The 48,379-nt window shown below is 30.1% G+C and carries 49 protein-coding genes, 1 tRNA gene and 1 rRNA gene (1 of these 51 cut by a window edge); 22 read left to right on the top strand and 29 right to left on the bottom strand.

Annotated elements, in window-relative coordinates:
- Positions 1 to 71 precede the first annotated feature (71 nt).
- From Q0617_RS03470 to thiC, 8 genes are all read right to left on the bottom strand, one after another.
- Positions 72 to 148, bottom strand: a tRNA-Ile gene (locus Q0617_RS03470).
- Between the two features lie 111 nt (positions 149 to 259).
- Positions 260 to 1,782 (bottom strand): 16S ribosomal RNA (locus Q0617_RS03465).
- 308 nt (positions 1,783 to 2,090) lie between these two features.
- On the bottom strand, positions 2,091 to 2,438 hold the full coding sequence (locus Q0617_RS03460) for a nucleotide pyrophosphohydrolase (RefSeq protein WP_298750519.1): 348 nt from the start codon (positions 2,436 to 2,438) through the stop codon (positions 2,091 to 2,093).
- Between the two features lie 3 nt (positions 2,439 to 2,441).
- Positions 2,442 to 3,938, bottom strand: coding sequence for a PLP-dependent transferase (locus tag Q0617_RS03455; RefSeq protein ID WP_298750517.1), 1,497 nt, complete (start codon positions 3,936 to 3,938; stop codon positions 2,442 to 2,444).
- Positions 3,939 to 5,090 (bottom strand): PLP-dependent aspartate aminotransferase family protein, encoded by a 1,152-nt coding sequence (locus tag Q0617_RS03450; RefSeq protein ID WP_298750515.1) that lies wholly within the window; start codon positions 5,088 to 5,090, stop codon positions 3,939 to 3,941.
- A 149-nt stretch (positions 5,091 to 5,239) separates the two neighbouring features.
- Entirely contained in the window at positions 5,240 to 6,355 is a 1,116-nt protein-coding gene (locus tag Q0617_RS03445) for an Mrp/NBP35 family ATP-binding protein (protein ID WP_298750513.1), read from the bottom strand.
- 87 nt (positions 6,356 to 6,442) lie between these two features.
- The gene (locus Q0617_RS03440) at positions 6,443 to 6,655 is read right to left on the bottom strand and encodes a hypothetical protein (protein WP_298750511.1); all 213 of its coding nucleotides are present in this window, start codon (positions 6,653 to 6,655) and stop codon (positions 6,443 to 6,445) included.
- A 10-nt stretch (positions 6,656 to 6,665) separates the two neighbouring features.
- Positions 6,666 to 8,015, bottom strand: coding sequence for a phosphomethylpyrimidine synthase ThiC (gene thiC / locus Q0617_RS03435; protein WP_298750508.1), 1,350 nt, complete (start codon positions 8,013 to 8,015; stop codon positions 6,666 to 6,668).
- 136 nt (positions 8,016 to 8,151) lie between these two features.
- Here thiC and Q0617_RS03430 point away from each other — a divergent pair, with 136 nt between their 5' ends.
- The 5 genes from Q0617_RS03430 to Q0617_RS03410 all read left to right on the top strand — a co-directional run bounded on the left by Q0617_RS03430 (position 8,152) and on the right by Q0617_RS03410 (position 13,995).
- Positions 8,152 to 10,593, top strand: a complete 2,442-nt coding sequence (locus Q0617_RS03430) for a diguanylate cyclase (protein WP_298750506.1) — start codon at positions 8,152 to 8,154, stop codon at positions 10,591 to 10,593.
- Between the two features lie 8 nt (positions 10,594 to 10,601).
- Positions 10,602 to 11,420, top strand: a complete 819-nt coding sequence (locus Q0617_RS03425) for an HDOD domain-containing protein (protein WP_298750503.1) — start codon at positions 10,602 to 10,604, stop codon at positions 11,418 to 11,420.
- Positions 11,421 to 11,507: 87 nt separating this feature from the next.
- On the top strand, positions 11,508 to 12,629 hold the full coding sequence (locus Q0617_RS03420; RefSeq protein WP_298750501.1) for a bifunctional 2-C-methyl-D-erythritol 4-phosphate cytidylyltransferase/2-C-methyl-D-erythritol 2,4-cyclodiphosphate synthase: 1,122 nt from the start codon (positions 11,508 to 11,510) through the stop codon (positions 12,627 to 12,629).
- Positions 12,629 to 13,513, top strand: coding sequence for a response regulator (locus Q0617_RS03415; RefSeq protein ID WP_298750499.1), 885 nt, complete (start codon positions 12,629 to 12,631; stop codon positions 13,511 to 13,513). The genes Q0617_RS03420 and Q0617_RS03415 overlap by 1 nt, the downstream gene beginning before the upstream one ends.
- On the top strand, positions 13,513 to 13,995 hold the full coding sequence (locus Q0617_RS03410; RefSeq protein ID WP_298750497.1) for a phosphatidylglycerophosphatase A: 483 nt from the start codon (positions 13,513 to 13,515) through the stop codon (positions 13,993 to 13,995). Before Q0617_RS03415 ends, Q0617_RS03410 begins: the two co-directional genes overlap by 1 nt.
- Here Q0617_RS03410 and Q0617_RS03405 read toward each other — a convergent pair.
- The 6 genes from Q0617_RS03405 to Q0617_RS03380 all read right to left on the bottom strand — a co-directional run bounded on the left by Q0617_RS03405 (position 13,992) and on the right by Q0617_RS03380 (position 19,482).
- Positions 13,992 to 14,528: a cyclic nucleotide-binding domain-containing protein gene (locus tag Q0617_RS03405; protein ID WP_298750495.1), complete on the bottom strand. Its 537-nt coding sequence runs from the start codon at positions 14,526 to 14,528 to the stop codon at positions 13,992 to 13,994. The genes Q0617_RS03410 and Q0617_RS03405 overlap by 4 nt on opposite strands.
- A 65-nt stretch (positions 14,529 to 14,593) precedes the next feature.
- Entirely contained in the window at positions 14,594 to 15,712 is a 1,119-nt protein-coding gene (gene carA / locus Q0617_RS03400) for a glutamine-hydrolyzing carbamoyl-phosphate synthase small subunit (RefSeq protein WP_298750492.1), read from the bottom strand.
- A gap of 1 nt (position 15,713) precedes the next feature.
- A complete protein-coding gene (locus Q0617_RS03395; RefSeq protein WP_298750490.1) occupies positions 15,714 to 16,265 on the bottom strand; it encodes a DUF507 family protein in 552 nt (183 codons plus the stop codon).
- A gap of 5 nt (positions 16,266 to 16,270) precedes the next feature.
- Entirely contained in the window at positions 16,271 to 17,521 is a 1,251-nt protein-coding gene (locus Q0617_RS03390) for an adenylosuccinate synthase (RefSeq protein WP_298750488.1), read from the bottom strand.
- 6 nt (positions 17,522 to 17,527) lie between these two features.
- Positions 17,528 to 18,373, bottom strand: a complete 846-nt coding sequence (locus tag Q0617_RS03385) for an ATP phosphoribosyltransferase regulatory subunit (RefSeq protein ID WP_298750486.1) — start codon at positions 18,371 to 18,373, stop codon at positions 17,528 to 17,530.
- Complete coding sequence (locus Q0617_RS03380; RefSeq protein WP_298750484.1) at positions 18,373 to 19,482, bottom strand: alanine--glyoxylate aminotransferase family protein; 1,110 nt, start codon at positions 19,480 to 19,482, stop codon at positions 18,373 to 18,375. Before Q0617_RS03380 ends, Q0617_RS03385 begins: the two co-directional genes overlap by 1 nt.
- 199 nt (positions 19,483 to 19,681) lie before the next feature.
- Between Q0617_RS03380 and Q0617_RS03375 the strand changes: the two genes are divergently transcribed.
- The 7 genes from Q0617_RS03375 to Q0617_RS03345 all read left to right on the top strand — a co-directional run bounded on the left by Q0617_RS03375 (position 19,682) and on the right by Q0617_RS03345 (position 23,688).
- A complete protein-coding gene (locus Q0617_RS03375; protein WP_298750481.1) occupies positions 19,682 to 19,864 on the top strand; it encodes a hypothetical protein in 183 nt (60 codons plus the stop codon).
- Positions 19,865 to 19,958: 94 nt separating this feature from the next.
- Entirely contained in the window at positions 19,959 to 20,399 is a 441-nt protein-coding gene (locus tag Q0617_RS03370) for a MarR family transcriptional regulator (RefSeq protein WP_298750479.1), read from the top strand.
- Between the two features lie 42 nt (positions 20,400 to 20,441).
- Complete coding sequence (locus Q0617_RS03365; protein WP_298750476.1) at positions 20,442 to 21,008, top strand: YceI family protein; 567 nt, start codon at positions 20,442 to 20,444, stop codon at positions 21,006 to 21,008.
- 9 nt (positions 21,009 to 21,017) lie between these two features.
- Complete coding sequence (locus tag Q0617_RS03360) at positions 21,018 to 21,791, top strand: class III extradiol ring-cleavage dioxygenase (RefSeq protein ID WP_298750475.1); 774 nt, start codon at positions 21,018 to 21,020, stop codon at positions 21,789 to 21,791.
- A 3-nt stretch (positions 21,792 to 21,794) separates the two neighbouring features.
- Entirely contained in the window at positions 21,795 to 22,298 is a 504-nt protein-coding gene (locus Q0617_RS03355; protein ID WP_298750474.1) for an NAD(P)H-dependent oxidoreductase, read from the top strand.
- 3 nt (positions 22,299 to 22,301) lie between these two features.
- Positions 22,302 to 23,006, top strand: a complete 705-nt coding sequence (locus Q0617_RS03350; protein ID WP_298750473.1) for a pirin family protein — start codon at positions 22,302 to 22,304, stop codon at positions 23,004 to 23,006.
- Between the two features lie 37 nt (positions 23,007 to 23,043).
- Positions 23,044 to 23,688 carry a CDGSH iron-sulfur domain-containing protein gene (locus Q0617_RS03345; protein WP_298750472.1) on the top strand — a complete coding sequence of 215 codons (645 nt, stop codon included), beginning with the start codon at positions 23,044 to 23,046 and terminating at the stop codon, positions 23,686 to 23,688.
- Between the two features lie 58 nt (positions 23,689 to 23,746).
- Here the strand turns inward: Q0617_RS03345 and purM are convergent, their stop codons facing one another.
- Positions 23,747 to 24,742: a phosphoribosylformylglycinamidine cyclo-ligase gene (gene purM / locus Q0617_RS03340; protein WP_298750471.1), complete on the bottom strand. Its 996-nt coding sequence runs from the start codon at positions 24,740 to 24,742 to the stop codon at positions 23,747 to 23,749.
- A 104-nt stretch (positions 24,743 to 24,846) separates the two neighbouring features.
- Here purM and Q0617_RS03335 point away from each other — a divergent pair, with 104 nt between their 5' ends.
- The 5 genes from Q0617_RS03335 to purT all read left to right on the top strand — a co-directional run bounded on the left by Q0617_RS03335 (position 24,847) and on the right by purT (position 28,694).
- Complete coding sequence (locus Q0617_RS03335; protein WP_298750469.1) at positions 24,847 to 25,401, top strand: spermidine synthase; 555 nt, start codon at positions 24,847 to 24,849, stop codon at positions 25,399 to 25,401.
- Positions 25,402 to 25,462: 61 nt separating this feature from the next.
- Positions 25,463 to 26,053: a dephospho-CoA kinase gene (gene coaE, locus Q0617_RS03330; RefSeq protein WP_298750466.1), complete on the top strand. Its 591-nt coding sequence runs from the start codon at positions 25,463 to 25,465 to the stop codon at positions 26,051 to 26,053.
- Entirely contained in the window at positions 26,050 to 26,787 is a 738-nt protein-coding gene (gene dapF, locus Q0617_RS03325; protein WP_298750464.1) for a diaminopimelate epimerase, read from the top strand. The genes coaE and dapF overlap by 4 nt, the downstream gene beginning before the upstream one ends.
- Position 26,788: 1 nt before the next feature.
- The gene (locus Q0617_RS03320) at positions 26,789 to 27,535 is read left to right on the top strand and encodes a glucosaminidase domain-containing protein (RefSeq protein ID WP_298750462.1); all 747 of its coding nucleotides are present in this window, start codon (positions 26,789 to 26,791) and stop codon (positions 27,533 to 27,535) included.
- Complete coding sequence (purT, locus tag Q0617_RS03315) at positions 27,525 to 28,694, top strand: formate-dependent phosphoribosylglycinamide formyltransferase (RefSeq protein ID WP_298750461.1); 1,170 nt, start codon at positions 27,525 to 27,527, stop codon at positions 28,692 to 28,694. Before Q0617_RS03320 ends, purT begins: the two co-directional genes overlap by 11 nt.
- A 39-nt stretch (positions 28,695 to 28,733) precedes the next feature.
- On the opposite strand, the gene Q0617_RS03310 is transcribed toward purT, so the two are convergent.
- The 13 genes from Q0617_RS03310 to Q0617_RS03250 form a co-directional block, all read right to left on the bottom strand.
- Positions 28,734 to 29,192, bottom strand: coding sequence for a DUF420 domain-containing protein (locus Q0617_RS03310; protein WP_298750459.1), 459 nt, complete (start codon positions 29,190 to 29,192; stop codon positions 28,734 to 28,736).
- 7 nt (positions 29,193 to 29,199) lie between these two features.
- A complete protein-coding gene (locus Q0617_RS03305) occupies positions 29,200 to 30,150 on the bottom strand; it encodes a DUF523 and DUF1722 domain-containing protein (RefSeq protein ID WP_298750457.1) in 951 nt (316 codons plus the stop codon).
- 79 nt (positions 30,151 to 30,229) lie between these two features.
- Positions 30,230 to 31,438, bottom strand: a complete 1,209-nt coding sequence (locus Q0617_RS03300) for a glucose-6-phosphate isomerase (protein WP_298750454.1) — start codon at positions 31,436 to 31,438, stop codon at positions 30,230 to 30,232.
- Positions 31,439 to 31,441: 3 nt separating this feature from the next.
- Positions 31,442 to 33,076: a phosphoglucomutase (alpha-D-glucose-1,6-bisphosphate-dependent) gene (pgm, locus tag Q0617_RS03295; RefSeq protein ID WP_298750451.1), complete on the bottom strand. Its 1,635-nt coding sequence runs from the start codon at positions 33,074 to 33,076 to the stop codon at positions 31,442 to 31,444.
- 12 nt (positions 33,077 to 33,088) lie between these two features.
- Complete coding sequence (eda, locus tag Q0617_RS03290; RefSeq protein WP_298750449.1) at positions 33,089 to 33,712, bottom strand: bifunctional 4-hydroxy-2-oxoglutarate aldolase/2-dehydro-3-deoxy-phosphogluconate aldolase; 624 nt, start codon at positions 33,710 to 33,712, stop codon at positions 33,089 to 33,091.
- On the bottom strand, positions 33,709 to 35,529 hold the full coding sequence (gene edd / locus Q0617_RS03285; RefSeq protein ID WP_298750447.1) for a phosphogluconate dehydratase: 1,821 nt from the start codon (positions 35,527 to 35,529) through the stop codon (positions 33,709 to 33,711). The genes eda and edd overlap by 4 nt, the downstream gene beginning before the upstream one ends.
- Entirely contained in the window at positions 35,526 to 36,218 is a 693-nt protein-coding gene (gene pgl / locus Q0617_RS03280) for a 6-phosphogluconolactonase (protein ID WP_298750445.1), read from the bottom strand. Before pgl ends, edd begins: the two co-directional genes overlap by 4 nt.
- Positions 36,211 to 37,671, bottom strand: a complete 1,461-nt coding sequence (gene zwf, locus Q0617_RS03275; RefSeq protein WP_298750443.1) for a glucose-6-phosphate dehydrogenase — start codon at positions 37,669 to 37,671, stop codon at positions 36,211 to 36,213. Before zwf ends, pgl begins: the two co-directional genes overlap by 8 nt.
- Position 37,672: 1 nt before the next feature.
- Positions 37,673 to 38,524: a UTP--glucose-1-phosphate uridylyltransferase GalU gene (gene galU / locus Q0617_RS03270; RefSeq protein WP_298750441.1), complete on the bottom strand. Its 852-nt coding sequence runs from the start codon at positions 38,522 to 38,524 to the stop codon at positions 37,673 to 37,675.
- Between the two features lie 19 nt (positions 38,525 to 38,543).
- The gene (locus tag Q0617_RS03265; RefSeq protein ID WP_298750439.1) at positions 38,544 to 40,274 is read right to left on the bottom strand and encodes a sugar phosphorylase; all 1,731 of its coding nucleotides are present in this window, start codon (positions 40,272 to 40,274) and stop codon (positions 38,544 to 38,546) included.
- The gene (locus Q0617_RS03260) at positions 40,271 to 41,482 is read right to left on the bottom strand and encodes a glycosyl transferase (protein ID WP_298750437.1); all 1,212 of its coding nucleotides are present in this window, start codon (positions 41,480 to 41,482) and stop codon (positions 40,271 to 40,273) included. The genes Q0617_RS03265 and Q0617_RS03260 overlap by 4 nt, the downstream gene beginning before the upstream one ends.
- Positions 41,475 to 42,788, bottom strand: a complete 1,314-nt coding sequence (locus Q0617_RS03255) for a DUF4147 domain-containing protein (RefSeq protein ID WP_298750434.1) — start codon at positions 42,786 to 42,788, stop codon at positions 41,475 to 41,477. Before Q0617_RS03255 ends, Q0617_RS03260 begins: the two co-directional genes overlap by 8 nt.
- On the bottom strand, positions 42,781 to 43,566 hold the full coding sequence (locus Q0617_RS03250) for an HAD-IIB family hydrolase (RefSeq protein WP_298750432.1): 786 nt from the start codon (positions 43,564 to 43,566) through the stop codon (positions 42,781 to 42,783). The genes Q0617_RS03255 and Q0617_RS03250 overlap by 8 nt, the downstream gene beginning before the upstream one ends.
- Before the next feature lie 176 nt (positions 43,567 to 43,742).
- Here Q0617_RS03250 and Q0617_RS03245 point away from each other — a divergent pair, with 176 nt between their 5' ends.
- From Q0617_RS03245 to Q0617_RS03230, 4 genes are all read left to right on the top strand, one after another.
- Entirely contained in the window at positions 43,743 to 44,717 is a 975-nt protein-coding gene (locus tag Q0617_RS03245; protein ID WP_298750431.1) for a substrate-binding domain-containing protein, read from the top strand.
- Between the two features lies 1 nt (position 44,718).
- A complete protein-coding gene (locus Q0617_RS03240; protein WP_298750430.1) occupies positions 44,719 to 46,977 on the top strand; it encodes a PAS domain S-box protein in 2,259 nt (752 codons plus the stop codon).
- Between the two features lie 19 nt (positions 46,978 to 46,996).
- Positions 46,997 to 47,191 carry a hypothetical protein gene (locus tag Q0617_RS03235; protein ID WP_298750429.1) on the top strand — a complete coding sequence of 65 codons (195 nt, stop codon included), beginning with the start codon at positions 46,997 to 46,999 and terminating at the stop codon, positions 47,189 to 47,191.
- Between the two features lie 280 nt (positions 47,192 to 47,471).
- Positions 47,472 to 47,840 carry a hypothetical protein gene (locus Q0617_RS03230; RefSeq protein WP_298750428.1) on the top strand — a complete coding sequence of 123 codons (369 nt, stop codon included), beginning with the start codon at positions 47,472 to 47,474 and terminating at the stop codon, positions 47,838 to 47,840.
- Here the strand turns inward: Q0617_RS03230 and Q0617_RS03225 are convergent.
- Entirely contained in the window at positions 47,837 to 47,962 is a 126-nt protein-coding gene (locus Q0617_RS03225; protein ID WP_298750426.1) for a hypothetical protein, read from the bottom strand. The two genes, Q0617_RS03230 and Q0617_RS03225, sit on opposite strands and share 4 nt — an antisense overlap.
- A gap of 368 nt (positions 47,963 to 48,330) precedes the next feature.
- Between Q0617_RS03225 and Q0617_RS03220 the strand changes: the two genes are divergently transcribed.
- Positions 48,331 to 48,379, top strand: partial view of a GGDEF domain-containing phosphodiesterase gene (locus Q0617_RS03220; protein ID WP_298750423.1) — the 5' end (the start) only. It continues 1,910 nt past the right edge of the window; the window shows 49 of its 1,959 coding nt (coding positions 1-49); the start codon lies at positions 48,331 to 48,333; the stop codon falls past the right edge of the window.

Genomic DNA, 48,379 nt, shown 5'->3' with positions numbered 1-48,379 from the left:
ACCGCTGACCTCCTGCGTGCAAGGCAGGCGCTCTCCCAGCTGAGCTAATTCCCCAACAAAGATTATCTTCATGGTGGGCCTACCAGGACTTGAACCTGGGACCTCACGATTATCAGTCGAGCGCTCTAGCCAGCTGAGCTATAGGCCCATTCTTCACCTATTATTTTCAATAACCTTTACAAACCGAATATGATATTGGATGTATACCCATTTTATTTTATTTCTTGAGATTAGAAACGAATCTAATCTCATTACTCTGAAAGGAGGTGATCCAACCGCAGGTTCTCCTACGGTTACCTTGTTACGACTTCACCCCAGTCGCTAATTCCACCGTAAGTGGTAGCCCCCCGAAGGTTAGCTTCCCAATTTCGGGTGAAATCAACTCCCATGGTGTGACGGGCGGTGAGTACAAGACCCGGGAACGTATTCACCGTAGCATAGCTGATCTACGATTACTAGCGATTCCAACTTCATGTAGTCGAGTTGCAGACTACAATCCGAACTGGGAGGCATTTTTGAGATTCGCTCCACATCACTGTATTGCTGCTCTTTGTATACCCCATTGTAGCACGTGTGTAGCCCTGGTCGTAAGGGCCATGATGACTTGACGTCGTCCTCACCTTCCTCCTACTTGCGTAGGCAGTCTCGTTAGAGTTCTCAGCCGAACTGTTAGCAACTAACGACGAGGGTTGCGCTCGTTGCGGGACTTAACCCAACATCTCACGACACGAGCTGACGACAGCCGTGCAGCACCTGTATGAAAGCTCCTGCAAGCAGGCACCAATCCATCTCTGGAAAGTTCTTTCTATGTCAAGACCAGGTAAGGTTCTTCGCGTATCGTCGAATTAAACCACATGCTCCACCGCTTGTGCGGGTCCCCGTCTATTCCTTTGAGTTTTAATCTTGCGACCGTACTCCCCAGGCGGAACACTTAATCTGTTAAGTGCATCACCGCCCTGACAAGCAGAGCGACGACTAGTGTTCATCGTTTAGGGCGTGGACTACCAGGGTATCTAATCCTGTTTGCTCCCCACGCTTTCGCGTCTCAGCGTCAATAGTGTTCCAGTAGATCGCCTTCGCAATCGGTATTCCTTCTAATATCTACGGATTTTACCCCTACACCAGAAATTCCATCTACCTCTCCCACATTCTAGATAGACAGTTTTGGAAGCAGTTCTATGGTTGAGCCATAGGATTTCACTTCCAACTTATCTATCCGCCTACACGCTCTTTACGCCCAGTAATTCCGAGTAACGCTTGCACCCTCCGTATTACCGCGGCTGCTGGCACGGAGTTAGCCGGTGCTTATTCATATAGTACCGTCATTATCTTCCTATATAAAAGGAGTTTACGCACCGAAATGTGTCATCCTCCACGCGGCGTTGCTGCATCAGACTTTCGTCCATTGTGCAATATTCCCCACTGCTGCCTCCCGTAGGAGTCTGGACCGTGTCTCAGTTCCAGTGTGACTGATCATCCTCTCAAACCAGTTAGGTGTCATTGCCTTGGTGAGCCATTACCTCACCAACTAGCTGATACCGTACAGGCCAATCCTAGAGCCATAAATGTTTCCCTTGCAGTCTTAAGACTTAAAGGCATATGGGGTGTTAGCAGACGTTTCCATCTGTTATCCCCCTCTCTAGGGCATGTTACCTATATATTACTCACCCGTGCGCCACTTAGCTGACAATTAAAGCAAGCTTTAATCCGTTCTCGTTCGACTTGCATGTGTTAAGCACGCCGCCAGCGTTCACTCTGAGCCAGGATCAAACTCTCCATAAATGTTTAGTTTAATCATGACTAGTGTCTAACTCTTTTATCTAATATTCCTAAAAATATTAATTGCAATTGTTTACTGACATTACTCATTGTTTTTTTAATAGACGAGAATTGTATAAATTCTCTTGTTTTATATCATATTCGGTTTATAAAAATTACTTACTTTTTTAAACCGTAGTTTGTTAAAGAACTTCAACTCTTCGTGACTTCCATCACTCAAATTGGACGGGAATTATAATAGGTTTTTTATCCTTTGTCAAGTGCTTTTCTTTAATCTTGGCTTAAATTTTTAAAGTTCTCGGGTTTTGGTGCTAGTTTTTCTTCCCATAGGCTATTTTTTGGCCATTTTTGTCATGTAGTGGGTACTTATCAATATTTTTTTTCATCTTTGAGATAATTGCTTTTTCTAGGTCAATATTCTGTGAATAACAAATTCTTAGCAAATAAACTGCAATATCTGCAATCTCTTCTTCCAAATGTTCTCTCTTTGCTTTATCTAAATTTAAACTTTGTTCTTCATTTAGCCACTGAAATATTTCAACTAATTCTGCTGTTTCTACACTAAGTGCCATTGCTAAGTTTTTTGGATTATGAAATTTATCCCAATCTCTTTGTTTTGAAAATGTTAAAATTAAATCTTTTATTTTTTCCATATCCATTATTTAATCCTCCAATCTTTTAAATTCATTTATAATGTCATTAATATTTTCACTTCCTACAGATATTCTAAGTATATCTTTTGGGAGTCCTATCTTCTCTAAAAGCTCTAAACCTTGATCACTTTTTGTATATTCATAGTGGGCAAGATAGGTATAAGGCATAAGAAGAGTAAACTCAGTACCTAAACTTGGGCCCTTTGCAAAATTTAAATTATTATAAACTATTTCAAAAGATTTTTTAAATGTTACAGAGATAAGCCCTGTATATGAGTTCTCATCTTTCATTATTTGTTTATAGTTTGACTCATTTTCACTATTTAAACAATAATATATCTTATCTATATAAGAGCATGTTTTAAAATACTCTACTAATGCTTTTGTATTTGAACTAATTTTTTTAACTCTTGATTCATAATTTTTAATCTCAAAAGCCAATCTTTGGATATCTTTTATATAAGCTTTATCACAATGTTTAAAAAACTCCACATCCATGTAGGATAATTTTGAGTTTTTGTTTAAAATAATTGCGCCCATTAAAACATCTGCATTTCCACATGCAAATTTAGTAAGTGATTCAATACAAATATCTGCATAATCTTCAAAATTTATATTATATGATGTAGAGAGTGTTGTATCAACAACTAAGGGAATATTGTATTTTTTACAAAGTGATTTTAATCTTTTTGCATCAACACATTGTAAAAGTGGGTTTGTAGGTATTTCTGTAATAATTGCAGTTATTTTATAACCATTTTCTTTTAAATACTCTTCTAATAAATCTAAGTTTTTAATATCTGGAAAAATTTTCGTTTGATCATAGTGATGTTTTACTATATTCATAGTGTCAAGGTATAACCATCCTAGTTGAATTAAGATATCTCTACCATTTCTTCTTTGAATTGAACGTAAACCTTTTACCACTCCATATATAGCATTCATACCTGATGGTGATAAGGTAATATTTTTAGTAGGTTGATTATAAGCTTTTGCTAAAGTTGAAATTACTATATCTTTTGCAACTTCTTCTTTTTCTATCTCTTCCTTATGTTTTGTATCTATTAATCCTACATTATATAAGTAATCCTCAGCAAATCTAGAAGATAAATTACATCCAACATGTTGAATAAACATCAAGACTTTTTGAAGCTGTGTAGTTCCATTTTGAACTAATATTACTCCAAAAGGCTCATTTATTTCTATTTTATTATGTATATAATATTTATCACTTACAATATCAACTGCATCTTGAGAACTTAGAAGTACCACTTCATAAGCATCACTTACTTTGTACTTTTGTTTAATATGAATTGCAAGAATTTTTAAATAAGGATGCATAGTAAATCTGGGATATCCAGATTTAATCTTCTCTACTGCCTCTCCATAACCCTCTTCATAATCTATCACATCTTGAAGTATTGGCATACTCACACTAACTGCGTGAATATTATTTGGTGGAAGGGTTTGTCCACACTCTTGGCCTATAAAAACGCTTTTGTCCATCTATTTTACAGCTTGTTCAATATCTTTTATTAAATCATCTACATTTTCTAAACCAATAGAAAATCTAACTGTTCCATCACTTATACCAATTGCCGCAAGTTCTTCTTTTGAAAATGAAGCATGGGAAATTTTTGCAGGTATTTCAACTCTAGAATCAGGACTTCCAAATGAGCATTTTTCCCCAAAAATTTTAGTGCTTTCTATAAATTTTTCTGCAAACTCTTTATTTATAAATTCTGCACAAAAAACACCTGGAATATAATCCATTTGATAAGTTGCAAGTTTATATTGAGGATGAGACTCTAATCCTGGATGCATAACAGCTTTTATAAAACTCTGTTTTTCTAAGAACTTTGCTATTTTAATTGAAGCTTTTTGATGTGCTTCCATTCTTATTTTAAGTGTTGGTATTCCCAAAGAGATTAAAAATACATCCATAGGATTTTGACTTCGCCCGTGGGCATTTGCATAATAGTGAAGCTCTTCTGCCAACTCTTTTGTTTTTGCAACAATAGCACCTGCAACTACACTTCCATGTCCTGAAATATATTTAGTAGTAGAAAAAAGTGAAAAGTCTGCACCTGAATCAAGAGGTCTTTGACAAATAAAAGTTGCTAATGAATTGTCAACTGCAAAAAGTGCTTTATACTTTTTTGCCAATACTGATACCATACCTAAATCTATGATTTTAAGTCCTGGGTTTGTTGGGGATTCACATAAAACTAAATCTATTTTATTATTCTTTAGGATTTTTTCTAACTCTGGTTCACTTAAAAAGTTAGCAAAATGTACTTTAATATTATATTTTCCTTGGAAAACTTTTAGTAATCTAAAAGTTCCACCATAACAGTCAGCTTCAACAAGAATTTGAGAATTTGCTTTTAAAACTGTTTCAAATAGAAGTGATACTGCCCCAATTCCAGTATGCGTACATACACACCCTGCTCCATTTTCTACATCAGTAAAAAGATTTTCTAAGGCTTCTCTTGTAGGATTATCACTTCTTGTATAATCATATACCTTTTCGCCATCTTGTTTTTTTAAATCAAAAGTTCCTGTATTGTATATAGGAAAGTGCGAAGCACCATATGGATCTTGAATTGTTGCAAAATCTTGTAGATGTGAAAGTTTTGTTTCAATATTTTTTTTCATAGTAAGCCTAATAGTTTTTTGCACATTATATCTAAGGATTTATAATCATTTGATATAAGTAGAATAATTTTTGCTTATAAAGTCTATATTGTGGGATGTTTAGAAGAATAAATATTTAGAGTTTAAAAACTCTAAATATTGTTAAATTATTATTTTGCTGTTGAACAAGCAGATACACCAGGAGGTGTTGTTGGTTGAATAGAAGCATTTTCTGCCTTTTCACTTACCTCATCAATATAAGTAATCAATGTTTCTGCTGCTTTCATATATCTTTTTGCTGAAATTGACTCAGGTTGGAAATAAACAATTGGTTTACCATTGTCTCCACCTTCTCTAATAGCTGGTTCAATTGGTAGATTTCCTAAAACAGTTGTTCCATACTCTTTTGCCAATGCTTCACAAGTACCCATTCCAAAAATATCTGATTCTGTATTACACTCTGGACAAATAAATCCACTCATATTTTCTACAATTCCACCAACTGGTATGTTAAGTTTTTTAAACATATCTAAACTTCTTCTTGAATCATCAAGAGCAACGTGTTGAGGAGTTGTAACATTAACTCCACATGTTACAGGAACACTTTGGGCTAATGTTAATTGTGCATCACCAGTCCCTGGAGGCATATCAATAAATAAAATATCCAACTCTTCCCATAAAATATCTCTTAGAAGTTGTTGAATTGCTTTCATAATCATAGCACCTCTCCAAATAAGAGCTTGCCCCTCTTCCATTAGTGAGCCCATAGACATAACATCTACTCCATATGCATGGAATGGTTTTGCTTTATTTCCTACAATCTCAACTTCTTTACCTTGTAATCCGAACATTCGTGGAATATTTGGTCCATAAATATCAGCATCTAAAATACCTACTCTTTTGCCTTGCATTGCAGCTGCAACAGCAAGATTAACAGTAGTTGTTGATTTTCCAACTCCACCTTTTCCTGAACTTACCATTACAAAGTTTTTTATTTGAGGTGCAATATTCTTTCCACTTACACTATTACTTGTTTGCTTTGGTGCTTCTGGTTTTTTTACTTGAAGATCTAAATTTGTAATACCAATTTGTTCTAATACATTTTTAATATTTGTTCTTAGTTCATGTTCTACTTCTTGAGCACTTGAAGTTATCTCTACAAGTATACTTACTGTATCACCATTTACCTCAACATTTTTTAAAAAGCCAAATTCTACAATTGATTTTGTAAATCCTGGATAGATTACTTTTTCTAACTCTTTTTTTATACTAGTTATATCTGCCATAAATATTTCCTTGAAATTATTATTAAATTTTTTCGTATTATATTTTAAATAGGATAATTTTTCTCTTAATTAAAAAATATACTCTATTTACCATGATTTATAATTAACTTTACTTGATATTTCAATCTCATTATCTTTTTGATTAATTGTAAGTTCATGGGTATGACAACTCTTTTCGTTCATAACATCAATAATTTCTTCTGCTTTTTTTAAAGCTTTTTCTTTATCATCATATTCAAAAACTTTGTCATACTTTAGTTTCCGAATACAATGACAATGAGTAAGAACTTTTACTTTCATAAAACTTCTTTTATCCTGCTGCTACCATTTCACTACCATGCTCTTCAACAATCTTTTGAGTGATTTTATATGAACAAAACTTTGGTCCACACATTGAACAAAATTCTGCTTCTTTAAATACATCTTGAGGAAGTGTTTCATCATGATACTCTTTAGCTCTTTCTGGGTCTAAACATAATTCAAACTGTTTATTCCAATCAAAGCTGTATCTTGCATCACTCATCTCATCATCAATATCCCTTGCACCTTTTCTACCTCTTGCAATATCTGCACTATGTGCTGCAATCTTATATGCAATAATACCTTCTCTAACATCATCAGCATTTGGTAAACCTAAGTGCTCTTTTGGTGTAACATAACAAAGCATACTAGCTCCATGCCATCCACCAACAGCAGCCCCTATTGCAGATGAAATATGGTCATATCCAGCTGCAATATCAGTAGTAAGAGGTCCTAAGATATAAAAAGGAGCTTCATGACAATACTCTCTCTCTAGTTTCATATTTCGCTCAATTTGATTTAAAGGTACATGTCCTGGCCCTTCAATCATAACTTGAACATCTTTTTCCCAAGCTCTAAGTGTAAGTTCACCTAATATTTTTAGTTCACCTAATTGTGCTTCATCTGATGCATCATATAAACAACCAGGTCTTAAAGAATCTCCTAAAGATAAAGATACATCATATTTACTACAGATTTCTAAAATATCATCATAAGCTTCATAAAATGGATTTTCTTTATGATAATGCATCATCCAAGAAGCCATAAGTGAACCACCTCTTGAAACAATACCCATTTTTCTTTTTGCAACATGAGGCATCATTGATAATAGAAAGCCTGCATGGATTGTAAAGTAGCTTACACCTTGTTTTGCTTGTTTTTCAAGTGTTTCTAACATCGCTTCAATTGTTAAGTTATTGATATCATTTCCACAGTCGTGAATAATTTGATAAATAGGCACTGTTCCAATTGGTACAGTTGAGTGTTCAATTACAGCAGACCTAATTGCATCTAAATCTCCACCTGTACTTAAGTCCATAATTGTATCTGCACCATATTTTAAGCTAACATCAACTTTCTCAACTTCACCTGCAATATCTGAAGCTAAAGCTGAAGAACCAATATTTGCATTGATTTTACAACTTGAAGCCATACCAATTGCCATTGGATTTAAATGTTTATGATTTACATTTGCAGGAATAATTAATCTTCCTCTTGCAACTTCATCTCTTACTAATTGGGGGTCAATTTTTTCAACTTTTGCCACATATTCCATGTCTGGAGTTATTATGCCTTTTTTTGCATAATACATCTGTGTTCTTACTTCATCATCTTTATGATTATCTAGCCAATCTCTCATAAAATATTCCTATCTAAAAATTTTCCTGATTATATCAAGTTAAGTTTATAAAAACTTAATCTATTAAATTAATTTGAATTTATTAATCTTCTAAGTATCATTTCTATATAATTTTTAATTATTGCATAGGATTTTTATGAACGAAGACTTTAACAACTCAAACTTTTCATTGTCAACAAAAGAAGAATTTGATAATTTTGAAGACTCAGCTATTCACAAAATCATCGAAAAATACAATATTATCAAAACCACAGACAAACTTTTAAATTCATCAGAAACGAACTATATAACAGTTATAGACTATATTGACAACTTATATTATTTGGAAAAAGATATTCCAGATGATTTAGCAAATATAATTAAGAATAATTTCTATTTTAATAAATATTTAGTTTTATATATCAATAAAAAACTAGATAATATTTTAAAAAATGGTTCAGCAATATTTTTCAAAGATATAAACTCCATAATAAATCTTCTTTCAAGGGCAAATAATTATAAAGTTTTTAAAGATTATAATACTTATGATTATGAAGGAATACAAGAGTTATTTAGAGAGTATGAGAGTTCATTACAAGCTATACAAAATGAAGAACTATTTGATTCTACTTTTGATTGTTATACTTGTTTATTAAAAGTTTATACAAAACTTTGTTTAATAAACTCAATTGATATTAAAAGAAAACAGACTATAAATCCAATCACTGAGATTTTAACAGAAACAATAAATCTATTAAAATTCACGGCTAAACTAAAGGAAAAACATCTAAATATTTTAAATAATGTTTTAGGTCAAATCCTTTATTATTTTTCACACCTTCCTTTTGTAGACTCAAAGGGAAAAGATTTAAACTATTTGATTGGGCAATATTATCTATTATTTGAAAAAATCAGTGATGGGTACCATATTTCAAAAGATACCAATTTTGCTGGTAATAGTAGTTTAAAAGAGGAAGAGTACTTTAGATTTAGAAGCAACTCTTCATATCTGTTTTTAATTATGCTAAAAAAACTTCATAATGACTTTAAAAAAGAGGAGTATTTTATTTGTGACTCTTTAAAAAGATGTATAGTTTTATTTGAAAAAAACTTCTCTATCTCATTTTCAAGAAATGGTGAAATCACTCTATCATCACTTACTCAAGACCTTATTGATTCACTTGCTTTAACATACATTAATGAAAATAGTTTAGGCCAAATAAAAGATTATAGAAGTGCCATCAATGACTTTATTATTGAGGCAGACAATTATAATATACAAAATATCGAGCCAATACATAATATCTTGTTGTTGGCTGAAAATGTCGACCAACACTATTATATAAATATTGGTCAAACCTTAATAAACTCAAAATCACTTAAAAATGATTATTACGAATTTTATAAATTAAAAACCATTGATGTTATTTTAAATTTTTTAACAAATAATGAGAGCTCAAAAGAAGTAGAAAAGTTTGTTAGAAATATTTATAAATATATAGAACGGAATAAAATAGCTTCGCATCTTATGCCAATGTTTTCAAAACTATACTTAAGTATTTCATACTATTTTTCAAAATTTAAAGATTTTCAATCAATAAGAGAGTCAAGGGATATATACTCAAAATTTGTAAATATTAATGGATTTGATTTATTAAAAAATGAATATAAATATATTAATTCCAACCTCTTAAAAGAATTTGGAAATTTTCAGCTTAGAGAACTTCCTTTTGATATTAAAAAAGTAAGCAATGAAGAATTAACTTCAATGGGGAAAATTAGTATTAGAAATTATATGAAGTATGGTGAACTAAAAACAAAATATGATATCAATGATGCACTTGTGCAAATAACTAGTGAAGTTCTAAATCTCAATAATTTAAATTATGAGAGACTTAATAGCCAAATTTGCTCACTTTTAACAGAAAAAGTTTATTATGGAATTTGTGAAATATCAATTTTAGGACTTACGAGAAAAAGTTCCGCAATAGTAGATGAAGGATATAAAAAGCATATTATCCCTCTAGATGAAGAGTATAGTATTCAATTTATTTTTCCTGCTGTTTATGAAGATAATTTTAAATATATCAATAATCAAAACCAAGACTTTATTATCAATAACTTAAAAAATATTTTGTCAAGTTATAAAAAAGAGAGCAAAACTTTTACAAACAATACAACTGGACTAGAAAATATACATAAGTTAAAACTTGACCTAACTAATAAATCTGGTGATTTAACAATATTTATTCAAATCTTTGTAAAATCTTTTAGCAAAATGACCCAAGAATTTGGATTTACTGTTGGAGAAAAATACCTACAAACGATTATAAATAAAATTTCCACATTAATTAATGATGATGATTCAATATACTATCTAAATGAAGGGAAAATTGGTATAATACTACAAAACAAGGATTATATTAATACATTAATTGATAAACTTATGAAGTTTAAAATAAATAAAAATGGCGAAGAGATTAACCTTGACTTCGTTATTAGCGTAACAATTACTCAATATGATGTATATAGCAAATCTGTAAAAACGTTAGATAAGGCAATAATAAGTAAAAATAATCTATTATTTTATGAAGAATAGGGATATAAATGAAAAATGATATTATAGAAAAAATAGAGTCGTTACCACCTTTACCAAATAGTGTTATTGAGTTAGAAAACTTTAGAAGACGACCCGATAAAGAGCCAATAGAGCTTTTAAAAATAATCGAACAAGATCCTCTTATCATTACCACACTATTAAGAGTTGCAAACTCTGCCATGTTTGGATTTAGAAGTGAAGTGGAAACTCCAAGTCGAGCAGTAAATTTACTTGGAATAAATTTTACAATTTCTATTGCTTTAGGTTCAGTTGTTCAAGATTTAATAAAATCTAATCTAAGTGCATATAGTATCTCTACGGATGATTTCTTAATGGCATCTAATTTAGCCTCAAATATTATAAATAACTGGGTTGGAGAAATTGACTTTGGATTAAAAGAAGAGTTACTTTTACCAGCTTTCTTACAAGAAACTGGAAAGTTTATCATTTCTGAATTAATTCAAGAACAAAGTAAAGTAGAAGAGTTCCAACAAGCATTAAAAGAAGATAAGTTATTATCAGAGATTGAAGAAGAGTTTACTGGTTTCTCATGCTCAAGAATTACAGCTAATATCTTCAAACACTGGAATTTAAGTCATAATCTTATTTTTACAATTGGATTTGTTGGAAAAATTGACCAATGTCCAGAAGAGTATCAAAGAAGAGTTAAAATTTTAGAAGTTGTTAAAATTTTAACTGATATTAGAGAACCACTTGGTGATGCATGTGTAGAAAGAGCTTTAGCACTTGCAGGAAAGTATGGATTAGAAGTTGAACCACTTGTTAATGCAATTGATAGAATAAAAGTAAAAATAGAAGAAGAGTAGCATTTACATAGCAATTAATTTCCTTACTTAAATTTATCATAAGTAACGTTAGATATAATTTGTAACTTTTTTACACAGGGGGTTTTGTTGTCTAAAGTTACACTTTTAGTATTATGTGCTGGATCTTCTTCAAGATTTGGACTTAGTAGCAAAAAACAGTGGCTAAGAGTGGGAAATATTCCACTATGGTTATTTGTTACTAAAAAAATTGCTTCATACTATAATTTTGACAAAGTCATTATTACTTCATCAAAAGATGAATTAACTTATATGAAAAATTTTTCTGATGATTATGATTTTGTATTAGGTGGTGACACCAGACAAGACTCCATAAAAAATGCCCTTGAAACTATTGATTCTGATTATGTTATGGTTACCGATGTTGCAAGATGTTGTGTACCAAAAGATGTAATTTTAGATTTAATATCAAATAAAGACAAAGCTTCTTGTATAGTTCCTACCTTAAATGTTTCAGATACTGTAACATTTAAAAATGAAACTATCAATAGAGATGATGTAAAACTTATACAAACACCCCAACTTTCAAATACAAAAATTCTTAAAAAAGCCCTAAGTACAACTACTCTTTTCACCGATGATAGCTCTGCAATAAAAAACATAGGTGAATCAGTTTTATATATAAAGGGAAGTACACAAAGCAATAAATTAACTTTTGAAGATGACTTAAAAGCAAATAACTGTTTAGAAGCTCCTTGTAAAAACTTTTTTACTGGATTTGGAATAGATATTCATGCCTTTGAAGAGAATAAAAAGATGGTACTAGGTGGGGTAGAAATTGAAAGTGACTTTGGGTTTAAAGCCCACAGTGACGGAGATGTTTTAATACACTCTGTAATTGATGCACTTCTAGGAGCTTGTGGAGCAGGAGATATTGGAGAGTTTTTCCCTGATACTGATGAGGCTTATAAAAACATCGATTCAAAAATACTACTTCAAAAGATAGTTAATTTTGTTTATAGTGTTGGCTATGAAATTGTTAATGTAGATTTTACAATACTTGCACAGAAACCCAAAATAAGTCCTTACAAATATGAGATTAAAAAGTCTATGGCACATTTATTGAATGTAAATATGCAGTTTGTAAATGTAAAAGCAACTACAGCAGAAAAACTTGGATTTGTAGGAAGAAGTGAAGGTATTACTGTTCACTCTGTTGCAACCTTGAAATATTTTAATTGGAAAGAATAATGAATATATTAATAATAGAAAATGAGATTTACCTAGCACAAAAAGTAGTATCAAGAATACTTGACGATGGTCACTCCTGTGACTTTGTAGAGATGCCAAATGATAACTTAACAAAAGATTATGATATGATTTTGTTATCTACATCTCTACCAAGTGAAATGGTAAAAAAAACTATTCAAAAATATAAAAATTCAATTATTATTTTACTTGTTTCATATATAAGTGATGAGACTGTAACTGAACCTATTAATGAAGGTGCTAAAGATTATATAATGAAACCATTTATTATGGATGAATTGATTAGAAAAATCTATCATTACAAAGAGTGTAGAGAGATGAAACAAGAACTTGCTACACTAAAAACTTATGTTGAATTCTTACTTGAAGAGATTGATACAACAGATGTTAATATTGCCCACTCACTTCCAACATTAATAGAAACAAATTCTCAAAGATGTACTGATAAACTTGCATTCGAAGTATCAGAAACATTAAAGTTACCCATTAAATTTATTGCCCTTACTAGTTCAACTTGGCAAAAAGAGTTATCTACAATAACAAATAAAGAGATTGTTTATCTAACAGATTATCATACTTTAAAAAAGAGTGCTAAAGAGAATGTATGTATTGCAATAGAACACAAAAATTGCATTATTAGTTCTTTAGAAAAAGAGAATGACTTCCCTTTTTCAAAACTTGAATTTTTACGTCCTGATATGTTTATGTTAAATAATAATATTATGACTATTAACGATTATGTAAAAATGATGGTTTTATCATTTCAAACAAAATACCCTGACACAGAATTATCAAAAAAACTAGGAATTTCAAGAAAGTCCCTTTGGGAAAAAAGAAAAAAACTAGGAATTGAGAAGAAAAAATAATGAGAAAAGCATTTTTAACTCTTTTTTATAGTGGTTTATCTCCTAAGGCTCCAGGAACCGTTGGAAGTATTGTTGCCTTGTTTATGGGACTTGCTCTTTTACAATATGTACATGAATCAACACTTTTTTTATTAAGTCTTCTTATTACAGCAGTTGCTGTAAAACAAATAGACATCTATGAAAAAGAAGTAGGTGCACATGATGGTAAAGAGATTGTTATTGATGAACTTGCAGGTATGTGGCTAGCACTTTCAATTTGCGGAATAAATATTCACGATACAAATAATACTATCATTTTAGGTGCATTAGCATTTTTATTTTTCAGACTTTTTGATATTTGGAAACCATCTATTATTGGTAAGATTGATAGAGATGTTAAAGGTGGTTGGGGTGTAATGGGTGATGATTTACTTGCAGGTCTAGCAGCGGGGATTGCAGCAGCGGGAACATATCAACTTTTACTGAAGTTTGTAATTAATTAATAAAGCTTTTTATTCATTTGTACAATTTTGTCAGATAACTCAATAATTACATTTTTATAAAATTTTGAGATACTTGTTTGTTCTCTAAAATCTCTTATTTTAAAAGCTAATACTAAAGTATTAGGCTCTCCTGCTTCAACAGTAGCACTTCTTGGTTCTCCTGTTAATCTCATCATCTCGCCAAATAGGGCTGGTTTATCTATTCTTGCAATTCTAATACTTGATTTTGCATCAACTTGCTTTTTCTTATTTATATTTAGTTGACCTTTTAATAAATAGTATATGTAATTTCTTGTAGTTTCACCCTCTTGAAATAAAATCTCTTTATTTTTGTAGGTTATAATTTTTACTTCACTTATTATTTGTTTTATTTCATCTTTGGTCATGATAGAAAAGAATGGTATTTTAGGACTTAATTTTAGTAGCATCTCCATTGCATCAATTTCTTCTACAGGAGCTTTTGGCTTTTCTTGGGAAGGATCTTCTTTTTTAGTTTTTTCTACTTCTTCTGTTTTATTTTCTGGAGATTCCATTTTTTTCCTTACTGATATGCAAGTATACTATTATTCTTCACTAAAAAGCAAAGAATAATAACTATTTACTTAACAATATCTGCAAATTGTTTAAAGATGTATTTCGATTCATGTGGTCCTGGACTAGCTTCTGGATGATGTTGAACAGAAAATATATCTTTATTTTTATACTTAACACCCTCAATTGTATTATCAAATAAATTCATATGTGTAACATCTGCAATTTCAATTATATTATCAGGAACATTATAATTATGATTTTGTGCAGTTATTTCAACAATCCCTTTATTTGATACAGGATGGTTACCACCATGTTGTCCAAATTTTAATTTGTATGTATCAAAACCATGGGCAATTGATAACATTTGATGACCTAAACAAATAGCAAACATTGGGATATTTGCTGAGATTAGTTTTTGTACTTGCTCTTTCTCTTTTGTTAAAGTTAAGGGATCACCTGGTCCATTTGATAAAAATATACCACCTATCTCTTTTGCTTCAAATCTAGCTATTAATTCATCAGCATTAAATGAAGAGGGAACAACTTCAACTTCTAAACCTGCTTCTACTAACTCATTTAGAATATTTCTTTTTACACCAAAATCAATAACAACAACTTTTTTATCACTCATTACTGCTTTGTTATATCTTAGCTTTTGATGATTCCAAGCACCATTTTTATGAATATATGTCTCTTTTGTAGAAACCTCTTCTATATAATTAATATCTTCAATTCTTGGACTTTTTTCTAATTGTTTTGCTAATTCATCTTTATCAGAGATTTCAGTAGAAGCAATCATCATCATCGCCCCTTCATCCCTTAACATTTTAGTTATATATCTTGTATCAATATCTTTTATACCTAAAACATTATGCTCTTTTAATAAGGCACATAAATCACCTTCTGCTCTATAATTAGAATATTCATGGTGATAATTTCTTACTAAAACACCTTTACAATAAGCTGTCTTACTCTCCATATCATCTTTGTTTACACCAACATTTCCAATTTCTGGCATAGTAAAAGTAACAAACTGTCCTGCATAACTTGGATCTGTTATTATTTCTTGATATCCAGTTAAAGATGTATTAAATACAATCTCTCCAACTGCTGTACCTTTTGCACCAAAAGAATTTGCCTCTAGAAATGTTCCGTTTTCTAAATATATCCACACTTTTTGCATTTTAAATCAATCCTCTTTTTATTAACTCTTCTTCGTATAATCTATGATAAACAATATCATACTCATCAGTACCTGGTATTAATTTTCTTTTATAATTCTTAACTTTTTCATATACTGCATCATCTGCTTTTTCAAAACCTTTTAGAAATTCACTAATTGAATCAAATATAACATTTTTTACTTTATTATCTGATACAGTATAATGAATATAATCCTCTTCCCAAAGGAAGTCTAAAATTTGGTGAGAGATGTCTGAAAATCTATCATCATTATTTAAAATTACGCCAAACTCATTGGCAAGTCTTTTTTTAGTCATCCAAAAAAGTTGTCTATAATCAGCATTTAAGAATGCAATCTCTTCTTCTTGTTCTGCTAATATTTCATCAACTTTTTCATCTAAGTCATGCTCTTTTTCGATATCTATATCTAAAATTCTCTCAACTTCATTTGTGATTTCATCTCTAGTTTTTCTTACTTCTACAAATTCACAATTTACAAGGTCTCTTGAAATTCTTCTTGATATGTAGGGTGTATGATGTAATTTCATTCTCATAAATATTATCCTCTAATTATAGTATCGTCTCTCTCTGGTGATGTAGAGATTATACCTACTTTTACACCAGTTAATTCTTCAATTTTTTCAATATATTTTTTTGCATTTTGGGGAAGTTTATCATAGTCTCTACAACCAACAACACTATCCCAGCCATCTATCTCTTCATAAATAGGTTTTACATCATCTAATTCTGAAGGCATATAAGTAATAACTTCTCCATTAAACTCATATGCTTTACAAATTTTAATTTTCTCAAATCCATCTAAAACATCAAGTTTCATTAATGATAATTGGTCACAACCATTTAATCTACTTGCATGTTTAACAGCAACAGCATCAAACCAACCACATCTTCTTTTTCTTCCAGTTGTTGTACCAACTTCTTTTCCAACTGTAGCCATTGTATCACCATCATTTCCATGATCTTCAGATGGGAAAGGTCCATTTCCTACTCTTGTACAATAAGCTTTTACAATTCCAGTAACTATTCCAATATCTTTTGGATTAATTCCTAGTCCTGTACAAGCTCCTGCACTAACTGTACTTGAAGAAGTTACATAAGGGTATGTTCCATGGTCAATATCAAGTAGCGTCCCTTGTGCACCTTCTAAAAGTATTCTTTTATCGTTATCTAATGCATCCCAAACCATATTTGTTGTATTTGCAATAAATGGTGCTAATTTATTCTTATATTCACTAATTATAATTAATAATTCATCTTTTGTTGGTGTATCTATTTGTAATACATCAAAAATTGCTCTATTTTGAATAAAATATTCAATTATATTTTCAGTTAGTTTACTTGGGTTTAAAAGCTCACCTACTCTAAATCCTGTTCTACTTATTTTTTCAGCATAAGCAGGTCCGATTCCTTTTCCTGTAGTTCCTATAGCTTTGTCACCTTTTAATCTCTCTTTTGCTTGGTCAATCAAAGCATGGTAAGGTAGATTAAGATGTGCTTTATCAGAGATAAAAAGTCTTCCTTCTAAGTTATCAAACTGCTCCATCTCTTTTATGATTGATTCTGGACTTAAAACAACTCCATTACCAATTATATTTATAGCTTTTGGATTTAATACACCTGATGGAATTAAATGCAATGCATATCTAACTCCATCAACCCAAATTGTATGTCCGGCATTATGTCCACCTTGACTTCTACAAACCATATCGTAATTTTGGGCAAGCATATCTACCATCTTACCTTTACCTTCATCACCCCACTGAATTCCTACTATTAAATCTGCTTTCATACCCTATTAATCCTCTAAAATTTTTAGTAAACTATCTGTATATAGTGCAAACCCTAATGAACTTATACCATCAGCACTATACTTGCCACCTTTGCAGATAACAAAATTATTTTGAATAACTCTAAAATAAACATCATCATAATACTTTAAACTACCATGATATAAAGGAGCTATAACCAAATTGTCATAGTCAACTTTTAATGCTGTATTCAAAAGCTTTTCAAGATGTGTTTTTATACTACTTGGTACCAAGGGTACTACATCTTTTAAATCCTCAATACTCTTAACTCTAATCAAAGAGTTTAACCAAGATATATCTAAATCAAATAACTGTGCTATTTCACCATTTTTGAAAAGTTCAATATCTATATCTAACTCTTTTGATACAAGTTTTGGAATATTGATATTTGATAATTGTAAAATTGGTTTAACATTAATATTTATTAAAATATTTGCAATCAGATTTAAAATATCCCCTATATCGTCATGGTCAATCCACTCACACCCAATTTGATAATCCTCTTTTGAAGGATAAGAAAATACAGGCTGCACATAAAACCATTTTTTATGTGCTGTAGTTCTTCCCAATCTTTTAGTAATAATTCTTACTACATCTAGTGTAGAATCAGCTCTTAAAGAGACTTGATTATTTTCTACATCTGAAAAATTAATTAATTTTTTCTCATCAGTTATTGATTGATGTTGAGAGTATGAAAAGTTAGGACTTACTATCTCTTCAAAATTATTCTCATATAATATATCACTAATTTTATTTTCAAGTTCTCTTTTTAATTTGGCTGTTTTTCCAAAATAAAGACGGCTTCCTTTAGGTATTTCATGTTCAAATATCATTAATTACCTTTAAAAGTTGTTGCTAAAAATACTCTGTTTGCTGTACCATCAAACTCTCTTAATCCTAACTCATCCATTGCAAGTTCCACTGCATTTACAGCCCATGAAGCTTCAAAATCTTCAACTAGTCCCATGTGGTTGATTCTAAAAATAGAATTTTTAATATGATCTTGACCACCTGCAATATTTACATTATATTTTGTTTTTAAAAGTTTTCTAATAGCTGGAGCATTTTCAGTATAAACTGTTGTCATAGCATCAGCTGGTGATTTTGGATATATCTCACACCCAATTGCTTTTAAAGCTTCTCTTGAGGCTTTTGCTCTTAAAGCTGTTTTTTCATATAAAGCATCAAACCCACCACTATTTTTTATATGTGATAAAATTTCTTTTAAACCTATAATCAAGGTTGTTGCTGCTGTCCAAGCTGTTGTATTAGTTTTTTGTTTTTTAATTTCAGTTGCTAAATTAAAATAAAAACCTTTTGCTTGGCTTTCAATTTTTGAAACAGCAACATTGCTTAAACCAATCATTGCAAGACCAGGAGGAAGCATAAGTGCTTTTTGACTTCCTGTTATTACAGCATCAAGATTTGTAGTATCGATTTTTTCTACACCAATTGCAGTAATTCCATCAGCTACTATTGTAATGCTTTTATTTAATGCTTTTACTTCTTTTGCAATCTCTTCAACAGGATGTCTTAATCCTCCTGCACTTTCACAGATTTGAATAAATATTGCGTCAATTTCTTTATCATTTTTTATTGCTTCTATAACTTCTTCTACACTAACAGGAGTGTTCCATTCATTTTTTATTTCTGTATATGGGATATCAAAAGCTTTACAAATTTTCCCGAATCTCTCACCAAACTTTCCTGAGTTGATAGTAAGGGCTTTCTTTGTTGTTAAGTTAGTAACACAAGCTTCCATTGCACCTGAGCCACTAGATGCTAGCATCACAACCTCATCCATTCCATAAATTTCTAATAATAATTCTCTAGTTTGTCCAAAAATAGATTCAAACTCTGGTGTTCTATGATGAATTGTAACGTCAGCCATAGCTTTTCTTACGAATTCTGGTACTGGAGTAGGACCTGGAGTCAATAACATTCATTTTCCTTAATTTTCTTTCATTTGAGTAAAACGGTAAATTTTATCCAAAGATAGATTATTAAATGGTTAAACGTAAATTTTGAGATTTTTTAGCTTTTTCTTTTAAATACCTTGACAAAATATTTTTTATTCATTACAATGTCTATATATTATTACTTTTATATAGAAGTAATAGATAAATACAAAAGGAAAAAACATGTCAAAATTACTTAAAAAGAAAAAAGTTGCAAAAATAGCAACAAAGGCTGCATCAAAAGTTGCAAAAAAGAAACCTGCTAAAAAATTAGCTAAAAAAATTACTAAAAAAGTAATCGCTAAAAAACCAACTAAAGTAAAAACTGCTAAAAAAGCTGCTAAAAAAATAGCTAAAAAAGCATAATTATTCCAAAAGCCTAAGAGAATATAAAAGTCTTAGGCTTTTTTACTTGACATTTATTACTAATTAGTAGTATACTTCTTTTAAGGAGTTGAAGATGATGAAAAGTTATGGGAAAAGAACAGACAAATCTATGAAAACAATTGTTAGATTAGAAAAGACTGCACTAAAAATTACAAATAAAACTATAACTTACTTATCTCAATTTGACCTTACATTTAATCAATTTAAAGTTTTAGAAGTTTTATATCATAGAGGTGATTTAAATATTGGTTCTATTACAAAACTTACCATGAGTACGCCAGGCAATATAACAGTAGTTATAAAAAACCTAAAAAGAGATGGCTGGATAACTTCAATAAAAGATCCAAACGATAACAGAGCATCTATTTTAACCATTACTCAAAAAGGTAAAGATGTAATAGAAAAAGTATTTCCAAATCATGCAAAAAATCTATATAATGCTTTAGAAGTTTTAGATGACGAAGAGTTGTATACTTTATATTCTCTACTTGATAAAGTCTATAAAGTAAATTAAAATTTAAACATATACTACTAATTAGTAATTAAAGGAAAGAAAATGAATATCGTAAAATTAGGTTTAATCTCAATATTGGCAGCTGGTGCATTATTTGCAGGAACATATAACGTTGATAAAGATCACTCAAATGTTGGCTTTAAAGTTAAACATCTAATGATTTCAAGTGTAACTGGAAAGTTTGATAAATTTACAGGTTCTTTTGAATATGACGAAAAAACTAACACCTTAGAAAATTTAACTGGTAATGTTGTAGTAGCTTCAATAAATACTGAAAATGAAAAAAGAGACAAACATTTAAGATCTGAAGATTTTTTTGATGCAGCAAATTTCCCTCATCTTACTTTCACTTTAGATAAAATTGAAGATGATAAGGCATATGGTAAGTTAACAATGAGAGGTGTTACAAAAGAAGTTGCACTTGATTTTGAAAATAATGGAAGTATTGTTGACCCATGGGGAAATAGAAGAGTTGGTTTAGCATTAAGTGGAAAAATCAATAGAAAAGATTATGGACTTAACTGGAACAAAACTTTAGAAGCAGGTGGAGTTGTTGTTGGTGAAACAGTAAAAATCAATGTAGAACTAGAAGGTATTTTAGCTAAATAAGGAAGTATGATGTTACCAAGTATATATATTTCACATGGCAGTCCTGGACTTGCCTTGATGAAAAATAATACAACAAAATTTTTAGAAGAACTTTCAACAAAGTTCCAGACCCCTAAATATATCTTGGTAATATCTGCACATTGGGTAACAAACAGTTTAAAAATACTGTATGAAGATAACCCTCACACTATATATGACTTTTATAATTTTCCAAAAGAACTTTATGCATTAACTTATGAAGCCCCTAGTAGTAAAGAAAAAAATGATGAAATCGTAAATTTACTTACATCAAATGGAATTGATATACAAAAGGATTACTCAAGAGGTGGTTATGACCATGGTGTCTGGTCACCTCTTAAGTTTTTATATCCAAAAGCAGATATTCCTATCATACAAATCTCTTTACCTTTAACTTATGATGCCAAAGAGTTGATGCATTTAGGAGAAGTTTTATATAAACTAAGAGAAGATACTTTAATTATTGGCAGTGGTTCAATGACTCATAATCTAGGTGATATAGTTTGGGATGAAAATAAATCAGATGTAAAACCTTATGCAAAAGAGTTTAGAGATTGGGTAGTAGATAAACTGGAAAAAGCAGATATAGACTCCCTTTCTAACTATAAACAAGCTCCTTATTTAGCACACAACCACCCTACTCTTGAGCATTTTTTACCTCTTTTTGTGAGTTTAGGTGCATCTAAAAGTAAAGTTGGTAAATCTTTACATGATGTTTATATGTATGGAAATCTATCAATGGATACTATATTATTTGAGGAGTAAATTATGATATTAATTTTTGTGGCAAGTTTAAATGAAAATATGAAACTTGCAAAAATATTACAAGAACAATTAAAAGAAAAGAATAAAACAAGCGAAATAATAAACTTAGTAGAACTTGAGCTTCCAATGTATGATACTTTAAAAGAGCAAAATGATGGTATCCCACAAAAAGCTTTAGATATTGCCAATAAAATGAAAAAAGCAGATGCTTACGTTTTTGTTTCTCCTGAATATAACTTTTCACTACCTCCATCATTGGTAAATATGATTGCATGGATTTCAAGAATAGGAGATGACTTTAGAGCTTTATTTTCATTAAAAAAAATTCAATTAGCAACTCACTCGGGAAGTAATGGAATTGATGTATCAAATGCAATGAGAAACCAATTTACAAGATTAGGTTCCATTGTTATGCCAAGAGAAATAATAACAACTTATACAAAATCATTGGATAAAGAAAGTTCAAAAAAAATCTTAGAGCAGTTTGTCCAAATAATAAAGGAGTAACTTATGTTAAAAAAACTTTTAAAGGAAAATATGGGCACTTCTAATTTAGGATGGTTAGAAAGTCGATTTCACTTTAGTTTTGCAGACTATAGAAATGCAGATAATATTAACTTTGGAGTATTAAGAGTTCTAAATGACGATATTATTCACACTGAAAGTGGTTTTGATACACACCCACATGCAAATATGGAAATAGTCTCTTATGTTGTTAGAGGAGAGATTACACATAAGGATTCTATGGGTAATAGTGAAACTCTTAAAAGAGGTGAAGTACAATACCTAAGTGCAGGTGATGGCATCTATCATAGTGAGCATAATCTCAATAAAACTGAAGATTTAAGACTTTTGCAAATTTGGATTATACCTCCTAAAAATGGCCTTCCAAGACTTTATGGTTCAAAAAGATATCTTCAAGATGAAAGAAAAAATAAATTATTGAATATCGTATCATCACAAGATGGCAATGCCAAAATCAAGCTTCATCAAGATGTAAATATGTATGTAAGTGAATTAGAAAAATCAAAAAGTCTAGATTTTGAAATACAAAACCAAAGACAAGTATATTTTGCACAAATAGAAGGCAGTTCAAAAATAAATGGAATTGAGTTAAAAAGTGGTGATGCCATGGAGATAACAAAAGAGGAAAAAATAACTATAGAGGCTATAACAAATTCTCATTTTCTATTTATTGAAATGAAAGAGGCTTAAGGTTATTATTAAATAAATCATAAAAAAAGGATTGATTATGAAAAAGTTGTCAATAGAACCTATTAAAAATGGGCCTTTAAAAATTGTTAACCAAACAAAAGAGACTTTAAAAGATATACTTTTTTATGACTGCCAAGCCATGAATTTGGCTAAAACTAACCTTATATGTCGATGTGGAAGATCAAATACTCAACCCTTTTGTGATGGAACACATATAAAATATAAGTTCACATCACAAAATGATTTAGAAGAAGAGATACTTCAAGTTTATGATTCAAAAAGTGTAACAGTTACCTTTAATAGATCAATTTGTGCAGGTTCTGAAAACTGTGTAAAGAAATTTCCAGATATCTATACATCTGGTTCAAATGATTGGATTAATCTTGAAAAAGGAACTATTGAAGATATCATAGCCTCAGTAGAAGATTGCCCTTCTGGTGCACTATCATATACTTTAAACAAAAATGATGATTGTCAATTAGAAGATTGTCAAAAAGAGAAAATAGATATTATTAAACATGGTCCTATACAAGTGCGTGGTCCTATTAATATCAAAATTGAAAAATGGTCATCATTTGCAAACAAAACAAAGTTTACCCTTTGCCGTTGTGGAAACTCTCAAAACAAACCTTTTTGTGACTATTCCCATGCAAATCTAAAAGATGATAGTTATACTTTTTAAAAAGCATAAAAAAAGGCAAGCTCATAAGAACTTACCTTTTAAATAAACTATTAAAAGTCTAGATAAACTCTACACCTTTTTCACCCTCAGCAATCTCACCTATTACATAACCATCTGTATTTGCTAAAACGGCATCTACATTTGCAGGATTTACAACTAAAACCATACCAACACCCATGTTAAAGGTTCTATACATCTCTTCTACTTCAACATATTCAGACATAAATTCAAAGATTGGTAATACTTTTATTTTATCTCTATGCACTACTGCTTTAAAATTATCTGGTAAAACTCTTGGTAAGTTTTCAGTAATCCCACCACCAGTAATATGAGCTAAGGCATTGATATTATCTTTGTTTGCTTTGAACTCTTTTACATAAATTCTAGTTGGCTCTAATAATACATCTTTTAGTGGTTTTCCTTGGAAATCATCATCTAAAGACATTTCAAGTTTTTCTAATAATAGTTTTCTCACAAGTGAGAAACCATTTGAGTGAACTCCAGAAGATGGAAGTGCAATCAAAGTATCTCCAACAGAGATTTTTTCAATTCTATTTAATTCATCTTTTTCAGCAATTCCAACACAAAAACCAGCTAAATCGAAATCACCCTCTTTGTACATTCCTGGCATCTCTGCAGTTTCTCCACCTACAAGTGCACATTCACTTCTAATACACCCTTCAGCTATTCCTTTTACAACATCTGTTGCTTCATCTACTTCTAGTTTTGCTGTTGCATAATAGTCTAAGAAAAATAGTGGCACACCAAAATTACATAATAAATCATTTGTGCACATAGCAACTAAGTCAATTCCTACTGTGTCAAATTTTTTAGAATCAATTGCTAATTTTAGTTTTGTTCCAACACCATCAGTTCCTGAAAGTAATACTGGTTTTTTGTAACCACTTGGTAACTCAAAGGCACCTGCAAAAGAACCTATTCCTCCAAGTACACCTGGAATCATTGTTGATTTAACATATGGTTTAATATTTTCAACAAACTGATTTCCTGCATCTATATCTACACCAGCATCTTTGTAACTAACTGTGCTCATTCTTCACCTTTTTTTTACTTTTTACAATTAAAATAATTATCTATTATTAATTTAAAACTTTTTCGGTATTATATCGAAAAATTAATAAAATAAAAGGACTGATAATGTCAAGTATTGAAAACAAAAATTTCAGCTTTAATGAAATGATTGTTCATGTTCCATTGTGTACACACAAAGAACCAGAAAATATCTTAGTTATAGGAAACTGTGATGAAGAACTAAAATCTGAAGTAGCAAAACACAAATTAAATGTAGAATACGGAGACATCTCTTTATTAAACTCTAAAAATGAAAAAAACGTTGATGTAGTAATTTTAACAGATACAAATATTGATGAAATAGTTTTAGCAAATATTCAAAGAGTTTTAAAAGATGACGGCCTAATTTCATATAAAACAGATAGTTATTCTAAAGATGCCAATAGGTTAAAAAACGATTTAACAATCACTGGGGCTAATTTTTGGATTTGTATGCCATATAATTTTGGACATACAACTTGTGTATTAGCATCTAAAAAGTATCATCCAACAGCTGATATTATTTTACAAAGATCTGATTTACTTGTGGACTTAAACTACTATTCTACGGAGATTCAACATGCATCTTTCGTATTTCCTACTCACATTCAAAAAGATTTAACAGGTATTGCAAAGCGATAAGCTTTGCGATACAAAATCCATCCGCCTTTAAAATTAATCAACTTTATTGTAAAATCTAATAATGAATAACGAAACATTTAAATATGCTATTGCACTAACAGGTGGTATAGCCACAGGTAAAAGTACCGTTTGTAGTCTTTTTAAACTACATGGCTTTTTGACAATTGATGCAGATAAGATAGCTCATAAACTTTTAGATATACATAGTGATAAAATAGCTTCAATGTTTGGTCAAGAGTATGTTGAAAATGGAAAGGTTCTTCGAAAAAAGTTAGGGCCTATAATTTTTTCAAATCAAGAAAATAAAGAGAAACTAGAGAACTTTATTCATCCTTTAATAAAAGAAGAGATAGAAAAAGAGTCAATAATCTTTGAAGGACAAGGAAAACCCTACTTTATAGATATTCCTCTATTTTATGAAAAAATGAATTATCCCATTAAGAAATCTTTGGTAATATATACACCTAAAGAGTTACAAATAAAAAGACTGATGGAACGTGATAAAATAAGCGAAGAAGAGGCGAAATTAAAGATTTCAAATCAAATGGATATAGAAAAGAAAAAAGAGTTAGCAGATTTAGTAATTGATAATTCAACAAATTTAAAAAACCTCCAAAAAGAGGTTGAGAGAGTTATAGGAGAGATTATATGACTTATACAAAATATAGTGCAAGTGGGAATGACTTTATAATATCACACTCATTTTTACAAAAAGATTTTTCACAAGATGCTATAAGACTATGCAATAGAACTGAAGGAATTGGAGCAGATGGATTTGTGGTACTAATTCCTACTAGTGATGCTGATTTCAAATGGCTATTTTATAATAGTGATGGAAGTGATGCCGCCATGTGTGGCAATGCAACAAGAGCGTGTGCTCACTATGCTTTTAACAATGGCTTAGCTTCAAATAAAATGCAATTTTTAACAGGTGCTGGAAAAATAGAGTCTGTTGTGGAAGATAATATTGTTGAAACACAATTAACAACACCAAAAGTTTTAAAAGAAGAGTTTGAAGAAGAGGGTTTTACTTGGTGGCTTGCAGATACTGGTGTTCCTCACTTGGTAACTATTGTAGATGATTTAGAAAAATATGACCATGATTTGTGTGCAAAAATGAGATATGCATACAATGCAAATGTAAACTTTATAAAAATAGAAAATAAAAAAATATTTATAAGAACCTATGAAAGAGGTGTTGAAGGTGAAACATTAGCTTGCGGAACAGGAATGGCGGCTGCATTTTTAAGAGCAAATAACCTTAATCTTGTAAATAATAAAACTTTTGTATATCCTAAAAGTAAAGAAGAGTTAACTCTAAGTATTAAAGATGGTAACTTATTTTTCAAAGGTGCTGTAAAAAAAGTTTTTACAACGGAGGTTTAAAATGAAGAAGGTATTATCTGCTTTATTTATTACATTTCTTTTTTCTTATAGTTTTGCCCAAACTACAGGTTTTCCTGAAGATTATTATAAAATGAGAGCTACAATAAAAAAACAAAACTATTTTTTTGATTATTTGTACCCCCACATTGAAAATGCAAATAAAAATATCTTAAAAGAGAGAGAATTTATTTTATCTCTTAAAGATAATAAAGACTTAGATGAAGAGTCTCAAGAGTTTTTAAAACTAACTCAAATAGCAAAAAAATATAGTGTTAAAGATCCTCTTGATTTTGACAAACTCTTAAAAAAAGTAAATATAGTACCACCCTCTATGGCTTTAGCTCAAGCTGCCGTTGAGAGTGGTTGGGGTATGAGTAGATTTGTAAAACTTGGAAATAACTTATTTGGACACTGGACTTATGGTAAAAAAGGTATTATGCCCTTAAGAAGAGATGCAAAGGCAAAACACTTAATAAGAATATTTGACTCATTTGAGGACTCTATTTCTGCATATATGTTAAACCTTAATAGAACAAAGGCCTACTACACTTTTAGAAATAAAAGACGAGAACTAGTAAAACAAAAGAAAAAAATCACAGGTGTACCATTGAGTCAAACAATGATAAACTACTCACAAATAAGAGAGAAATATTTACGTATATTAAAAAATGTTATCAAAAAAAATAAGCTACAAAAATATGATGAAAAATTTTACAATAATTTAACAAAGGAAAAAAATGAAATTTAGTGCTCCATTGAAATCTGATTCAATCAAAATTATGCTACTTGGTAGTGGTGAATTAGGTAAAGAGGTAATAATTGAGGCTCAAAGATTAGGTATTGAAACAATTGCTGTTGATAGTTATAATAATGCTCCTGCACAACAAGTTGCAAATAGATCTTATACAATCAATATGAAAAACAAAAATGAGATTTTAGATGTAATTAGAAGAGAAAAGCCTGATTATATTTTGCCAGAAGTTGAAGCTATCAATATAGATGCTTTATTTACTGCTGAAAAAGAGGGATTTCATGTAATACCAAATGCTGAAGCTGTAAATAAAACTATGAATAGAAAAAATATACGAGAGTTTGCAGCAGAAGAGTTAAATATACCTACAAGCAAATATAAATTTGTAAAAAGTTTTGATGAGTTAAAAGATGCAGCAGCATATATTGATTTTCCTTGTGTTATAAAACCTGTAATGAGTAGTTCAGGACATGGACAAAGTATTGCTAAAAGTGCAGATGATTTGGAAAAATCGTGGGAAATTGCAAAGGAAGCTAGAGGAGATGCTAGTGAGTTGATTGTAGAAGAGTTTATTAAATTTGATTATGAGATAACACTATTAACTGTACGAAATGAAAAACAAACTATTTTTTGTGAACCAATAGGTCATATACAAAAAGATGGTGATTATGTTTTTTCATGGCAACCAATGAATATGAGTGAAATAGCAATCAAAAAATCAGAAGAGATAGCTAAAAAAATCACAGATGGCCTTGGCGGTAGAGGTATTTTTGGAGTTGAGTTGTTTGTAAAAGGGGATGAAGTTTATTTTTCAGAAGTAAGTCCCCGACCACATGATACAGGAATGGTAACAATGATTACTCAATCTCAAAGTGAATTTGCGCTTCATGTACGAGCAGTACTTGGATTGCCATTAAATTACATTCAATATGGAGCAGGTGCAAGTGCAGCATATAAAGCTGTTGCAGATACTTTTAATCCTATTATTGACATAAATGAAAATGCCTTTAGTGATAAATCATTTGTAAGAGTTTTTGGGAAACCTCAATCTCACATTGGAAGAAGAATGGCAGTAGCACTTACTTTTGATAAAGATTCAAGTGATAAAGCCCTAAAAAGTGCAAAAGAGATAATAAAAAACTTCTCTGATTGTTAAGAAACTCTCTACTTAGGTAGAGGGTTTTTATTACCTTTTTTAAAAAATAAATAAAAATAGATAAAGAAATACTCCCGTCACGCAACTAAGCAATAAAAATAAAAATGTTATCTTTCCATCTCGTTTATGTTTTGAGTTTTTTAAGCTGTCTATCTTGCCTGCTCTATATACGCTCATCGAATTAAAAAAGAGTCTTATCCACAAAATAGCTGCAATAATAGATAATGCAATATGGAAGAAAAGATATTTAACTAAGAAATCGTGGGACATATTACTTTGCTTTGCAAACTCAAAAAAACCACCATCTATTCTAATCATAACTTCAAAATATGCTAACACTAAGAGTGTTAATATAAGGACAAAACCTTGAGAGATAAGATGTAGTTTGTACTTTTTATTTCTTGCGTAATTAATACTTAATAAAACTACAAAGGGTAATATCGAAAAAAATATTACCATTACATTCATATGAAGGGGGATATTATTAAAAACTTCCATATTAAACCTATTTATTTGCTTTTAAATCAGACCTTAGCGCTAACTCTGCAGGGTATGGATTTAAAAACTTTTGTTTTTTTAGATATTCTATATCATGTTTACTAATATAGATTTTAAACATCTTAACTATTGTTATCAAAGGAACTATACCATCTTTATATTCATCCATGGTTATAAGTAATAACTCTTTTTCTTCTTTTGATATATGCTTTTTAAAATAACCAAAGATATGAAGCAAGACATTGTAAGTTTTATTGATAGTGCTTTTTTGACTAATAGCTTGTAAAAAACTCAGTTTATATTCATCTAAAATCTCTGATAAAGGCTTTTTATCATGATTTGCAACAATATTCCCTAACTCTTTATAAAACTCTTGTGATTTTGCATAAATTAGATATTTATATGAAGTATGAAACTCAACTAAGTCATTTAATTTTATATCTTTTTTTAGCAACTCATGTAAATCTTTATAGGCAAATATTTGCATTAAAAAGTTTTCTTTTAGCCAAGCATCATTTAATCTACCCTCTTCTTCAACAGGTAAATAAGGGTAATGCTCTTTTATTCGTTTTGCAAAAAAACCCACACCCTCTTTTACACTTGGAGCATTTTTGGCTTGATATACCTTAACTCTCTCCATACCACAAGTTGGGGACTTTGATTTTAGAATAAAACCACAAATATCGTCTTTCGCTATTTTTTGTGCACAAACAACAGAGATATCATCCAGCTCTTTTGTCACATCTTTTGAGCCATCACTTGTGGTAACTTTAATATCCTCACCCTCTCTAACTAACCTAATAGTTTCCCTTGGTGAACCAAATATCATATCTTCAGGACAGTATGGAACTATCTCAAAATATTTTTGAAGGATATTGTATACAAAGGCATCCTTTGAGTGCGCGCCATCATAACGACAAAGATTTCCAATCAAACATGATGATATTCCTAATTTCATAATTTTTCCTTACATCTTTTATATAAGATTATACATTAATTCAAATATCATTCATATATCTAAAAATACTTTCTATAGACTATTTTTTACCTTTTAACTTCTCTTTTAATATTATCTTACCACTTTCAACACCTGGTTGGTCATAAGTATTTATATATAAAAACTTACCAACAATTGAAGTTAAAAGTTCATATATATACATCAGTCTAGCTAGGTTAAATCCATCAACTTTTTCCATAGTAATAGTATCACAAGGAATATCCTGTAAGTTATGCACTGCTTCTATTGTTGCATCTGCTTGATGATTTATTAGTTCAGAAAATTTTAAATTATTGATATAATCAAGTTCTTCTAAACCTTTTAATTTAACATCAGGAATTTTTGAATTATCAGCAAAATCTTTTATTTTTATAAAAGTAACTGTTTTATCTCTTTTTCCTTGAATAATAAGTTGTAAAAAACTGTGTTGGTCAACAGGTCCTAATAGTCCAATTGGTGTTAGACCTTGGTGAGTATTATCATTATCAATTTTCCCTAAACTTTCACCCCAAAGTTGAACATACCACTTATTAAAGCCTTCAAGTTCTGAAGCATATGAAAAAACAACATTGTTATTAAACTTATGTTTGTATTCAGCCATAAATCTAGCTTTTGTCATAATTCTTTTATATAAAAGTTCTTGTTCAAAGTACTCACTATAAGCCTCTTTACACCCATCCAATAATCTATCAATATCAATTCCAACAATAGCAAGTGGTACAAGTCCTACTGTAGAAAAAACAGAAAACCTTCCACCTACATTTTTAGGTACTTCAAAAGTTTTTATCTCATTTGCCACAGCGAAATCATTCAGCTTACTATCATTTTCTGTTATTACCAAACAGTTTTCTTTATCAATTTTAACTTTTGAATACAAATATTTAAAAACACTTATTGTCTCAATTGTAGTTCCTGATTTACTAATAACTATAAATAACGTGTCTTTTAAATCTAGCCTATCCAATCTAGTATTTATATCAATGGGGTCAGTGGACTCAAAAAAATGTAATTTTTTATCAAAATTATGTGTTCTTGTTAGAAAACTATAAATTGCATATGTTCCTAAAGTACTCCCACCAATCCCAATTATTGCTATATCTTTTTGTTTAACAGTTTGGGCATACTCTTTAATTTCAGTTGTATCTTGAAAAGGTAAATTATAATACCCAATATCTTGTTTCTCTTTTTTTATACTTTCAAAAATCTCAGCATCTGAAACCCTTGGATTAAAATTTGCGCTATAATTCATCTTTTATCCTTTTATACTTTGTGTTACTATATCTTGAGCTTGGGCTAAAATAAGCTCTAAATGCTCACTACTAATAAAACTCTCTGCATAGATTTTATATATATCTTCAGTACCTGAAGGACGTGCTGCAAACCAGCCATTTTTGGTGACCACTTTAAGCCCTCCAATGGATGCTTTATTTCCATGGGCTTTAGTAAAAATATTTTCAATATTTTCACCTGCCAGCTCTTTTGAAACAATATCTTCAACACTTAGGTTTTTTAATTTAGCCTTTTGCTCTAAAGTTGCCGGTGCATCAACTCTTTTATAGAATGAAGTTCCATTTTTTTCTTCTAACTCTTTATAAATAATTCCTGGGTCTTTTTTTAGTTTTGAAGTAATTTCAGCAGCTAATAGGTTTAAAATAATTCCATCTTTATCCGTTGACCAAACAGTTCCATCAAATCTTAAAAATGAAGCTCCAGCACTCTCTTCTCCACCAAAACCTAATGTTCCTTTATATAATCCATCAACAAACCACTTAAAGCCAACAGGCACTTCATAAAGCTTTTTATTTAACATCTTTGCAACTCTATCTATCATAGAACTTGAAACAAGTGTTTTTCCAATGCCTAGGTCATCACTCCAAGGTCTATTTGAATACAAATACCAAATAGCAACTGAGAGATAATGATTTGGATTCATAAGCCCAACACTAGGAGTTACTATTCCATGTCTATCAAAGTCAGGGTCATTTGCAAATGCTAAATCAAACTTGTCTTTTAAGCCAATCAATGAAGCCATCGCATCTTTTGAAGAACAGTCCATTCTTATCTTCCCATCATGGTCACAAGTCATAAATGAAAATGTTGGATCAACTTTATCATTTACAATTTCAAGATTTAAGCCATATATCTCTTTTATCTTTTTATAAACTTCTATTCCTGAACCACCCATTGGGTCAACACCGATTTTAAGATTTGCTTTTTTTATACAATCCATATCAATAATGCTTATTAAATCTTTTACATAAGGGGTAATAAAATCAAACTCTTCTATAAAATTAGAATTTTCTAACTCTTCTATTGAGACTTTTTTTACATCTTTTAAATTATTTGCCAAAATCTCATTTGCTCTATTTTCTATAATAGTTGTAACATCACTATCAGCTGGCCCTCCATTTGGTGGATTATATTTAAAACCACCATCACTTGGAGGATTGTGAGAAGGAGTTATAACAACTCCATCATTTAAAACTTTACTATTTTTATTTGCTTGTAAAATAGTATATGAGATTACTGGGGTGGGAGTGAAGTTTTTATCTTGGGCAATTTTACACTTTACTTCATTTGCTACAAATACTTGCAAAGCTGTTGTTTGAGCAGGAGTTGAGAGAGCATGAGTATCTATTCCTATGTATAGTGTTCCACTTATACCTGCACTTTTTCTATATTCACATAAGGCTTGTGAAATAGCTAAAATATGGTCTTCATTAAAACTTATTTTTAATGAACTTCCTCTATGTCCTGATGTCCCAAAACTAACTTTTTGTGTTACTTTATTTATATCTGGCTTATTATCATAATAAGAGGAAATTAGTTTTGGAATATCTTCTAAAATCTCTTTGGGTGCTTTTTTTCCTGCTAAATCATTTGACAAAATATTCTCCTTTTATTTTATAGTTTTTAGTGCTTCAATACATAACTGGGTAATTTTATTAAAATCACCATTTTTTATAACATCTTTTGGAACAATCCATGTTCCACCTACGCATAAAACATTTTTTAAAGATATGAAATCATTGAGGTTTTCTAAATTAACTCCACCAGTAGGACAAAAATTCATTTTTGAATATGGTCCTTGAAATGCTTTTAAAATATCAACACCACCACTTAGTGTTGCAGGGAAAAGTTTACAATTATAAATACCATTATTTTGAGCAAGCATAACTTCTGAAGAAGTAGCAACTCCTGGAATCAAAGTCATATTGTGTTTTTTTGAACTATCTATTAACTCTTGGCTAATTCCAGGTGAAAATACAAATTTAGCTCCAACTGCTTTTGCTTCTAATAAATCTACATTATTACAAACTGTTCCAGCTCCTACATGCATAGAAGGCATCTCTTTTGAGATAACCTCTATAGCTTTAAGTCCAGCAGGTGTTCTTAATGTTATCTCCATGATATTTATTCCACCTTCACTTAAAGCTTTTGCTAAAGGTAAAGCATCTTTTACATCATCAAGTGCAATAACAGGTACAATTGGTGATATTTTCATTACATCATTTGCATTCATGAATTTTCCTCTCCTACAAGTTTAAAAATTGTAGCTCCAGTTTCACTTGAACTTATATTTTCTCTAATTGCTGAAAATAGTTCTCTTCCAAAGCCATGTCTATTTTTTTCTAAATCTATTTGTTTAACTTCTCTTTTTTCTAAAACTTCCTTATCAACTAAAAGTTTTATAGTTCCATTTCTAATATCCATCTCTATTATGTCACCATTTTCTATTTTTGAAATAAGTCCGCCTTCAACGGCTTCTGGATAAAGATGTATTGCAGAAGCAACTTTTCCAGAAGCCCCAGACATACGACCATCAGTTATAATTGCAACTTTAAAACCTTTATCCTGCAAAGCTCCAAGAGGAGGCATAAGTTTGTGAAGTTCTGGCATACCATTTGATTTGGGTCCTTGATATCTAACAACTGCAATAAAATCTTTTTCAAGTTTTCCTTGTATAAAGTCTTCTTGTAACTCTTCTTGGGAATTAAATACAAGTGCAGGTGCTTTTATATATAGATGTTCATCTTTAAGTGCTGAAGTTTTTATAACACTTTTACCAATATCTCCAAGTAAAAGTTTCAATCCACCCTCAGATGAAAATGGGTTTTTAGTGTCAGATATTACTTCATCATTTTTAGAAATAATTGCTCCATCACTAAACAGCACCTCTTCATTTTGTAAAACTGGCTCTTTTATAAAATCATCCAATCCTGTTCCAACAACTGTTTGAACATCATTATGCACTAAGCCAGCTTTTAAAAGTTGTGCGATTACAACACTCATCCCACCTGCATCTCTAAAATGATTTACATCTGCACTTCCATTTGGATACATTTTACAAAGCAATGGTGTTACCTTTGAAATATCATCAAAGTCTTCCCAAGTAAGAACAATACCTGCAGCTTTTGCCATAGCAATTAAATGTATTGTATGATTTGTAGAACCACCCGTTGCCATTAATCCAACTATTGCATTTACAAAAGATTTTTCATTTACAATATCAGATATTGATATCTTTTTATCACATAAATCAATAAGTCTTTGAGCTGATTTTCTTGTCAAAGCATATCTTAGAGGTGTATTAGCATTTACAAAAGAGCCATTAGGAAGTTGTAGTCCCATCATCTCTAAAAGCATTTGATTTGAATTTGCTGTTCCAAAAAAGGTACAAGTACCACAGCTATGGTATGAAGCTTTTTCAACTTCAAAAAGTACCTTTTCATTAACTTTACCTTGGGCAAACTCTTGTCGTGTTTTTGCTTTTTCTTTATTAGAAATACCAGAAGGCATAGGACCAGAAGGCACAAAAATAGCAGGCAGATGACCATAACTCAAAGCTCCTATTAATAAACCTGGCACAATTTTGTCACAAATCCCTAAATAAAATGCTCCATCATAAGTATTATGACTTAAGGCAATTGCTGTTCCCATTGCAATATTATCCCTAGAAAATAGGGACAATTCCATACCTGGTTGTCCTTGAGTAACCCCATCACACATAGCAGGAACACCCCCTGCAACTTGTGCAGTAGAGCCATATTTTATAAGCTCTTTTTTTAATATGTCAGGATATGCATGGTACGGTTCATGGGCTGATAACATATCATTATATGCAGTTACAATTCCCATATTAAAAGACTTCATATCACTTAAATGTGTTTTTTCTTCATCATTCATAGGAGCAATTGCATGGGCTAAATTAGCACAATCTAAAACAGCCCTATTGACACTATTTTTTTTAGCTTCGTTTATTCTTGCTAAATAGATTTTTCTACTATTTTGCGACCTTTTTATTATTCTATTTGTTACATCTTTGATTATTTTGTTCATGAGTAATAAACCTCGATTTCTTTGCCCTTTAGATTTAAAACTGAGCTTACAGGATATTTGTAAATATCTTTTGCTTCTATAGCACTACGATAAACTTCTAATTTCTCTTTTCCTTCAATATGTAAAATTATATTTTTGGCTTCAAGAACTTTTCTAAGAGTTAGACTCATTCTTTCATATGGAGCTGTTTTTGGCTCAATAGAGATACAAAAATTGTCATTTGTTAAATCATAAGCCTCTTTTAGTCTTTCATTATTGGGAAACAGTGATGCCGTATGACCATCAGTACCCATTCCTAAAACTAATACATCAGTTCTTTCAAACTCTTTTTCATAAATCTTAGAGCAAATTTTTTGAGCTGAACTTGCACTGACTCCCTTTACATAAAGCCCTACAAATCTAGCTTCTTTTGCAAAATTGATAAGTAAATTTTCCTGAACTAAAAAAGCATTACTATTTTTAGAATCATTTTCAAGCCATCTCTCATCAACTAGTCCAATGGTTACCTTTTTCCATGCAATATTTATTTCTGAAAGCTTTTGAAAAAATAGTTTTGGGGTATTCCCTCCTGATACTAAAAGGGTGGCTTGCCCATAAGCTTTTATACTATTTTCAAGTATTAAAGCTATATTTTGAGCTAAGTTTTGGGCTAGTTCTTCACTTGAAGAAAATTCTTTAAGATCATTCATCGTTCCAACTTCTTCCATCTTTTGCGATTAATTGAATAGCCGCACTAGGACCATCACTTCCAGCTGTGTAGGTTTTCATAGGTGATAGATTTTTTTCCCAACCATCAATAATTTTATCTGCCCATTTCCAAGCTGTCTCTACCTCATCAAGTCTCATAAACAGTGTTGGATTAGCACGAATTACATCTAAAATAAGTCTTTCATAAGCATCTGGTTTTCTGTGGCTATTATGGGGTGAGTTTAGTTCTAAGTCTACTTGTTGAAGCTTCATAGTATCACTTAGTCCTGGAATTTTATTCATAAGTTTTAACTCAATACTCTCTTTTGGTTGTAAGGTTATCACAAGTCTATTTGCATTTATTGAAGTTTCATCTCCACCAAAAATAGAGTGGGGAATAGTTTTAAACTGTATTACTATCTCAGAATTTCTTTTTTGAAGACGTTTACCACTTCTTATATAAAAAGGAACCCCATTCCATCGCCAGTTATCAATATCAACTCTTATTGCTGCAAATGTTTCTGTATTACTTTCTTCATCTTTACCATCTAAATATCCAGGAACACTTGAACCATCTGAAGAGCCAGCTTTGTACTGAGCTCTTACTGTTTTAGTTTTAATATCCTCATCACTTACTTTTCTAAAAGAGCGTAAAACTTTTACTTTTTCATCCCTTACACTATTTGCTTCAAGTGAACAAGGTGGCTCCATAGCTATTAGACAAAGTAGTTGCATAAGATGATTTTGAATCATATCTCTTAGGGCTCCATACTCATTGTAATAGCCCCATCTATTCTCAACACCAACACTCTCTGCAACTGTAATTTGGACATGGTCTATATGATTAGAGTTCCAAAGGGGTACAAAAAGCCTATTTGAAAAACGTAAAGCCATAATATTTTGAACAGTATCTTTACCTAAATAGTGATCTATTCTATATACTTGGTCTTCTTCAAAATATTTTAAAACCTCTTTGTTAATCTCTTGGGATGACTTCAGGTCTCTACCTAAAGGCTTTTCTAATACAACTCTTGTCTGTTTACTTATCAAATCCCAATTATTTAGGGAGTTGCATATACTTCCAAAAAAATCAGGTGAAGTTGATAGATAATTGATTCTATCTCTATCAGTATGTTCATTTAAGATATTTTGTAGCTTTTCATATGAGCTTTCATTTGAAAAATCTATAGTTACCATTAAAAGTTGTTTTTTAAAGACTTCAAAAAACTTCTCATCAAGTTTTTCTTCACTCAAAAACTCAATGAGCTTTTCTTTTATCAAGTCTATATGCTCATCTATGCTTATCTCTTTTCTTGAGATTGTTATTATTCTACTTTCACTTGATATATATTCATCTTTGCATAAATGATATAGTGCAGGCATGAGTTTTCTAAATGATAAATCACCATGCCCTCCAAAAAGTATAAAATCACATAGATTATTTTTTGTATTCATTTTATTTCTTTTTATTCTCTAAATTATAAAAATAGTTTGTGGCTTCAACAAAACCATCAACACTTCCACAATCAAATCTTTTACCTTGGAATTTATAAGCCATTACCATGCCTTTTTTTGCTTGTGTACATAGGGCATCTGTAATTTGTAACTCTCCATTTTTCCCAGGTTTTGTATTTTGAATAATCTCAAAAATATCTGGTGTCAGAATATATCTTCCAATAACTGCAAGATTTGAAGGTGCTTTATCATTATCAGGTTTTTCTACCATATTTGATACCATAAATACACCATCTTCTATCTGGTTTCCTTCTATTACCCCATATTTATGTACATCCTCTTTAGGAACTTCCATACAAGCTACGATACAACATTTATATTTATTATAAAGCTTTACCATTTGAGCTAATATTCCATCACCCTTTGGATTTACACAAAGGTCATCTGCAAGTATTACAGCAAAAGGATTAATATCCCCTACTAAAACTTTACCTTTATAGATAGCATCACCTAAACCTTTCATCTCATTTTGTCTTGTATAAGTAAATGTACACTTATCAATGATATTTCTAATATCTGCTAACATCTTCTCTTTTGATGAACCTTGAATTTGGTGTTCTAACTCATAAGAGATATCAAAGTGGTCTGTTATTGCTCTTTTCCCTCGTCCTGTAATTACCGACATAATATCACAGCCAGCTTCCATAGCCTCTTCAACACCATATTGAATAAGAGGTTTTGTAAGAACTGGTAACATCTCTTTTGGCATAGCTTTTGTTGCTGGAAGAAATCTTGTCCCATACCCTGCGGCTGGAAATAGACAGCTTGTTATTGATTTTTCTTTATTATTCATTTTTTATCCTTTTTCATTTTTAAATTTTACCTTTTAACCACATTATTTGGTAAGGTTCTAGTTTGAGTTCATCTGCATTTTGACCATTATTTGTCATACAATTTGAAGATAGTATATCACAAAGAGGAAGAGAAATGTTATCAGGTAACTTACAAATAACCTCTTCATTTGAAAAATTATGTAATGCTATTATTCTAGTCTCATGCCCACAACATGACTGGTCTATTACAAACAGCCTATCATCTAAATCTAAAATTTCAAAATCTCCAAAAGGGTTAAATGCTTCTTCATTTATTCTTATTGAGATAAGTCTTTTATATGAATCAAACATTGTTTTTGCCACAGTTCCTTGACTAGAGAGTTCATTTTCAAGCCAGTCAATATTATACTTTTCTCTATTTATTGTTCTATTTATTCCAGAGTGTTTAACCCCTTCATGATAATTTTTAGAACCTACAAGAGAATGAAAATAAATCCCAGGAACTCCTGGCATAGCTAAAACAGCAGCTTGAGTTACTAGCATTCTTTTTATTCTTAAATATTGGTCTTCATTTGGATTTGTTAGAGCATCTATATAAGAACAGTTTAACTCATATGGAGTTTGACTTCCATCCTCTTCAGCCCTATAAGATACCAATCCACCATGTTCTTTAACACAATTTACCAAATATTCAATCTCATGATCTTCTAAAAGCCCTTTAACTGGACGCATACCTATTCCATCATGACTTGCTGTGAAGTTAAAAAAACAAACCTTATCACTAGGTAGGGTTAAAGTTTTAGCCCAAGCAGTAAGCTTCTTTGTATTTCCATGTAAAACTGAGTGAAGCAATAAAGGTGGTAAAGCAAAATTATATACCATTTGTGCCTCATCAGCACCACTTCCAAAATATGAAATATTTTCATGGTGGGGAACATTTGTTTCTGTAATAATTATAACTTCAGGAGCCACTTCATGTAGAACTTCTCTCATAAGTTGTATTAACTCATGGGTTTGAGGAAGGTGAGCACAAGGAGTACCTATCTCTTTCCAAATAAATGCAATAGCATCAAGTCTTATTAAAGTTGCCCCTTTTTCTATATAATAAAAAAGCGCATCTAAAACGTTTCGTAAAACTCTATGACTTTTGTAGTTTAAATCGACTTGGTCTTTACTAAAAGTTGTCCAAATATTTCTTATTTTTCCATCATCATCAATATATTCACTCAATAACGGAGTTGCCCTTGGACGAACTACTTTACTTAAATCAGTAGAAGGGTCAATATCAATAAAAAAATCTTGAAAATACGGATCCCCTGCCAAGTAGGCTTTAAACCAATCAGAAAACTGTGAAATGTGATTTATAACGCCATCTACCATAAGTCTATAACTTGAACTTATTGATTCTATTTCTCTCCATGAACCCATGTGTGGATCTACAGCATTATAATTAACTACCGAAAAGCCATCATCACTTGAGTATGGATAAAAAGGCAAAATATGAATAGAGTTTATAACACCCTTTAAATGCTTATCCATAAAACTATTTAAAGTACCTAAAGATGGTTCATGATATTTTGATACTTGGTCTCCATAAGTGATAAGTACAATATCTTTTTGACTTAAGTGATACTCTTTTGATTTAATTCTTTGTTTATATTTAAAAATCAAATCAATAATATCATTTACGGCTCTTTGAGCTATATCTTCAGGATAAAGACGATGAATTCTTTTATTTATTGTATGACTGGGGTCTGATATATGTTTCATTGATTATCTTCTTTTACATATTTAACAAACTTTGCTGAAAAATCTGGCATAACTGAACGAACAGTAATCCAAGGAGATAAAGATGGTATACCCATAGGATCATCATAAAACTCTTCAGCTGCTTCTTTTATAGCATCCTCAAAAGCATTTACAGCATGTATCTCTTTTTCTCTATTATATTCTAAGGCATTTAATTTACTCAAAGCATTGAATTTTGATATTTCAAATCTAGATTCTTGATAATATCTTGCAAGTAGAGTTTTAAATGAACTAGAAGAGAAAACAACTCCCTCTTGAGCCATCACTCTAAAAATAGTTTTAGCAATATCATTTGCCATTTTATAAATACCTCCACCTTCACTTTGACTTCCTAGCTCTTGGTGTTTGTGTTCATATGTTTCCATTATTTCTGTTTGGCAAATTCTTTTATTTGAAGTATTTTTATAAACTTCACTAAGTGTTGAAACTTCTAATCCCCAAGTTGGAGAAATAGCAATCCCTCGACCAAGAGATCTTATAAATGAAAACTCTCCTGATAATGCATATCTAAAACTTTCCATATAATCTAAATACCTATTTACTCCATAAACTTTTTTAAGGGAGTTAATTAAAGGAGTATAAAGTAATCTAGTAGCTCGTCCATGAAGCTTATCTGTAACTCTTGAATAAAACCCTTTGTTGAACTCAAAATCCAATGCGGGATGAACTATTGGGAAAAAAAGACGGGCTGGAATCTCTCTATTATAATTTACAATATCACAATCATGAAGTGCAAAGGCGTAAGCATCTTTATCTGCTAAACCATAGCCCATCATTGTCCAAACATTTCTTCCTTTTCCAGGAGTATCAAGTCCGGGAAACCCCTCTTTTGTTAAGTCCTCATAAAGTTCTTTGATTTTTGGACCATCATTCCATAAAACGTCAACCTTACACGTAAGTACTGACATAAGTTTTTTTACCTCTTCAAACTGCTCTTTTGTAGCTTGATCTAAACCTAAAATTATCTTATACAGATACTTTACATTTTTTAACTCTTCTATAATCTTGTGCATGGCGGGAGTCTCAAACTCTGAATAAAGGGCAGGAAGCAGAAGTACCATTTTTCTTCTATCACTATATTTTTCAAGCTCTTTTTCCATATCTTCTAGTGTTCTATCCCCCAATTTTTGTAAGGTAGTTATTACACCATTTTGAAAGAAATCAGACATTTTTATCTCCTTTGTTTTTGTTTGAATTTATATATATTATTACAATATCTAACATATTATTGTGTGTAGGTCCTGGTTTTAAGAGTTGATTTAACTTCTCAAAAAACCCATTTGAATCAAAGTTTTCCATATAAGTTTTTATATCTAAATCTAACTCTTGCATTTTTTTTATTGTATCTTTATCAATTATAGCACCACTAGCATCAGAATTACCATCAATGCCATCACTTGCTCCACTTAAAAATATAATATCTTTATCTTTGGGATAAGAGTTCAAAAAGGATAACACAAGGTGTTGATTTCTTCCACCTTTTCCCTTGCCTTTTACATTTACAGTTGCTTCTCCACCGTAAATAAAACATCCTTCCTCTTTGTCTTTACAAAAGTTCAAAAGATTTTCACATACAATTTCTACATCATCTTCTATTTTTTCATCTACTATTATAGGATTTAGATTTTTCTTTTCTAAAATATTTTTAGCTTTATTAAGTAAAATATCATTTGACCCTATTAAATAGTGTTTAATATTTGGGAACTCTTTTTTAGGTGTTTCTAAAGTTTTTGATTGAACTGCATTTTCAAGATATCCTCTTACACTAGAAGGTAAGCTTTCTAAAATATCAAACTTTTTCAAATCATCAAGGGCATTTTGAAAAGTAGTACTATCAAAATAAAGAGGAGCAGAACCAATAGCCTCTAAATTATTACCTAAAACATCACTTAGAGTTAAAACAACTCCTTTTGCTTTTGTAAAAGTTGCCAATCTTCCACCTTTTACTGCTGAGAGATGTTTTCTTACACAATTTATTGACTCAATTGGCATGGAGTTTTGAAGCATCTGCTGAGTAGTTTCTTGAAACTCTTCAAGGCTTATTCCATCAATAGGCAGTTCAACTAAAGCTGAATTTCCTCCTGATAATAAATATATAAAAAAATCATCCTCCCCTAAAGATTCAAACTCTTTTATCAAAGCCTTTGCCCCTTCTATACTCTTTTGACTTGGTAGGGGATGAGTACTCTTTATATATGTAAGATTGTTTTTTTCTAAATTGTTTTCATAGGCACCTACTAAAGTGGCCTTTTGTATTTTTTCTTCCATGATTTCATATAAAGCTTCAGCCATACTAATAACTGCTTTTCCTGAACCTAAAATATGTATTTTTTTATTTTTAGGAATTTCAAGAAAGTCACTATTTATATAAAATTTATCATCTTCAAATTTGCACTGTTTTTTTATAAGCTTTTTAGGATGTATCTCTTCTAATATAGATAAAAAACAATTTTCTAACTCTTTTTTATTAAGCATTTAGAATCCTTTTTAAACTCTCATTCCAACCTTTTGGACCTATATATTCTGATTTTATAAGATTTTTAATACCACATTTTGTAAAAGTACCATCATATTTTTTTATCAAGATAGCAGTATCTACACTTTCAAGCATGGTTATATCATTTTCCCCATCACCCAAAGCTATAGTTTGAAAACTTTTATTATACAAGTTTTCATAATAACTCTTCATATATTTTACTGCTTTTGCTTTATCTTGTCCATAAGTAATTAAGTGATAAAACCTACCACCTTTCACCACATCAAAGCCATCTGCAATTGCAAGTTTTTTCAAAGCCTCTAATTTACTCTCATCTTCTAAAATAAAAGGTTCACTAAATGTTCTTCTTTTTGCAAGTTTTGCTTTGTCTATAGGAAGTTCCGTATATAATGACACCGCAGCATCACTCATTTCATGGAAACCTTTTAAGGGAAAGTTTTTTGAATACTTTTTAAAAGTTGTAATTGTAGTTTCGTAAGTTTTTCCTAAAGCAATAAGATCAAAACCATTGTTTTTAGGGATAAATATTCCTGCACCATTTTCTATAATAAATGGCATAGATATATTTAGCTTTTTTTGAAGTTCTAAAACCTCATCTTTTGTTTTACTTGTAACAATAATTAGAGGTATTTTTTGCTTATCTATAAAATTAAGCATATCATTAGCTTCACTAAAATCATATGTTTCATGATCTAATAGTGTTCCATCTAAGTCTGTAAAAATCAGATATTCCGTTTTATTATCTTTTTGTAACATCTTTTTAGTATAGCTTAACCCTTTCTTCAATTTAAGAAGTAAACTGTATAATTTTTATACATTCATATATCCATTCAAATATACTATTTTTTCTCTTTTTTTATTATTTAATAAAAAACCACCTTTTTACATGATAAAATAAAAAACTAAATAATTATTTTAAAGTGGGATACTAAATGAATATATCAAAACTTTTACTTGCTTTTTTGACTTTCTTCTTTTTATATGCAAATGCAAATGAATTAGTACAAAATCAACCTACCAAAAAAAAGATTGTATATATAGTCCCTAATATAAATATTCCATTTTGGAATATTATGGCAAAAGGAATAGAAAAAAGAGCTACTTTATTGGGCTATGACTTTGAAATACTTGACACACAAAATAGTGCTAAAAAAGAGTTAGAAAATACAGTAAAAGCCATAAAAGAAAAAGTCATAGGAATAATTGTATCTCCTACAAATTCATCTGCTTGTGTTACTATTTTGAAGCTTGCAAATGAAGCAAACATTCCTGTTGTAATTTCTGATGTTGGTACAGATGGGGGAGAATATGTCTCTTATGTATCTTCTAATAATAAAAATGGTGCTTACAAAATAGGAAAACTTCTAACAAATAAGATGATTGAAAAAGGCTTTTCAAATGGAAAAGTTGGAATTATAGCAATACCTCAAAAAAGATTAAACGGACAAGAGAGAACTATTGGCTTTATAAAAGCACTAGATGAATCAAATATAGTAAATGCAGATTTAAAACAGTTTGAATCCATGACAAATGAAAAAACATATAAATACACAAAAGAGATGATAGATAAGTTTCCTAATCTTCACGCCATATGGCTTCAGACATCTCATATTTATAAAGGTGCATTAAAAGCTATAAATGAATCCGAAAAAAAAGATAAAATTTTATTGGTTACTTTTGATGCAGAACCAGAGTTTTTAAATCTTATTCCAAAAGGAGTAATTATTGCTTCAGGTATGCAACAACCTCATTTGATGGGAGAGACAGCATTAGTACAACTAGATAATCATATAAATGGTATAAGTGTTAAAAAAGATTTACAACTACCTATACTTATTATCTCAGCAAAAAATATAGAAGAAAAACTTCCTATTATAAAATTAAATGTACTTGGTATTGAAAAGTAATATGAAAAATACCCAAACAAAAAAATATAAACTATCTCTATTTTTAACTCTTGCCCTAATAATAACTATTTCCGTTACATCTATTTTAACTATAAACGCTGCATATAATTATTACCATATAAAAAATAGAATTATAGATGAGATTAAAGATAATTCAAATGAAGCTATCCTTTCATTGAAAAGTAATATTACAAACCTAATTATCTCTTATTCAATAAATGAATATGAAAAACTTATAATCAATGAACTCCAAAGTAAAGATATATTTGCGATTATTGTAAAAGATTATGCCATGGGTAAAATCCTAGGTAAAGATGTCTACATTACAGGTAAAATAAAAAATTCAGAAGTAAATATTCTTGATTATAATATTAAAGATAAAAATCAAAATAAACTCTTAGAAAATGCTTTTTTTACAAAAAGTGTTAATATCACAAACTCTTCTAATGAAATTTTAGGAACACTTTCTATCTATATTACAAACAATGAGATTGAAAAAGAGCTAAAAAAAATAGTAAGTGATACACTGTTTAATACAATTTTATTATCTATTTTCTTAACTCTATTTCTTTATATAAGTATTAGGTATTATATTTTAAATCCTATTTCAAATATTATAAATACAATTAATGATGGTGATGGAACAGGGATTCCAAATACTTTAATACCTGACTCTAGTAGTAAAGAAGTTTCCGCACTAACAAATAGTATAAACACAATGATTAAGTCAATAAAGACCTCAAGAGATAATTTAGAAAAAAATGAACACAGACTTGAATATCTTTTGGAATTAAGTCCAATAGCTGTAAGAATTGCAAAAAATAGAGGAGAATACGTAATTTTTGCAAATAAGGCATATTCAAAATTATTGCATCTTAAAGAGGGAACAATTAGTGGAAAAAACCCAAAAGATTATTATGTAAATAAAGATACTTACGAACATATTATAAAAACTCTAGAAAATGGTGATCGTATTTACAATATAATGATTGAACTTAATATTGAAAATAAACAAACATGGGCATTAGCTTCATATATGAATATTGACTTTGATGGTGAGAAAGCAATTATTGGTTGGTTTTATGATGTAACAAATGAGAAGGTAAATGAAGCTAGCCTTTATAAAGCACTAGAGTTACAAACAACAATTTTTGATAACTCTGGATATTTGATGATAAGTACAGATAAAAATGGAATTATTCAACAGTTTAATAAAGAAGCAGAAAAACTTTTAGGATATGAAGCAAAAGAGGTAATAAATATCCATACCCCAGAAATCTTTCATTTAAAATCTGAAATTATTTTAAAAGCAGAATATCTTTCAAAAGAACTAAACAAAAAGATTCAAAAAGGGTTTGAAGTATTTGTTGAAAAGACAAAACTAGGCTTAAAAAATGAAAATGAATGGACATATATTTCAAAAAAAGGTGAACACATTCCTGTTTTATTAAATATTACAGCCTTAAAAAATAAAAATGATGAAACATATGGATATCTTGGTATTGCACAAGATATATCCCAAAGAAAAGCCTTAGAGTCACAATCAAAGTTAGCTTCTATGGGAGAAATGATAGGAAATATTGCTCATCAATGGAGACAGCCATTAAGTATGATTTCAACAATTGCAAGTGGAATATTAGTAAAAAATGAACTAAATATAACAGATAATGTAGATGTATCTTCAAATATGGAAAAAATCATATCACAAACAAAATATCTATCTAATACAATAGATGACTTTAGAAATTTCATAAAAGAGAATAATGATAAAGAAAGAATTTCATTAGTTAATACAATAGAAAAGTCTTTATCTATTATAAAGCCATCAATAAGTAATAATCATATTAATTTAATTGTTAATTTAAAAGATGATATTTATATCGATGGCTTTGAAAACCAGCTTATTCAAGCTTTTATAAATATCCTAAATAATGCAAAAGATGCTCTAAAAGAAAAAACAGTTGATAAAGACAAATTAATTTTTGTTGAAACACAATTTATAAAAGATGAGTTATTTTTGATTATAAAAGATAGTGCAGGTGGAATAAAAGATGATATTATCCATAAAATTTTTGAACCTTACTTTACCACAAAACACAAAAGCATAGGAACAGGAATTGGTCTTTCAATGGCGTATCAAATAATAGCAGAACATCATAATGCCACAATTGAAGTATTTAATAGTACATACGAATATAATGATAAAACACACACAGGAGCATACTTTCAAATTACTTTTAAAGATGCCTGCCTAATATAATAAAACAAGAGAGTATACAATGTTGACCTACCTAATTATATTTGCTATTGTTGGTTTTATAATAGCAAAAGTTATAAAAGAGCCTAAAAAATCTTTTTTTATTATTCTTTGTATATCCATAGTTTCTGGATTTTTTTATACACCAATGTGGGCATTAGTAAGTTTTGCAGAGATGGCATTGGGTTATTTTGTTGTATATTTTACTAAAGATTAGGATTTTAAATGTCAGATTTACAAAGTGAATTAATTGGATTTATAATTGTTTCTATAGTTATAATTGCTTTAGCTTTTCTAACCCAAAAACTTCAAAATAAAAATAAATAACTATTCCTTTGCATAATTAAATTAATTATGTTATTATGTCAACTACTTTTATCACTGTTAAATATAATGAAAAACTCAATTAAAGTTACTTTAAAAGTTATTAATTTTTTTCTGATTTGTCATTATAATATTGTTACTACAAGAATTTTAAACTACATTAGGAGATATCCATGGAAAAGTGTGTTGAGAATATAATTAAAGCAAAAAGAAGTAATGATGTCCGTGAATTAGATGAGCTTTCAAACTCTTTTGATTATAAAGTAAGAAGAGCAGTAGCAAGAAATCCAAATACTTCCCAAGAAACACTAAATATCTTACAACATGATCCCTCTTTCAATGTTGCTTTTATAGCAAATATACATGCTGTTGAAAAAATAGATTTAAATGATTCACTCTCTTCAAAAAATCCTTGTGTAATGTGTGAAAAAGATGAATCAACCTACCATATTGAATGTCCTAATTGTAGAAATGATAGTTATTCAAGAATTATAGATGGATACATACCTTTTGGCAAAGAGAAAGTAAGACAGGCAGGCTAATCCCTTTTTTCATATCTAATATTAAAAGGTATCTTTTTTCTTTGTTCAATTTTAACTTTTATATAAGTGTATATTCCTAAAATAGCTACAATTAATATTGTGCTAGTAAATATATTTATCATTTTAACCCCTTTTTTCTACAAAGTTTCTTATAATAAAATATTATCTAAAATAGAAAACTACTATAAAAAATATTACAAAATGAAATAATATATATACGAGAGATAATAATTGTACGTTTAAAGTAAGTAAGAAGAGGAAATATGAGTAGTTAGTCATTCAACTCATTTTCCTTTCTAATAATACATTCAAATTTAGAAGAGAACTTTAACAAACTAACATGAACAAAACTTTAACAAAAAGTATAAATAAAAAAGTTATCTATAAGTTTTAAAATAAACTCATAAGATGTTAAAAATCATACTTTGAAGCTAATTTTATATATACTTATAGATTATTAATTAAATAACTAACAAAACTATGGATTTATATGCAAAACAAGACAACCTATACACGACTAATATTAAGAATAATCATTA

The sequence above is a fragment of the uncultured Arcobacter sp. genome (assembly GCF_937982575.1).
Lineage (GTDB): Bacteria > Campylobacterota > Campylobacteria > Campylobacterales > Arcobacteraceae > Arcobacter.
This window is presented reverse-complemented; position numbering and strand designations above follow the sequence as displayed.

Coding starts and splice junctions, on each gene's coding strand:
- Q0617_RS03460 (WP_298750519.1), bottom strand. CDS start 2,438: ATGGATATGGAAAAAATAAAAGATTTAATTTTAACATTTTCAAAACAA.
- Q0617_RS03455 (WP_298750517.1), bottom strand. CDS start 3,938: ATGGACAAAAGCGTTTTTATAGGCCAAGAGTGTGGACAAACCCTTCCA.
- Q0617_RS03450 (WP_298750515.1), bottom strand. CDS start 5,090: ATGAAAAAAAATATTGAAACAAAACTTTCACATCTACAAGATTTTGCA.
- Q0617_RS03445 (WP_298750513.1), bottom strand. CDS start 6,355: ATGGCAGATATAACTAGTATAAAAAAAGAGTTAGAAAAAGTAATCTAT.
- Q0617_RS03440 (WP_298750511.1), bottom strand. CDS start 6,655: ATGAAAGTAAAAGTTCTTACTCATTGTCATTGTATTCGGAAACTAAAG.
- thiC (WP_298750508.1), bottom strand. CDS start 8,015: ATGAGAGATTGGCTAGATAATCATAAAGATGATGAAGTAAGAACACAG.
- Q0617_RS03430 (WP_298750506.1), top strand. CDS start 8,152: ATGAACGAAGACTTTAACAACTCAAACTTTTCATTGTCAACAAAAGAA.
- Q0617_RS03425 (WP_298750503.1), top strand. CDS start 10,602: ATGAAAAATGATATTATAGAAAAAATAGAGTCGTTACCACCTTTACCA.
- Q0617_RS03415 (WP_298750499.1), top strand. CDS start 12,629: ATGAATATATTAATAATAGAAAATGAGATTTACCTAGCACAAAAAGTA.
- Q0617_RS03410 (WP_298750497.1), top strand. CDS start 13,513: ATGAGAAAAGCATTTTTAACTCTTTTTTATAGTGGTTTATCTCCTAAG.
- Q0617_RS03405 (WP_298750495.1), bottom strand. CDS start 14,528: ATGGAATCTCCAGAAAATAAAACAGAAGAAGTAGAAAAAACTAAAAAA.
- carA (WP_298750492.1), bottom strand. CDS start 15,712: ATGCAAAAAGTGTGGATATATTTAGAAAACGGAACATTTCTAGAGGCA.
- Q0617_RS03395 (WP_298750490.1), bottom strand. CDS start 16,265: ATGAGAATGAAATTACATCATACACCCTACATATCAAGAAGAATTTCA.
- Q0617_RS03390 (WP_298750488.1), bottom strand. CDS start 17,521: ATGAAAGCAGATTTAATAGTAGGAATTCAGTGGGGTGATGAAGGTAAA.
- Q0617_RS03385 (WP_298750486.1), bottom strand. CDS start 18,373: ATGATATTTGAACATGAAATACCTAAAGGAAGCCGTCTTTATTTTGGA.
- Q0617_RS03380 (WP_298750484.1), bottom strand. CDS start 19,482: ATGTTATTGACTCCAGGTCCTACTCCAGTACCAGAATTCGTAAGAAAA.
- Q0617_RS03375 (WP_298750481.1), top strand. CDS start 19,682: ATGTCAAAATTACTTAAAAAGAAAAAAGTTGCAAAAATAGCAACAAAG.
- Q0617_RS03370 (WP_298750479.1), top strand. CDS start 19,959: ATGATGAAAAGTTATGGGAAAAGAACAGACAAATCTATGAAAACAATT.
- Q0617_RS03365 (WP_298750476.1), top strand. CDS start 20,442: ATGAATATCGTAAAATTAGGTTTAATCTCAATATTGGCAGCTGGTGCA.
- Q0617_RS03360 (WP_298750475.1), top strand. CDS start 21,018: ATGTTACCAAGTATATATATTTCACATGGCAGTCCTGGACTTGCCTTG.
- Q0617_RS03355 (WP_298750474.1), top strand. CDS start 21,795: ATGATATTAATTTTTGTGGCAAGTTTAAATGAAAATATGAAACTTGCA.
- Q0617_RS03350 (WP_298750473.1), top strand. CDS start 22,302: ATGTTAAAAAAACTTTTAAAGGAAAATATGGGCACTTCTAATTTAGGA.
- Q0617_RS03345 (WP_298750472.1), top strand. CDS start 23,044: ATGAAAAAGTTGTCAATAGAACCTATTAAAAATGGGCCTTTAAAAATT.
- purM (WP_298750471.1), bottom strand. CDS start 24,742: ATGAGCACAGTTAGTTACAAAGATGCTGGTGTAGATATAGATGCAGGA.
- Q0617_RS03335 (WP_298750469.1), top strand. CDS start 24,847: ATGTCAAGTATTGAAAACAAAAATTTCAGCTTTAATGAAATGATTGTT.
- coaE (WP_298750466.1), top strand. CDS start 25,463: ATGAATAACGAAACATTTAAATATGCTATTGCACTAACAGGTGGTATA.
- dapF (WP_298750464.1), top strand. CDS start 26,050: ATGACTTATACAAAATATAGTGCAAGTGGGAATGACTTTATAATATCA.
- Q0617_RS03320 (WP_298750462.1), top strand. CDS start 26,789: ATGAAGAAGGTATTATCTGCTTTATTTATTACATTTCTTTTTTCTTAT.
- purT (WP_298750461.1), top strand. CDS start 27,525: ATGAAATTTAGTGCTCCATTGAAATCTGATTCAATCAAAATTATGCTA.
- Q0617_RS03310 (WP_298750459.1), bottom strand. CDS start 29,192: ATGGAAGTTTTTAATAATATCCCCCTTCATATGAATGTAATGGTAATA.
- Q0617_RS03305 (WP_298750457.1), bottom strand. CDS start 30,150: ATGAAATTAGGAATATCATCATGTTTGATTGGAAATCTTTGTCGTTAT.
- Q0617_RS03300 (WP_298750454.1), bottom strand. CDS start 31,438: ATGAATTATAGCGCAAATTTTAATCCAAGGGTTTCAGATGCTGAGATT.
- eda (WP_298750449.1), bottom strand. CDS start 33,712: ATGAATGCAAATGATGTAATGAAAATATCACCAATTGTACCTGTTATT.
- edd (WP_298750447.1), bottom strand. CDS start 35,529: ATGAACAAAATAATCAAAGATGTAACAAATAGAATAATAAAAAGGTCG.
- pgl (WP_298750445.1), bottom strand. CDS start 36,218: ATGAATGATCTTAAAGAATTTTCTTCAAGTGAAGAACTAGCCCAAAAC.
- zwf (WP_298750443.1), bottom strand. CDS start 37,671: ATGAATACAAAAAATAATCTATGTGATTTTATACTTTTTGGAGGGCAT.
- galU (WP_298750441.1), bottom strand. CDS start 38,524: ATGAATAATAAAGAAAAATCAATAACAAGCTGTCTATTTCCAGCCGCA.
- Q0617_RS03265 (WP_298750439.1), bottom strand. CDS start 40,274: ATGAAACATATATCAGACCCCAGTCATACAATAAATAAAAGAATTCAT.
- Q0617_RS03260 (WP_298750437.1), bottom strand. CDS start 41,482: ATGTCTGATTTCTTTCAAAATGGTGTAATAACTACCTTACAAAAATTG.
- Q0617_RS03255 (WP_298750434.1), bottom strand. CDS start 42,788: ATGCTTAATAAAAAAGAGTTAGAAAATTGTTTTTTATCTATATTAGAA.
- Q0617_RS03250 (WP_298750432.1), bottom strand. CDS start 43,566: ATGTTACAAAAAGATAATAAAACGGAATATCTGATTTTTACAGACTTA.
- Q0617_RS03245 (WP_298750431.1), top strand. CDS start 43,743: ATGAATATATCAAAACTTTTACTTGCTTTTTTGACTTTCTTCTTTTTA.
- Q0617_RS03240 (WP_298750430.1), top strand. CDS start 44,719: ATGAAAAATACCCAAACAAAAAAATATAAACTATCTCTATTTTTAACT.
- Q0617_RS03235 (WP_298750429.1), top strand. CDS start 46,997: ATGTTGACCTACCTAATTATATTTGCTATTGTTGGTTTTATAATAGCA.
- Q0617_RS03230 (WP_298750428.1), top strand. CDS start 47,472: ATGGAAAAGTGTGTTGAGAATATAATTAAAGCAAAAAGAAGTAATGAT.
- Q0617_RS03225 (WP_298750426.1), bottom strand. CDS start 47,962: ATGATAAATATATTTACTAGCACAATATTAATTGTAGCTATTTTAGGA.